At 54.7% G+C, this 57671-nt stretch carries 50 protein-coding genes (1 of these 50 running past the window's edge); 15 read left to right on the top strand and 35 right to left on the bottom strand.

From position 1 onward, the window contains the following. On the top strand, positions 1-3489 hold a 3489-nt coding region (locus RRY12_04625), incomplete at its 5' end, for a Synerg-CTERM sorting domain-containing protein (protein ID MEG2183939.1). Between the two features lie 57 nt (positions 3490-3546). Here RRY12_04625 and RRY12_04630 read toward each other — a convergent pair. The 6 genes from RRY12_04630 to xseB are packed head-to-tail and all read right to left on the bottom strand — an operon-like array spanning position 3547 to position 10011. Next, positions 3547-5211, bottom strand: a complete 1665-nt coding sequence (locus RRY12_04630) for an AAA family ATPase (GenBank protein MEG2183940.1) — start codon at positions 5209-5211, stop codon at positions 3547-3549. Further along, positions 5208-6122 carry an NAD(+)/NADH kinase gene (locus RRY12_04635; GenBank protein ID MEG2183941.1) on the bottom strand — a complete coding sequence of 305 codons (915 nt, stop codon included), beginning with the start codon at positions 6120-6122 and terminating at the stop codon, positions 5208-5210. Before RRY12_04635 ends, RRY12_04630 begins: the two co-directional genes overlap by 4 nt. Before the next feature lie 19 nt (positions 6123-6141). Further along, positions 6142-6963: a TlyA family RNA methyltransferase gene (locus RRY12_04640; GenBank protein ID MEG2183942.1), complete on the bottom strand. Its 822-nt coding sequence runs from the start codon at positions 6961-6963 to the stop codon at positions 6142-6144. Next, complete coding sequence (gene dxs, locus RRY12_04645) at positions 6964-8862, bottom strand: 1-deoxy-D-xylulose-5-phosphate synthase (GenBank protein ID MEG2183943.1); 1899 nt, start codon at positions 8860-8862, stop codon at positions 6964-6966. A 29-nt stretch (positions 8863-8891) separates the two neighbouring features. Next, the gene (locus RRY12_04650; GenBank protein ID MEG2183944.1) at positions 8892-9797 is read right to left on the bottom strand and encodes a polyprenyl synthetase family protein; all 906 of its coding nucleotides are present in this window, start codon (positions 9795-9797) and stop codon (positions 8892-8894) included. Further along, the gene (gene xseB, locus RRY12_04655; GenBank protein ID MEG2183945.1) at positions 9790-10011 is read right to left on the bottom strand and encodes an exodeoxyribonuclease VII small subunit; all 222 of its coding nucleotides are present in this window, start codon (positions 10009-10011) and stop codon (positions 9790-9792) included. Before xseB ends, RRY12_04650 begins: the two co-directional genes overlap by 8 nt. 117 nt (positions 10012-10128) lie before the next feature. Between xseB and rpmB the strand changes: the two genes are divergently transcribed. Then, positions 10129-10323, top strand: coding sequence for a 50S ribosomal protein L28 (gene rpmB / locus RRY12_04660; protein MEG2183946.1), 195 nt, complete (start codon positions 10129-10131; stop codon positions 10321-10323). 79 nt (positions 10324-10402) lie between these two features. Here rpmB and RRY12_04665 read toward each other — a convergent pair whose 3' ends face one another. The 4 genes from RRY12_04665 to mltG are packed head-to-tail and all read right to left on the bottom strand — an operon-like array spanning position 10403 to position 15418. Continuing rightward, on the bottom strand, positions 10403-12766 hold the full coding sequence (locus tag RRY12_04665) for a DNA translocase FtsK (protein ID MEG2183947.1): 2364 nt from the start codon (positions 12764-12766) through the stop codon (positions 10403-10405). Beyond that, positions 12763-14121, bottom strand: coding sequence for a TldD/PmbA family protein (locus tag RRY12_04670; protein MEG2183948.1), 1359 nt, complete (start codon positions 14119-14121; stop codon positions 12763-12765). The genes RRY12_04665 and RRY12_04670 overlap by 4 nt, the downstream gene beginning before the upstream one ends. Then, positions 14118-14396: a DUF4911 domain-containing protein gene (locus tag RRY12_04675; GenBank protein ID MEG2183949.1), complete on the bottom strand. Its 279-nt coding sequence runs from the start codon at positions 14394-14396 to the stop codon at positions 14118-14120. Before RRY12_04675 ends, RRY12_04670 begins: the two co-directional genes overlap by 4 nt. Next, complete coding sequence (gene mltG / locus RRY12_04680) at positions 14393-15418, bottom strand: endolytic transglycosylase MltG (protein MEG2183950.1); 1026 nt, start codon at positions 15416-15418, stop codon at positions 14393-14395. Before mltG ends, RRY12_04675 begins: the two co-directional genes overlap by 4 nt. 386 nt (positions 15419-15804) lie before the next feature. On the opposite strand from mltG, the gene RRY12_04685 reads away from it, so the two are divergent. The 6 genes from RRY12_04685 (at position 15805) to RRY12_04710 (ending at position 21952) form a co-directional block, all read left to right on the top strand. Continuing rightward, the gene (locus tag RRY12_04685) at positions 15805-16935 is read left to right on the top strand and encodes an alanine--glyoxylate aminotransferase family protein (GenBank protein ID MEG2183951.1); all 1131 of its coding nucleotides are present in this window, start codon (positions 15805-15807) and stop codon (positions 16933-16935) included. Positions 16936-16994: 59 nt separating this feature from the next. Next, entirely contained in the window at positions 16995-18647 is a 1653-nt protein-coding gene (gene serA, locus RRY12_04690) for a phosphoglycerate dehydrogenase (GenBank protein MEG2183952.1), read from the top strand. A gap of 3 nt (positions 18648-18650) precedes the next feature. Continuing rightward, positions 18651-19295 (top strand): histidine phosphatase family protein, encoded by a 645-nt coding sequence (locus RRY12_04695; GenBank protein ID MEG2183953.1) that lies wholly within the window; start codon positions 18651-18653, stop codon positions 19293-19295. 39 nt (positions 19296-19334) lie between these two features. After that, a complete protein-coding gene (locus RRY12_04700) occupies positions 19335-20507 on the top strand; it encodes an ADP-ribosylglycohydrolase family protein (protein MEG2183954.1) in 1173 nt (390 codons plus the stop codon). A 299-nt stretch (positions 20508-20806) separates the two neighbouring features. Further along, on the top strand, positions 20807-21214 hold the full coding sequence (locus tag RRY12_04705) for a rhodanese-like domain-containing protein (protein ID MEG2183955.1): 408 nt from the start codon (positions 20807-20809) through the stop codon (positions 21212-21214). A gap of 201 nt (positions 21215-21415) precedes the next feature. Continuing rightward, positions 21416-21952, top strand: coding sequence for a rubrerythrin family protein (locus RRY12_04710; GenBank protein ID MEG2183956.1), 537 nt, complete (start codon positions 21416-21418; stop codon positions 21950-21952). A gap of 87 nt (positions 21953-22039) precedes the next feature. On the opposite strand, the gene RRY12_04715 is transcribed toward RRY12_04710, so the two are convergent. The 4 genes from RRY12_04715 to RRY12_04730 all read right to left on the bottom strand — a co-directional run bounded on the left by RRY12_04715 (position 22040) and on the right by RRY12_04730 (position 27513). Further along, positions 22040-23428, bottom strand: coding sequence for an MATE family efflux transporter (locus tag RRY12_04715; GenBank protein ID MEG2183957.1), 1389 nt, complete (start codon positions 23426-23428; stop codon positions 22040-22042). A gap of 159 nt (positions 23429-23587) precedes the next feature. Continuing rightward, complete coding sequence (locus RRY12_04720; protein ID MEG2183958.1) at positions 23588-24547, bottom strand: hypothetical protein; 960 nt, start codon at positions 24545-24547, stop codon at positions 23588-23590. 222 nt (positions 24548-24769) lie between these two features. Beyond that, complete coding sequence (locus tag RRY12_04725; protein ID MEG2183959.1) at positions 24770-25399, bottom strand: cyclodeaminase/cyclohydrolase family protein; 630 nt, start codon at positions 25397-25399, stop codon at positions 24770-24772. A 95-nt stretch (positions 25400-25494) separates the two neighbouring features. Continuing rightward, complete coding sequence (locus RRY12_04730) at positions 25495-27513, bottom strand: urocanate hydratase (protein MEG2183960.1); 2019 nt, start codon at positions 27511-27513, stop codon at positions 25495-25497. 243 nt (positions 27514-27756) lie between these two features. Between RRY12_04730 and hutH the strand changes: the two genes are divergently transcribed. The 7 genes from hutH to RRY12_04765 all read left to right on the top strand — a co-directional run bounded on the left by hutH (position 27757) and on the right by RRY12_04765 (position 38418). Next, complete coding sequence (hutH, locus tag RRY12_04735; protein ID MEG2183961.1) at positions 27757-29283, top strand: histidine ammonia-lyase; 1527 nt, start codon at positions 27757-27759, stop codon at positions 29281-29283. A 115-nt stretch (positions 29284-29398) separates the two neighbouring features. After that, positions 29399-30322, top strand: a complete 924-nt coding sequence (ftcD, locus tag RRY12_04740; protein ID MEG2183962.1) for a glutamate formimidoyltransferase — start codon at positions 29399-29401, stop codon at positions 30320-30322. A gap of 1 nt (position 30323) precedes the next feature. Further along, positions 30324-31568 carry an imidazolonepropionase gene (gene hutI / locus RRY12_04745; GenBank protein MEG2183963.1) on the top strand — a complete coding sequence of 415 codons (1245 nt, stop codon included), beginning with the start codon at positions 30324-30326 and terminating at the stop codon, positions 31566-31568. 144 nt (positions 31569-31712) lie between these two features. Then, positions 31713-33812, top strand: a complete 2100-nt coding sequence (locus tag RRY12_04750) for a hypothetical protein (protein MEG2183964.1) — start codon at positions 31713-31715, stop codon at positions 33810-33812. A 77-nt stretch (positions 33813-33889) separates the two neighbouring features. Beyond that, the gene (locus tag RRY12_04755) at positions 33890-34726 is read left to right on the top strand and encodes an aminotransferase class IV (protein MEG2183965.1); all 837 of its coding nucleotides are present in this window, start codon (positions 33890-33892) and stop codon (positions 34724-34726) included. Between the two features lie 411 nt (positions 34727-35137). Continuing rightward, positions 35138-37309 carry a GGDEF domain-containing phosphodiesterase gene (locus RRY12_04760; GenBank protein MEG2183966.1) on the top strand — a complete coding sequence of 724 codons (2172 nt, stop codon included), beginning with the start codon at positions 35138-35140 and terminating at the stop codon, positions 37307-37309. Positions 37310-37323: 14 nt separating this feature from the next. After that, positions 37324-38418 carry a BMP family ABC transporter substrate-binding protein gene (locus RRY12_04765; GenBank protein MEG2183967.1) on the top strand — a complete coding sequence of 365 codons (1095 nt, stop codon included), beginning with the start codon at positions 37324-37326 and terminating at the stop codon, positions 38416-38418. Positions 38419-38445: 27 nt separating this feature from the next. Here RRY12_04765 and queA read toward each other — a convergent pair whose 3' ends face one another. The 21 genes from queA to upp form a co-directional block, all read right to left on the bottom strand. Next, entirely contained in the window at positions 38446-39501 is a 1056-nt protein-coding gene (gene queA, locus RRY12_04770) for a tRNA preQ1(34) S-adenosylmethionine ribosyltransferase-isomerase QueA (GenBank protein MEG2183968.1), read from the bottom strand. Then, positions 39502-40920 (bottom strand): SpoIID/LytB domain-containing protein, encoded by a 1419-nt coding sequence (locus tag RRY12_04775; GenBank protein ID MEG2183969.1) that lies wholly within the window; start codon positions 40918-40920, stop codon positions 39502-39504. After that, a complete protein-coding gene (locus RRY12_04780; GenBank protein MEG2183970.1) occupies positions 40920-41141 on the bottom strand; it encodes a DUF2905 domain-containing protein in 222 nt (73 codons plus the stop codon). Before RRY12_04780 ends, RRY12_04775 begins: the two co-directional genes overlap by 1 nt. Position 41142: 1 nt before the next feature. Then, positions 41143-42207, bottom strand: a complete 1065-nt coding sequence (gene ruvB / locus RRY12_04785; GenBank protein ID MEG2183971.1) for a Holliday junction branch migration DNA helicase RuvB — start codon at positions 42205-42207, stop codon at positions 41143-41145. Positions 42208-42218: 11 nt separating this feature from the next. After that, entirely contained in the window at positions 42219-42818 is a 600-nt protein-coding gene (ruvA, locus tag RRY12_04790; GenBank protein MEG2183972.1) for a Holliday junction branch migration protein RuvA, read from the bottom strand. Positions 42819-42822: 4 nt separating this feature from the next. After that, positions 42823-43341: a crossover junction endodeoxyribonuclease RuvC gene (gene ruvC / locus RRY12_04795; GenBank protein ID MEG2183973.1), complete on the bottom strand. Its 519-nt coding sequence runs from the start codon at positions 43339-43341 to the stop codon at positions 42823-42825. A gap of 1 nt (position 43342) precedes the next feature. Further along, entirely contained in the window at positions 43343-44089 is a 747-nt protein-coding gene (locus RRY12_04800) for a YebC/PmpR family DNA-binding transcriptional regulator (protein MEG2183974.1), read from the bottom strand. A gap of 58 nt (positions 44090-44147) precedes the next feature. Further along, positions 44148-44897, bottom strand: a complete 750-nt coding sequence (gene nadE, locus RRY12_04805; GenBank protein ID MEG2183975.1) for an NAD(+) synthase — start codon at positions 44895-44897, stop codon at positions 44148-44150. A gap of 186 nt (positions 44898-45083) precedes the next feature. Continuing rightward, positions 45084-46037: an ornithine carbamoyltransferase gene (gene argF / locus RRY12_04810; protein MEG2183976.1), complete on the bottom strand. Its 954-nt coding sequence runs from the start codon at positions 46035-46037 to the stop codon at positions 45084-45086. A gap of 78 nt (positions 46038-46115) precedes the next feature. Further along, entirely contained in the window at positions 46116-47357 is a 1242-nt protein-coding gene (locus RRY12_04815) for an arginine deiminase (GenBank protein MEG2183977.1), read from the bottom strand. 169 nt (positions 47358-47526) lie between these two features. Continuing rightward, positions 47527-48573: a (E)-4-hydroxy-3-methylbut-2-enyl-diphosphate synthase gene (gene ispG / locus RRY12_04820; GenBank protein ID MEG2183978.1), complete on the bottom strand. Its 1047-nt coding sequence runs from the start codon at positions 48571-48573 to the stop codon at positions 47527-47529. A gap of 12 nt (positions 48574-48585) precedes the next feature. Further along, positions 48586-49638, bottom strand: a complete 1053-nt coding sequence (locus RRY12_04825; GenBank protein MEG2183979.1) for a M50 family metallopeptidase — start codon at positions 49636-49638, stop codon at positions 48586-48588. After that, positions 49635-50804, bottom strand: coding sequence for a 1-deoxy-D-xylulose-5-phosphate reductoisomerase (locus RRY12_04830; GenBank protein MEG2183980.1), 1170 nt, complete (start codon positions 50802-50804; stop codon positions 49635-49637). Before RRY12_04830 ends, RRY12_04825 begins: the two co-directional genes overlap by 4 nt. Positions 50805-50809: 5 nt before the next feature. Further along, positions 50810-51643, bottom strand: coding sequence for a phosphatidate cytidylyltransferase (locus RRY12_04835; protein MEG2183981.1), 834 nt, complete (start codon positions 51641-51643; stop codon positions 50810-50812). Continuing rightward, positions 51630-52319: a polyprenyl diphosphate synthase gene (gene uppS, locus RRY12_04840; GenBank protein ID MEG2183982.1), complete on the bottom strand. Its 690-nt coding sequence runs from the start codon at positions 52317-52319 to the stop codon at positions 51630-51632. Before uppS ends, RRY12_04835 begins: the two co-directional genes overlap by 14 nt. Before the next feature lie 19 nt (positions 52320-52338). Continuing rightward, entirely contained in the window at positions 52339-53004 is a 666-nt protein-coding gene (locus RRY12_04845; GenBank protein ID MEG2183983.1) for a uracil-DNA glycosylase, read from the bottom strand. Further along, a complete protein-coding gene (locus RRY12_04850) occupies positions 53001-53837 on the bottom strand; it encodes a hypothetical protein (GenBank protein MEG2183984.1) in 837 nt (278 codons plus the stop codon). Before RRY12_04850 ends, RRY12_04845 begins: the two co-directional genes overlap by 4 nt. A gap of 21 nt (positions 53838-53858) precedes the next feature. After that, on the bottom strand, positions 53859-55139 hold the full coding sequence (murA, locus tag RRY12_04855; protein MEG2183985.1) for a UDP-N-acetylglucosamine 1-carboxyvinyltransferase: 1281 nt from the start codon (positions 55137-55139) through the stop codon (positions 53859-53861). 17 nt (positions 55140-55156) lie between these two features. Then, the gene (gene wecB / locus RRY12_04860; protein MEG2183986.1) at positions 55157-56281 is read right to left on the bottom strand and encodes a UDP-N-acetylglucosamine 2-epimerase (non-hydrolyzing); all 1125 of its coding nucleotides are present in this window, start codon (positions 56279-56281) and stop codon (positions 55157-55159) included. Between the two features lie 28 nt (positions 56282-56309). Beyond that, positions 56310-57203: an MraY family glycosyltransferase gene (locus RRY12_04865; protein MEG2183987.1), complete on the bottom strand. Its 894-nt coding sequence runs from the start codon at positions 57201-57203 to the stop codon at positions 56310-56312. Positions 57204-57286: 83 nt separating this feature from the next. Then, positions 57287-57671, bottom strand: partial view of a uracil phosphoribosyltransferase gene (gene upp, locus RRY12_04870; protein MEG2183988.1) — the end only. The gene runs 716 nt beyond the window's last position; 385 of the gene's 1101 nt are visible here — the last part of the coding sequence; its start codon lies beyond the right edge, outside the window — the gene reads right to left on this strand; it ends in the stop codon at positions 57287-57289.

Raw genomic sequence — 57671 nt, forward strand, 5'->3', positions numbered from 1 at the left:
GCCTCTGACTGGAACGGCGACGGCTATTCTGATTATATCCTGACCTATGTGAAGAGCAACAACGACAAGCCGCTCGTGAAGATGCTGCTTGTCGACGGCAAGTCGCTTTACGACAATATGTTGACGCGCTCTGGCGATGTGACCATGACGTATATCAACGGCAGCGAAAGCAGCATCCTCGCCACCGGCAGCAGCGTAGCCGGCGGCGCCTCCGGTGTTACGCCAGCAAACAGCATCCGTATGACGAAGGGCGACTTTGACGGCGACGGACGCGACGAGATCGCCCTCTATTACACGCTCATCCACGGCGCCGGCATCAACGAGAGCCGCGCCAACCAGCTTGAGATATACCGCGTGAATTATGATACAGAGAAGGGTTATCAGGGGAAGTGCGTCTACAACACCCAAAACATGGCGGACGGCAGCAGCCTCCTGCAGCACAACAGCGTCGGTCTTGCGGCGGGCGACATCAACGCCGACGGCAAGGACGAACTTGTCTATATCCATACCGATTCACCGAACGTTACTACCGACAAATACGCCAATGTATATATGAGCATCTGTTCGCTGAACGGCGACGTCCTGGTTCGGCACGTCGACCGCAGCTTTCAGGGTACGACGAATTTCCCCATTACAGACACGACTGCGTGGAGCTCTGTGCCCCCCATCGAGGCCAAGATAGCCGATTTTGACGGAGACGGTTTCGGTGAGCTTGTCTGGTCTACTGGCACGGGCAGCGGTGGCGTCGAGCTCAAGCTCTGGGTGCACGACTGGGATATCACACAGGGCGGCGCTATTGCAAACACGGGAAATAAGTATGAGTACAACGCAGCGGCAATAGGCTGGACGCTCAACGTGCTCTACAAGCACCACAGCCTCACGACGGGCCTCTTCAAATACCCAACAAATGGTTCCCTGGTGCGGCATCAAATCGCGCTCGCCCACATGGGCAACGGAGACAATGGTATGGCGAATATGGATGTTGCAATTCTTTCCTGGTCAAAGGACAAAGGCCTCACAGGGGAGGGATCTTTCAACTATAACAACGTCCAGATGGACGGCAACATGGGAGCCAGCGTCGCCGCCGTGGACTTATACGGCGAGAGCCTCGTGCTCGGCTCGCCGAGCGTGCTCACGGTGGAAGAGAACATCGAACTCTCCATGGTGACGCAGGCGCCGCCCAAGCATTGGGATAAGGTCTCGGCCGCGAGCAGCGACCTGTTCCCCCTAGCCGACGCAAGCGGCGACTTGACGATCGATGCTTTCGCGGTATTCGAAACTAAAGATTATTACACCGCCATGGAGTTCGAGCAAACCTTCGGTTATTCCAGCTCAACGACAAATGTCTCCGAGGGCAGTATCGGTGTCGATGCTTCCTACGCTTTGGAACATAGAGAGAATTTGATGGAAAAAGTGTTTGCGAACAATACCTCAGACGACGAGCCGCTACTGGACATTGGCATAAAGTACTCAAGAAACGAGGTCCATAAGCACACGGATAACTATTCGTCGACTATGGGCTTCGAAGTTAATTTCAAGGCTGACAGGGACGATCAGCTCTATTACCATACCAACAACTACAATATCTGCCGCTACCCGATCCTGCTGCCCAAATCGAAGCGTTATTCTACGACCTCGGACGACACGACGGGAACGGTAGTATCCCTCCAGAACTATGTACAGTATGTGGTACCTACTACGGTCAATCCGACCTTCGCGCCGACGCCGGGGCGAAACATTTCGTGGTATGAGCCGCTGCACGACAACTATAACCTCTTCACCTACCCCAAGCGGCTGAGCGACATATCAGGCTACCCGCAGGGGAAGGAGGCGAAGCTAGAAGCAGATAAATACGATCCGTGGGCCGATATCAACGGCAAAGTATTTATCAGCGGCCAGAATAATCTAATCGGCAACACAGACAATAACGACTGTCAATTCAAGTCGAGCGTATCTGGCAGCATGGAGGATTACAATTCGATTCGCCAAACACTTGGGGGACATGTTTATTTCCACCCTACCTTTGGCTTCGCTAATCGGCAGCACCTTAATATCGACCTCACCGGGGACTACTCGTGGGGTACTGACTCGACTACGACCACCGACGCTTCAAAAATGCTCAATGTGACAATGGCTTGGCCAGGCGCGGGGGCTTATACGAAGTACACGGAGGACTGGACCGCGAAGGATATGCAGTTCTACGTTGATGTCGCCTATTTCACGCAGGATGACGGCGCGATTTGCGTCGGTTACGCGGTGCCGCACCTGAAGGATGCCGAGAGCAAGATATGGGGGCCGTCCAGCCCCTACGCCACGCACCCCGATCCTGGGCTGCTGCTGCCATTCCGATGGAGTAACGACATTAAGAACAAAGGTGTGTTCCTCGGGGAGATAGAGTCCATGATCTATTACCTTATTGAGAACGAAGATAAATATTCGTCAAACCAGATGCGCGGCATAACCTTTACAAAATCTGACTCGACGGAGAACGCCGCAACCGGAACCACTGAAGACGGCCTTTCGCCAAAACTGTTGGAGAAGGAGAAGGCTTATAATGTTAAGCTGCGCGTGATCAATTACAGTTTTGTGCAAGCTGAGGACGTAACGGTGAAATTCTACTTCCAGCCGTGGAGCAACGAGAGCGGGGCACGAAATTATCCCTCCACCGACCCTGCGCGCGACGGCTATACGCCATTCGATTCAGCTAAGCTGCCGGTAATACGTGAGCGCACTACGGCCACGGACGGTTTTGACAACTGGACCAACGCCGAGGCCACCTTCAAGGCCCCCAAAACGGAGGGGCTAGGCTGGGTGCACGCCGTCCTCGAATACAACGATCAAGAGCTCAACACGAAGAACAACCATGGCTGGGTGCTTGTCGGCTCTTATGATCCGGAGCTCTTCCATGGGGCCGCGGCGAGCAATACCGTTTCCGCTTCCTCGGCTGCGGCGCAGGCTTCGCTGCCGGCCGCTGAGCGTCCAAATATCAAGGTCAAAGAGGTCAAGGTATATGAGATAAAGCGCGACGCCAGCGGCAACATCAGCTACGAGGAGACGAAGCTAGACGAAAAGGCGCGCTACAAGCAGCTGCGGGTTGACGCCACTGTGGGCTTCATCGGAGGAAAGATCATCAGGGGCGGCAAAGAGCGGCAGATATCCTGTGTGCCGGCGCTGCGCTGCGCCCTCTTTGCCGGTAAGGGTAAAGATGCTACCGCGATCCTCGGAGGCTCCCAGCGGCCGGTGATGAAACAGGGCCAAGACTACACCTTCAGTTTCGTATACGACCCGTCACAGTGTCCGCCGGATAGCGGCGTGTCGGTACGAGCTTTTTCGCCCTATCTCTCTCGCTCCGAGCAGGGCGATCTTACCAGCCAGTCGGAAGAGTTATGGAGGCCGCTTGACTCCTCCAGCGGCTCCGGCTGCAACGCCGGGTTCGCGGTGCTGTCGCTTCTGGCTCTGCTGCCTCTGATGCTGAAGAAGAAAAGGTAATATAGCTATAAAACGGGGAGGCGTTCGCGCCTCCCCGTTTTATGAAGTATCTCTGCACTATCGCGTTCGGAGGAAAAGTGTGCTGTTTTCCAAAAGCGCTTTCGCGTGTTCGAGCGCTTCGCGCGACGATTCGTCGCCGGAGAGCATTCTTGCTATCTCTTTTTCGCGCGCCTCTCCCGTTACCTCGTTTATCGTGGTGTTTTCCTCTTCGCGTTTTACTACGTAATGCTGGTCGGCCATTGCCGCTATCGTCGCCTGATGCGTTATCAGTATCGTGCGGCAGCGGCGTGACAAATGGCGCAGCTTGTATCCGGCAAAGAGCGCCGTTTTTCCGCCAAGGCCCGCCTCTACTTCGTCAAAGACTAATGTTCCGGGCAGTTTGTCGTTGCCTACAGAAAGCTGCAATGCAATCAATATTCTTGAAAGCTCGCCGCCAGAGGCGTTTTTGCCGACGGGAAGCGGCCTCTGGTCGGGAAGGGCGAGCGTGAAGAGGGCGTTTTCCGCGCCTGTTGCGCGCATTTTGTCCAGCTCCTCTATTTCGATGTTGAAATGAGCGTATTCCATGCCAAGCCCGGCAAGCTCATCGTTCACCTTTGCAGAGAGTACGCGGGCCGCCTCTTTTCGGAGCGCGCGCACCTCGATGGCAAGCGAAGATATTTCGCGGCGCAGCCTGCGCGCCCTCTCTTCGAGTTCGTCAAGTTCCGCACGGCTTGCGCTCATCCACGCAAGCTCGCTCTCGGCCTCTTTTGCGAAATCAAGCAGCGCCTCGGTGGAGTTTATGTTCAGCGAACGCTTCATTTTTCTGAGAAGCCCTATTTTCTTTTCAAGCCGTTCCGTCGCCGCCTCCGAATCCTCTTCCGAGGCGCGCTCGCGGCAGGCCTGGGCTATGAGGTTTGAAAGCTCCTGCGCTCCGCTCAGCGTTTTTTCTATCGTTTCACGCCAGGGGCCTTCGTCGTCGGACGCAAAGGCGTACAGGCTTTTTGCGGCGGCCTCTAGCTGGTCCAACAGGCCGCCCTCGGAGTTGGTCATCCTCTCGGAAAGCAGTTTGAGCGCCCTGTAGTCGGACTCAGCCTTTTCTATCGCGGCCAGTTCTTTTTCCCATTCTTTGTCGCTCTCTGGCTTCAGTTCAAGCGCCTTTATCTGCCTTATTACGGCGGGCGCCTCTTCAAATCGGCTTTCGCTCTCTCTGCGTCTTTTTTTATGCGCCATTATTTCTCGCTCCGTGGCAAGAGCTGTGGCGAAGGTGGTTTCTAGTTTGTTCAGGGCAGTCTTTAGGTTTGTCCCGCCGCATGAATCTACAAGTTCGAGCTGTTTTGTCGGTTCAAGCAGCCCGAGCTGCGCAAACTGGCTCTGTATAACTATGTTCGGCTCCATCGCGCAAATGAGCGTCGAAAGCGGCACCGTCTGTTCCTGGAGCGCACACCGGCCTTTGCCGCTGCGGGAGAAGCTCCTTTTTGCTATCAGCGCGCCCTCTTGAGGCTGGTATTTTTCAAAGAGGCCTGGTATATCTTCGGAGCTCATTACGGCCTGTACTTCGCAGCTGTCGTTTAGGGTGTGGATGTGGTTGAGCTGGGCGCGGCGTCCCGCAATAAATTCAAGCGCGCGGACGAGGCTGCTTTTGCCTGTCCCGCTTTCTCCTGTTATTACGATGAAATCTCCCGAAAAGGTGAGCCTGGCCTCAACGATGCCGCCGACTCCGCGAATGTCGAGCTCCTCTATCAAACCTCTTCCCCTGCCTCTCTTATGCCGTTGAAGCCCCAGCGAAGCTTTTCCCTCAAAAGGTCGTAATAGCTGCGCCCGTTGAGCTGTATCGTCTCTACGTATATCTCTTTGTCGAGCGTCACCTGCAGTTCGTCGCCCGGCAGCAGTTCGTAGCCGAGCTGGCCGTCCTGCGTGAGGATGAGGCTGCGCGTCTCTCCGCGCGGTATGACGAGCGCCGTGTCCGTGTCGCTGAGTATGACGGGCCTTGCGTAGAGGGTGTGCGCGCATATTGGCGCCATTATCATGCAGGGCACGTGAGGCGGCACGATGGGGCCTCCAGCGGAGAGCGCGTACGCCGTGGAGCCTGTCGGCGTCGATAAAATTAGGCCGTCCGCTAAAAAGAGCGACATTGTCTCCGTGCCGACTTTGACCTCAAGATCTATCACGCGCGCAAGGCTGCCCTTTGAGACTACGAGGTCGTTGAGCGCGTGCAGCTCGTGCACGATTCGTCCCGCGCGCATCACCTGTCCTTTGAGCAGCCGGCGGAGCTGCAGCGTGTATTTGCCCTCCAGGATGCCTTCGATGTCGCTTTCCGCGGAATTGGGGCTGCCGATTGCAAGAAAGCCCAGCCTGCCCAGGTTTATGCCGTAGAGCGGAATGGAGCTGCCGAAGGTGTAGCGCGCGGCGCGCAGAAAGGTGCCGTCGCCGCCGAGTATCACAGCGAATGAGGCCTCTTTCCTCCACTCTTCGTCGGTGACGCCGGGAAGCGAGATGGCGGAGGCTTCATGCGGCGGCAGGAGAAACTTCACGCCATGCTTTCTGCCCCACTTCCAAAGACGCCAGGCCATCTCTATGGCCTCCGGTTTCTGCGTGTTGAAGAGAAGTCCGACCTTTTTTTCGTTTTTTATCTCCGTTGCGTGCGTGCCGTCCATTTTTTCAGCTCCTTGACTATTATGGATGGGCCGAGGCGTTTTTATGCGCCTCTTCCACGATCATTTCAAAATCCGGCGGTAACGGCCGTTCGTTCCCGTTCAAATGTTTCAGCAGAAAGAGAAATTCTATGTTCCCCTCAGGCCCGCGAATTGGGGAATAATCGGCCGCCTCAAGCGACAGGCTCGTCTCTTTTTCAATGAAATCGGCAGTCTCGCGAAGGATGGCCGCGTGCAGCGCCGGGTCTGTGATGACCCCGTGACCGACGCGTTCTCTTCCGGCCTCAAACTGCGGCTTGACGAGTATGACGATGAGGCCGTCGTCCGCAAGAAGGCTTTCCATTGTTGGAAGAAGCAGTTTTACTGAGATAAAAGAGGCGTCGGAGACGACTATATCCGCCTTTTGACCCTCTATCATATCCAGCGTGAGGTTTCTTGCGTTCGTGCGCTCCATCACGGCGACGCGGCTGTCGCTGCGCAGCTTCCAAGCAAGCTGTCCATAGCCTACGTCTACGGCATAGATTTTTGCTGCTCCGTTTGCTATAAGCACCTCGGTAAAGCCGCCGGTAGACGCTCCTATGTCGATGCAGCGTCTGCCTGAGACCGCAAGCGAAAAGGCCTCGACCGCCTTAAGGAGTTTGTATGCGCCGCGGCTCACCCATTCTTTTTCAGGGGCGTCTATCTTTATATCCGCGTCGGGAGGCACCATTGAGGCGGCCTTTTGCGCGGACGCGCCGTTTACCATGACGCGCCCCTCTTCGATGTAATTCTGGGCCGCGGTGCGTGACGCGGCCAGTCCTTTGTCAAAAATCAATTTATCAAGCCTGATCAGTTTCGTCTTCATCTATCGCTCCAGGCGGCCATGATCGCCGCCGTTTTTTTCGGCGGCGCATATCTTTACAATATTGTCTGCGGTGAGGCCGCACTCTTCCCATTGCTGCGCGCGCGTGGCGTGGGAGATGAAATAGTCGGGGACGCCAAGCGTATGCACCGCGCCGCAGCAGCCGTTCTCCTTCATGAAGACGGCGATGGCCTCTCCCGCGCCGCCTTTTATCACGCCCTCTTCGGCGGTGACTACGAGCGAATGTGACGCAAGAATATCTTTTAGCCCTTCAAAGTCTATCGGCTTCAGGAATCTGAGGTCAACGACCGTGGCCGATACCGAAAGTTTCTCGCGGAGTTCGTCGGCCGCCCTAAGCATCAAAGCGACTGTGCTGCCGCAGCCGACAAGACAGATTTCCGCGCCGCGCCTTAGAACCTCTGCTCGGCCCCATGGAGCGGGCGCGCCGTTTTCTTCGCGCGCCGTGGAAAGCGGCGCGTTTCCGCGCGGATATCTCACCGCCATGGGTATGCCGCGGCGTTTCCATTCCTTTACGAAAAAGGCGAGATCCGCCGCGTCGCGCGGGGCGGCTATCGTCATTTCCGGGACGGAGCGCAGCCACGCGATGTCGAGCACGCCGTGATGCGTCTCTCCGTCCTCGCCGACCAAGCCGGCCCGGTCTATTCCAAGTAATACGGGCAGTTTTGGAAGGCATATATCATGAACTATCTGGTCTGCTGCGCGCTGGAGGAAGGTCGAGTAAATGCAGACGACCGGCTTCATGCCGGCTGCTGCAAGTCCCGCCGCGAATATCAAAAGGTGTTCCTCCGCGATGCCCGCGTCAAAAAAACGTTTAGGGTATGTTTTGGCAAAGCCGCTTAATTTGGTGCCGTCCTTCATGGCGGCCGTGCAGGCGATGATGTGCGCGTCTTCGCGCGCCATTTCGCAGAGCAGATTTGACATTGCCGCGCTCCAGCTTATTGAGGAGCCGCAAGCTGTCTGCCCCGCCGCGTCAAGCGGCGTGTTCGGCCCGATGCCGTGAAAGAAGGAGGGGCTTGCCTCGGCCTGCGGACAGCCCTTTCCCTTTTTTGTGAGGACGTGGATGAGCAGCGGTTCGTCGTAATTTTTGGCGAGCCGGAATACCTCTTCCATCTCCTGAATGTTGTGTCCGTCAAAGGGGCCCCAGTAGCTTATGTTGAGCTCTTCAAAGATGTTTGTCGGCAGAAGCAGCGATTTGAGCTTCATCTTGAATTTTTTCAGCGCGTGGCTTAGATTGTCGCCGTTTTTGACCGTTACGCACTGATTTTTTATATAGTCCTTGACCTTTTTGTAGGTCGGGTTGACGGCGAGCTTCGCAAGGTGCGAAGCCATGCCCCCGATGCGCGGGCTGATGGACATCGTGTTGTCGTTCAGTATTATGATGGTCTTTGCGCCTACGCTCGACATGGTGTTTAGCGCTTCGAAGGCGACGCCGTTCAGCAGCGCGCCGTCGCCTATGACGGCTACAACTTCGTGTTCCTCGTTTTTGAGGTCGCGCGCCTTTGCGTAGCCCATAGCGGCGGAGATGGAGGTGCTGCTGTGGCCGGTGGTAAAGAAATCATAGGGGCTTTCGTCAAGGCGCGGAAAGCCGGCTATGCCGCCCTTGGTGCGCAGCGTCGAAAAAGCCTCCCTGCGTTTGGTGAGCAGCTTGTAGGCGTAGCTCTGATGGCCTACGTCAAAGATTATTTTATCGGCGTCAGGGTTGAAGACGCGCAGCAACGCTACGGTCAGCTCCACCGTCCCGAGCGAGGAACTCAGATGGCCTCCGTTTTTCAGCGTGACGTCGATTATTTCTTTTCTAAGCTCCGCGGAAAGCTGGGTGAGCTCGTCAGAGTTCAGACCGTAAAGGCCTCTGAAATCATTCACAGATTCTAAAAGGCTCATTTGAAATACCACCTGACATAGTTAAAATATTAATGGCTCCTGTGCACTAGATAATCCGGCAGCTGCATCAGAAAATCGCCGCCGTCCAGCATCCCAGACAGAGCAGCTTTTGCCGCCTCCGACTCCGCGCGCGCCATTTCCCGGGCCTTTTCAAGTCCGTAGGCGGTCACATGAGTCAGCTTGTCCTGCTCGCTGTCCTTGCCCGGCGTCTTTCCCAACTCCTCCGCCGTGCTGGTGACATCAAGTATATCATCCACTATCTGAAAGGCGGAGCCAAGATGCAGCGCGTAGAGGCTGTACTTGTCTATTATACTCTCTTTGGAGCATCCGAGCGCCGCGCCGCTTACTACGGCGGCCTCAATGAGCGCGCCGGTCTTCAGCGCGGCGATGCTCCGCACATATTCCCTGTCGGGAACGCTGTGGTCGTTGAACATGTCCAGCACCTGTCCGCCGCATACTCCGGCTGGGCCTATGGCGCGGGAGAAGAGCCGTATCGCGGTCATTACGTTGGCGGCCTCTATTTGTTTGAGGTTTTCCAGAGGGAATATAAAGGCCTGAGCAAGAAGCGCGTCTCCGGCGAGCACCGCGAGCGTCTCGCCGAATTTCGCGTGGTTTGACGGCTTGCCGCGCCTGAGGTCGTCGTCGTCCATGCAGGGAAGGTCGTCGTGGATGAGCGTCGCAGTATGCACCATTTCAAGGCCGAGCGCCATGGGCAGCGCAAGGCGTGGCTCTACTCCGCACTGCTTGGCCGCGGCGAGGCAGAGCACTGGGCGCAGCCGTTTTCCGCCCGCGTTCAGCGAATACTCCATAGATTCGTTGAGGCTTGGGGGTACGCCTTCCGCGCGCAGAGGCGCGGTCTCTTTCAGATAGTCTTCAAAGAGCCTCCTGTAGCCTTCAAATTGGCCTTTTACCGATTCAAGCTCGATGTTATTCATGGTCTTTTTTCTCCTCCACGGGAACGTCCGTCTCCGCGCCGTCCTGCGAGAGCAGTGTTATTTTTTTCTGCGCCTCTTCTAGATATCCGCGGCATTCCCTTACAAGCGCGATGCCGCGTTCGTAGTCTAAAAGCGCCGTGTCGAGAGAGAGGGTCTCCCCCTCCATATCCTTTAAAATTTTCTCTAGTTCCGTCATCTTCGCCGTGAAGTCCATAATAAAATCTCCCTTCAAAATTTGCCGCCGTGTGGTGCGTTTTATGTTGCTTTTTTTAGATATACTATGATACAATGTCTAGGTTGATTGTTTCAAGGTAAACAAGGGGGGAAACATATGTCAAAATTCTGTGATTGCTGCGGCCGCGGGCCGGTAACAGGAAACGCCGTCAGCCACTCCAACCGTCATACGAGACGCCGCTGGCTCATAAATCTTCAGAGCGTAAGGGTAGACGTAGGCGGTGGAGAGACTCGTAAACTTCGTATCTGCACGAAGTGCCTCCGTTCCGGAAAAGTACAAAGGGCCGTTTAACGCGGCTCTTTTTTTATCATTCACTGCCGTCTTTCGGACGGCAGTTTTTTTATGCTTTTCCATTTTCGCCTTCGTCATATCAGCCGTTGCGCGCGTCGTCAAGCAGCTCCTGCGCGCCGTCCTCGTCCACAAGTATCTCGCGTGGGCGCGCGCCGTCCGCGGCTCCCACTATGCCTATCTGCTCCATCATGTCGATGAGCCTTGAGGCGCGCGAAAACCCGACGCGCAGACGCCTCTGGAGGCCGCTCGCTGAGGCTATGCCGGTGGACATTACGGTCTGAACGGCCTCGTCCAGCAGATCGTCGTCGTAGACGCCGCCCGCTCCGCAGCCTGTGTTCTCTCCGCCCTGCGCCTCTATTTCAATAAACTCCGGCTCACCGAACGTATTTGTCAAATATCTAAGCCAGTCGCCAAGAATGGCCTCGTCTATCCACGGTGACTGTATCCTCACCGGCTTTGGATGCTTCGTTGAAAGAAAGAGCATGTCTCCCTTGCCGAGCAGTTTTTCCGCGCCTGCGCAGTCGATGATAGTTCGCGAGTCTGCGTTGCTGGGCAGTGTGAAGGCGACTCTGGCGGGGATGTTTGCCTTTATCAGCCCCGTTATTATATTTACAGAGGGGCGCTGCGTTGCCAGCATCAGGTGGATGCCGGTGGCGCGCGCCATTTGCGCGAGGCGGCAGATGTACTCCTCCACCTCTTTGGCAGCGGTCATCATCAAGTCGGCAAGTTCGTCCACAACGATTACGATGTGAGGCAGTCTGTCTTTCGGCAGCACCTTTTCATTGTATCCTTCTAGGTTCCTCACTCGTATCTTTGCGAAGGTCGTGTATCTTTTTTCCATCTCCCGAATGAGCCACGCAAGAGCCTGAACAGCCTTCTTCGGGTCTGTTACGGGAGGCGTCAGAAGATGCGGCAGCTTGTCGTAGACGGCCATTTCAACGCGCTTTGGGTCTACAAGTATCATGCGCAGCTCTTCCGGGCTGCGCTTTGAGCAAAGCCCCACTATGCAGGAGTTTACGAAGACGCTCTTGCCGGAGCCGGTGGTTCCCGCAACGAGAAGATGCGGCAGCTCTTCGAGGCCTACGATTACGGAATCTCCGTTTACGGCTACGCCGAACGGAAGAGGCAGCGAGAGCTTCGTCTTTTTGAAGCAGTCGTCCTCTATTACCGTGCGAAGCGGTATCCCGCGTCTGCGCGGGTTCGGTATCTCAATGCCGACGTAGGGCTTGCCCGGGATGGGCGCCTCGATGCGCAGGCTCGGGACGGCCATAGCAAGCGCGATGTCGTTTGCGAGCGCCGCCACCTTGCTTACCTTTATTCCCGGCGCAAGCTGTATCCTAAACTGTATAACGGTAGGCCCGATAAGTATTTCGGCTAAGTGCGACTCTATGCTGAACTGTTCGAGCGTCTTTACTATTTTTTCGCCAAGCGGCGCCGCCTTTTCCTCGTCCATCTCGTCTACGTGGCTCTCCTCCGGCCCGAATATTTCTATGGGCGGCGGGAATATCCCCTGCTTCACCCTGCGTGCCGCACGTCCGTCGAGATTGAAGCTGGGGTCCTGTATGAGCGCCGGTGCGTCGTCGTCCGCAAGAGTTGACGGGTCGTTATAGTCGACCTCTTCCTCAAAAGCAAGGCCGTCCTGCGGCAGTTCTTCTTCCTGGGGGCGTCCGCCGCCGAAGCGTAGCTGCGCCGCATCCGCGTGCTCCTCTTCGTATTTGAAATAGTCTCCGCTTGCCTTGCAGGCCGCGATATTCGGCGCGTACTCCTCTTCCTCTTCGATTGCTTCTTCTTCGTATCCTTCATCGTCAGGGGCGTTTGCAAGCTCTGACGGCTCTGATTTTTTTGCCGCTCTCCTGCTTCTTTTTCCCATCTGGCTGAAAGACGGCAGAGAGATATTGGGCAGTTTTAAATATGAGAATATATGGATATTAAAGAAGAGCATGGCAAAGTAGAGAAAAAGCAGGCCTGTTATGAAGGTGCCGAGCACGCCCGTCGTCTTATAGGCGGCGGTGCTGATAGCGATGCCCGCGTCTCCCGCCGCAAGGTACGGAAAGCGCGTCAGTTCTTCGCCGCCCGTAAGCCTGTTCAGGCCAAGAAGCAGCGACGCGAGCATGAATATGAAAAATGTCCCGCACCCCTGTTTTACGAGGCCCGACATATCTTTGCGCAGTATCGTAAGCACGCTTACGTAAAGCAAAAACAGGATGGGGATTATCACGGCGCCGCCAGCCGACGAAAGCAGCGCGTGCGCGAGGAAGGCGCCGCCCTGTCCCGTCCACGGGGTGTAGAGCGCCGCTATGAGAAAGAGCAGGAAGAAAATGGTCAGCAGATTGGCTATCCTTCCGGCCCTCTGGAGATGTTGGAGTGATTCGCTGAACCGTTCTCTCATGGAGACGGAGGGTTCTTTTTGTTCCCTGCGTCTTCCCGCGCTTTTTTCTCTCATGCTTCGCTTCCCCCGACTGTGAGAGATTCAATTAGCATAGACGGCTGGCCGTCGGTCACAGGGACGCCCTGCCCTGATTTTCCGCAGACGCCCGGGTCCATGATGAGGTTGCCGCCAAGCGCCGCTATGTTCATCAGCGCCTCGGGGCCGTTGCCAGTTAGTATCGCGCCGCGCACAGGAGAGGTGACGCGCCCTTTTTCTATCAAATAGCCCTCTGTGACGTAAAAGACGAAATCGCCCGAGGTCGGGTCTACTTCGCCGCCGCCCATTTTTTTAACGTAGAGGCCGTTTTGCGCCATTGCAAGCATCTCCTCTAAACTTGCGGCCCCGGGAAGAAGGTAGGTGTTGCTCATGCGCGGCACTGGGATGTTGCGGTAAGATTCTCTGCGCCCGTTGCCCGTAAGAGGAAGGCCGTAGAGCTTATGCGAGAGCACGTCCGTCAGATACCCCTTCAATATCCCGTTTTCTATAAGCACCGTGCGCTGCGCTGGCGTGCCTTCGTCGTCAAAGCGGTAGGCGCCGTAAAGCCCTGGCATAGGCGCTTCGTCGAGCATCGTGACGCTTTCGTGCGCCACCTTTTCGCCTATGCGTCCGCGGTATACGGAATAATCTTTTTCAACGATGTCGGCCTCCAGCCCGTGTCCGCACGCTTCGTGCACGATGGTGCCCCCCGCCTCTCCCGCCATTATGACGTTCATGCGTCCGGCGGGACAAGGTTTTGCCTCAAGCATCAAAAGCGCGCGCCGCAGCGCGGTCATAGCTATTTCAAGCGGCGCGCTGCCGTGCCAGAAGCCCTCTTCGCCAAGCGACATGCACCGTCTTTCGGAGCCCGTCTGGAGCACGCCGTTTTTCTCCGCTATCACCTGCGCTGTGAACGAGGAATAGTATCTGGTGTCCTCGGCCGTCGTGCCGTCGGGTTTGATTACGACGACTCTTTTATGCGACACGGTGTATCGGTAGGAGCTTTGCCTTATAAAAGAGGATTCTTTTTTTAACCGGTCGTCCGTCTCGCGGAAAAAATCCGCCGCGGGCGGCGCTATCTGCTCCGCCGGCCCAAAAAGCGGCGCGGACGACGCCGTTATGCGAAACGGCGATCCGAAGGCAAATTCAGAGCATCTTGAAAACGAGCCAGCCACCGCCTCTTCAAGCAGGCCCGGCGCGTGCGCGTAAAAGGTGCGCCCGTTTGATATTATCCGGCTTCCAGCGCCGTCCGTAGCGGACGACGATATCTCGTCTATCTTTCCGTCCTCAAAATGTACGGAGTGTCCCTCTCCCTGCTGAAGGAAGACGTCTGCGTAGTCCGCGCCCTTTTTTAACGCCTTTTCTATGTTGTCGTGCAAAAATTGATAGTTCATTTTATCTCTCCCGTGTCAGTCGTTTCATTGCAAGAGGCAGGTTTGTCGTCCTCTTCTTCCGTTTTTTGTATTTCAAGGCCTTCGGCGCGCAGCGCGCCGACCAGCCCCATGAGGTCGCCGTAAAGTTCTTTTGGCGTGAAGATGGTGACTCGTCCCGCCTTCGCGTCGTCGGTGCGCAGAAAGCCCAGCCCCTCCGCCGCGTCTATTATCCAACTTATATAGTATATATCTTTTTGAGGCACAGTAAGGCGTACCTCGCATATTTCCGGTTTCATGATCCCGCCCGCCTCTTTTTTTCTATATTTTGCTTTGCAATATGTTCTTCGTAGGTCTTGCTGAAGAGATGATGTCCGTCGGCCGCCGCGAAGAAAAATAAATAGTCGCCCGACGTCGGATAGAGCGCGCCAAGCCAGGCGTCCTCACCGGGAACACATATAGGCGCCGGGGGAAAGCCGCTGTGTATGTATGTATTGTACGGCGATTTTATTTCAAGGTCTTTATAGGTAAGACGCCGTTTTTTTACGTTTTGCATCTCCCATGAATAGACTACGGTAGCGCAGGACTGCATCCTCATATTTTTTTCGAGGCGCTTTAAAAAAATTCCGGCAAGCACTGGGCGTTCCGCGGCTATGCGCGCCTCGCCCTCGACCATTGAGGCAAGTATCCCGCGCTCGAAGAGCCACGAACGCGACGCCTCCTTCGGCAGTTTTGTACCTACTTTTTTGTACCATTGTTCCGACGCTCTTTTTACAAACTCGGAGGCCGCCTCTTTGCCGGGCGAGATGAAATAGGTCTCGGGCAGCAGATATGCCGCGCGCAGCACTGTTTTTGCAGGGATCAGCTCAAGCACCGGAGGGTAGAAATTGGCGTCGTCCGCTAGCGCCTTTTCAAAGAGCGAGCCGCCCGCTTCGTCTGCGCCGAAAAGCTTTGCCGCTCGTTCAAAGGTCGAGCCTGGAATGAGCGTCACCTTGTTCACCACCGGCTTTGCGCGCAGCAGCTGCCGCACTACTCCAGCGGGCGAGCTTTTGCGCAGAGTGTAAAGCCCCGGCATCAGCCTGCGGTCTATACCGGCTGAGGCCATCTCGCGCGAAAGTCGCCGCGCGTCGTCCGTGACGCCCGCCTCAACTATCTGCCGCGCGGCCGCAGCCGCAGTAGCCCCGCTTGGAATGAGCACCTCATGTTTCGTCGTCCACTCGTCGGGAAGCTTGGGGTATGTATATGGTACGTAGAGGCATAAATAACAGAATGCCGAAATTGCCGTGATAAAAATAAAAAGGTCCTTCTTCGTGCCAAGCATCGACGCATCTCCTCAAGCTTAAAATCCTTGTTATTATATATTAAAAAGTGCTGACTGTGAGCGAATCAGAACAAAATCATGAAAATGAGCCGACTGTATTGACATTAAAAAATCTTAGCTGTATAAATGTAAACTAATTTAAGCTGGAGAGGGAAGGAACGCCGCGTGAAACAGATTTTGAACACATCAGCATCTTCGTCATCGTCGTCAGCCTGCGAAAGTTCATCTTTCGGCGGCTCGCAGCGCCGCTGTCCTTCTCAAAGCGAAAATCCGAATTGCTGAATCGGCAAGCCTGAGGTTATTTACGGAAGACGTTTTGAGATCGGAAGTATTCTTTCGGTCTCTTTTTTATTATTCCATTGATTTATAAGAGGGAGGTTTTATCTTTGAAAAAATATCTGCTCACTCCGGGGCCAGTCGAAGTTCCGCCAGAAGTTTTACAGGCCGCTGGCAGGCCGCTCATAAGCCACCGGTGTGAAGAGTTCTCCGAGCTTTTCAGGCGTATAGAAGAAAAGCTGCACCAGCTTTTTGAGAGCGCGTCGCCCGTGGTCATACTGCCCTCATCGGGTACAGGAGCGCTTGAATGCGCCGCCGTAAATTTTCTGAGCGAAAAAGACAAGTTCATCTCGCTCTCCTGCGGCGCCTTTGGCGACCGTTTTCGCGAGATAGCGGAACGCACCGGCGCGCGCGGCCTCTACGCTGATTTTGAGCCGGGCACCGCCCCCGACGCGGCAAGCGCGGCCCAGCTGGTTTACGACAACCCAGAGGCCGCTGCCATCCTCATTACGCACAACGAGACCTCGACCGGCGTCACCGCACAGCTTGAAGAGATAATATCCGCGCTGCCGCGCACAGAATCTTCCCCTCTTGTCATAGTGGACGGCGTGAGTTCCGTGGGCGCTATAGAATGCCTGCCGGAAAAATGGGGCGTAGACGTGCTCTGCACCGCATCGCAAAAGGGACTGATGACGCCTCCCGGGCTTGGCTTCGTCTGGCTTTCAAAGAGGGCGCTGGAAAGACTATCTTTGAGGCGCTCGCCGAGCTATTATTTTGATTTGAAGCTGCACCTTAAAAACATGACGGCCAAATCATTCGCAAACCCCTACACGCCGCCGGTATCGCTCTATTTTGCGCTTGACGCCGCGCTTGATCTGATATTGAAGGACGGAAAAGAGGCGTGGTTCTCAAAACGTAAAAAATACGCGCGCGCCTTCGCGGCGGCGCTAGAGGCGGCGGGCTTTGAGCTTTTCGTAAAGGACCCCGCGCTTCGTTCTCCGGGCCTTACGGCCTTCTTTCTGAAAGACGGGCAAAACGAGGCTTTCCGAAGCCGGCTTTCCGCGCTTGGAGTGACCACCGCCGGAGGTCAGGGCGCGCTTTCCGCTAAACTGGTGCGAGCCGCCCATTACAGCGACTGGGGCGAGCGCGAGCTTTCAGAAATAATATTTGCCATGTGCGCCGCAAACGAAACCGACGCCGCCTGCCCGCTTAAAAAGGCGCTTGATCTGTTTGGCGCGTGATTTCGTGATAATATTTTATATTTATAAAAAGAACATGACAGAGGGGACGAATATATAATATGGAACCTGATAAAAAATGGAAGATACTTGTCACGGAAAAGGTCGGCGACGCGGGCCTTGAAATATTAAAGGCGGCGCAGGACGTAGAGCTTGAGATCGAGCTGGGACTGTCCGAAGAAGAGCTGTTGGAAAAATTAAGCTGCGTTGACGCCGTTCTTACGCGCAGCGGCACCTCAATGGACGCAGCGAAAATAGCGGCCGCGCCGAACCTCAAAGTGATAGGCCGCGCGGGCGTAGGCGTCGACAACATAGACCTCCCCGCCGCCAGCCGAAGCGGCATCATCGTCATAAACGCACCGAGCGGAAACACTCTCGCCGCGACGGAGCTTACGATGGCCAATATGCTCGCAGTCGTGCGCCGCGTTCCTCAGGCCTGCACCTCCCTGCACAACGGAAAATGGGACAGAAGCCGTTTCACCGGACGTCAGTTGAGCGGAAAAAAACTGCTCATCATAGGGCTGGGCAGAATTGGCAGTGAAGTGGCAAAGCGCGCTCGCGCTTTTGGCATGGAGATAATAGCCTACGACCCGTACATCCCAAAGAAAAAGGCCGATTTGCTGCACGCTGAGCTTATGTCCGACCTTGAAGGCGCAGTCTCCCTCGCCGACGTTGTGACGATACACACGCCGCTCACAAAAGAAACGGCCAATATGATAGACGCCGACATGCTGCGCGCCTTCAAGCACGGCGCCTATTTTGTCAACTGCGCGCGCGGCGGCATAGTGGAAGAGGCGGCCGTAGCCGACGCGGTGCGCGAAGGTCGGCTTGCGGGCTTTGCCACCGACGTATATACCGCAGAACCGCTGCCGGCAAATCATCCGTTCCTTGCGGACGACATAGCCGATAAAATAGTGATAACGCCGCACATCGGCGCGAACACGGAGGAGGCGCAGGAGGAGGTCTCCCGCATCGCCGCGACAAATATGCTCCAGGTGCTTCGCGGCGAGCCGTATCTGCACGCCGTAAACCTTCCGTTCATGGAGCAGACGCTCAACGCCGACCAGCGCATGTATTTGAACCTTTCCCGCAAGATAGGAGTGCTCGCCTCAAAGCTTGCGCAGGTGCGCGGCTCCGCCGCGCATAAGTGCCGCGTCACGCTGCGCGGCTCGCTCTTCGACGACGAAGAAAAGCGCGTTGCAAACCAGCTTCGACCTTACACCATCGCGGTGCTGAAAGGAATGCTTGAAGTGAGCATCGGCTCCTCCGTCACCTACATGATAGCGCCGCTGCTTGCCAAAGACCGCCAGATATCCGTGGACGAGAGCTACGGCGAGGCCGTCACCTATAAAAATACGATAGAGGTCGAGCTTGAGACAGAAAAAGGCAGCGTCTCACTGCTTGCTACAATCACGGAAGAGGGCCGTCACCGCATCGTGCGTGTAAACGACTATTGGGTGGACTTCGTACCGACGGGCAAACTGCTCATCTTCCAGAACCACGACCGCCCCGGCGTCATAGGCAAGATAGGAAGCGTTTTGGGCGCAGCCGGCGTCAACATCGCGAACTTCGCGCTCGGCCGCAAAGAGGGCAGCGGACTTGCGCTTGGCGCGCTTGAAATAGACGGCGATACAGACGACAGGCTCATGGAAGACCTTATCAAAAACGGCGACATGGTCTGGGTGGCCGCCGTAGACTTTACAAAGGCGGGCTAAGAGATGCGGTTCTTTGTCATCAGGCACGGAGAAACGGCGTGGAATGTCGAAGGGCGCTTTCAGGGCCAGAAGGACATCCCTTTAAATGAAAAGGGACTTGCTCAGGCGAAACTTCTGGGCGAAAGGCTAGCTGGACACGCATTTTCGGCCGTCGTCACGAGCCCGCTAAAAAGAGCCTCTGTCACAGCTCTTGAAGCGAGCGCACACTGCCCAAAATGTGAATTTATCGAAGACGTCCGGCTCACGGAGATAAACCACGGGAACTGGGAGGGCGCGCTTGCCGACGAGATAGCCGAAAAATGGCCGCAAGAGCTGCGCACGTGGCACAGCTTGCCGCACCTTGTCACGATGCCCGGCGCGGGCGGAGAGTCGCTTGCCGACGTGCAGAAAAGGGCGCTGCCAGCCGTGCTGGAGATGAGCGCGAAATATGACGGAGACGTGCTGCTTGCCTCGCACGACGCCGTCATCAAGGCGCTGCTCTGCTATTGGCTCGACGCGCCGCTTTCAAGCTTTTTCAGGATACAGGTGCCGAACTGCAGCGTCACGGTCGTTGAAGTAAAAGAGGGCGCCGCTCCCAGGCTTTTGCTTATGGGAGACGCTGCGCATCTTGGTGACGCCTTTGAGCGCCCCGAACAAAAGGGATTGTAGTATAATAACGGCATAAATTAAGTTAATAAGCGAGTGATAATGATGCTGGGAGCTCTTATTGGAGACATTATTGGTTCTGTATATGAATTTTTGCCGACGAAATCCAAAGATATAGAATTTATATCGGAGAAGAGCCGTTTCACCGATGATTCTATCCTTTCCGTCGCCGTTGCCGACGCGATACTCCACGGATATGACTACGCTCCCGTCTTAAAATACTGGGGGCGCTGCTATCCAAGGGCCGGATATGGGAAGAAGTTCTATCAGTGGTGCGTATCAGACAAAGACACGTTGGGCGAGAGCTTCGGAAACGGATCTGCCATGAGGGTCTCTCCGGTCGGCTGGTCCTGCGACTCGCTCGAAGAGGTCTTGAAAGAGGCAAAAAAAAGCGCCGCGCCGAGCCACAGCCACCCCGAGGGGATAAAGGGGGCGCAGGCCGTAGCCTCTGCCGTCTATATTGCAAGAAACGGCGGCGGAAAAGCCGAGATCAAAAAATATGTGCAGGAACAGTTCGGATATGACCTGGGCCGCACAATGGACGAAATACGCCCGCACTATAAGTTTGACGCGACCTGCCCCGGAAGCGTGCCGGAGGCGCTGATAGCCTTCCTTGAGTCCGACTCGTTTGAAGACGCGGTCTGCGGCGCGGTCTCTTTAGGCGGCGACGCTGATACTCAGGCCTGCATAGCGGGAGCGGTCGCCGAAGCCTTTTACGGCACAGTCTCGAAGCGCTGGGTGGCGATGCTCAAGATACTGCTTCCTCAGGACGCCGTGCGCGTCACGGACCAGTTCAACAAAAAATTCATGGATTCAAGATACAACTTCTTCTGCTGCGGCAAAGAATCACAAGAGGGGCGCCAAGCCGCGGGCGGACTTTCCTACGACCTGATGAAGCTTGAGCCGTCAAAATGCCGCTGGTGGGTCAAGGAGCCGGGCACCGAGGATGAAGTGTGGGCCTTCGCCGTACAGGACGAAAAAAGTTCCGGCGTCTGCGTCTACTTCTCCACCGACGACCCGATAATCTTCGACAGGCTTTGCTACGCCTCTTTTGAAGACGCCTTCATCGCGCTGAACAGAAACGGCTTTGACCTGCACTTTGAAAATTACGAAGAAGGCGACAACAGAAACGTGCTGTACGAAGTGGCCGCGCCGTTTCGGAGGTTCAACATCGAAGAACACCCGATCTTCTCAACGGGCAAACACTGGATATAAATAAAAAGATAAATATAAATAAAGACCATACTCCGGCCGAAAGCGCAGCTTTCGGCCGGAGCTTTTTGCGGCGCGCCGTTCGTTTGCGATAAAACGAAGACGGCTAACGATAAGGGCCGAATTTTTTTACGAAAAAGCGCGCGCCTCTATCAAAGGGGCCGCAAATTAACGCTCCCCGCCAATTAAAACAAAGTTTTTACTGACTCCGCTATTAGAGAAAACTACCTGTGTTCTTTATATCTCTTGCTGTATAAATATAACCAGGCAATAAAACATATAACTAAACGGAGGAATCACAAATGAAGAAATTTGGAGCGGCAATTGCAGTTGTAGTCCTGACGGCAGTAGTAATGGTGGGAACGGCCATGGCGGCTGATGCGGCCACCTATCCCCTTAAGAAGATATCACCGCAGGAAGTTGCGGTCCTTATTGAAACACAGCGCCCGATAGCGATCATCGACGTTCGCTCACTGCCCGAGTTCATGACGGGACACATCCCGGCGGCAATATCCATTCCTATGGCTGTTTTGGCCGACGCTATGACCCACTCGATGATCCCCGACGAGAATAAGGTGATCATAGTCTACGGCGCAAGCGAGAAGATAAGCCAGCAGGCGGGACAGATGCTCTGCGACTTCGGCTATAAGAATGTCTATCGCCTCGTCAGCTTCGCCAACTGGAATGGCAAAGTTGAGAGCGTAAAGTAAGACAAAATATCGCACTTAATATACTAAAGCGGAAAGAGCGTCTAAAAATGGGCTTCGCCGATATGCGCGAAGCCTATTTTTTTACCGGGATATTTCCGGCAAAAAGCAGGCGGAAAGTCTCATGTGTTTTTAGGTAAAAATCTTGATTATTTATTATTAAGCTATACAATTATCCCAGATTTTAATTCTGGAGGTAATGTTATGGAACTTAAAGGAAGCAAGACGGAAAAGAACCTGTGGGAAGCTTTCGCCGGCGAATCCATGGCGCGCAACAAGTACACCTATTTCGCGTCGGCCGCTAAAAAGGCCGGCTATGAACAGATATCGGCAATCTTCCATGAGACAGCCGAGAACGAAAAAGAGCACGCGAAGCTGCATTTCAAGGCGCTTTCCGGCATAAGCTCCGATACTATCACCAACCTTCTTGCGGCCGCCGCGGGAGAAAACGAAGAATGGTCTGATATGTACCCCCGCATGGCGAAAGAGGCCCGCGAAGAGGGCTTCAACGAGCTTGCCGTAATGTTTGAGAACATAGCGAAGGTAGAGGCCGAGCACGAGAAGCGTTACAGGGCGCTTGCAAAGAACATAGAAGAGGGCACAGTATTTGCCAAAGGCGGCAAACTCTTCTGGAAGTGCCGCAACTGCGGAGCCATCTTCGAACTGGACAAGGCTCCTGAGAAGTGCCCCGTCTGCCAGCATCCGCAGTCATACTTCGAGGTTCAGTCAAAGAACTGGTAGGCAAAGACGGTCATATAAATAAAAGAGAGGCCCGGAGGCGGAAAGTTCGCCGTTCGGGCCTCCATTTGCAGTTTTGCCGGTAAAAAATCAGCCTCTGCGCGCCGCCGCGTTTTTCTCTCTCATCGTCTTTAGCAGGTTTCTGAACTCCACCGCGAAAAGCGTCACAGTAGTTATCACGGCGAGAGTGTCGGCTATCGGTTCTGCGAGAAAGACCGCCATCACCTTGTCCTTAAAAAATAACGGCAGGATGTAAATGAGCGGTATGAGCACGATCACCTTCCTGAACAGCGCAAGAAAGGTCGAAGTCTTTGCGTTGCCAAGCGCGATGAAGGTCTGCTGACAGGCGAACTGCGCGCCGAGCAGCAGGCTGGTCGCCATGTATATGCGAAGCGCCCAGACAGAGATCTTTGTAAGCGCCGGGTCGTTTGTAAATATCGAGGTAAAAAGCAGCGGAAAGGCCATTATCAAAACCCAGAGCACAAACGAATAGATCATGCAGCACAAAAGCAGCAGATTGAAGGTCTTCTTAACGCGTTCCGGGTTGTTTGCGCCGTAATTGTAACTGACGATGGGCTGCGCTCCCTGTGTAAAGCCGATCTGCGGCAGCATCGCAAACTGCATGACGCCGGCCAGTATCGTCATGGCGCCCACGGCGAGGTCTCCCCCGTAGCGCAGCAGCGAGGAATAAAAACACAGCACGAGCACGCTCTCAGTGGCCTGCATGATGAACGGCGCCACCCCCAGCGCAACGGCCGGCAGCAGCACGCTCAGGCTTATGCGAAAGTTCGAGAGCCTCAGCCTCAGCACCGTATGCTTTCCCATCAGGAAGGCAAGCACCCACAGCGCCGAGACACCCTGCGAAATGACCGTGGCTAGCGCGGCGCCGCGCACGCCCATGTCAAACAAAAAAATGAATATCGGGTCAAGTATGATGTTGCAGACCGCGCCGATGACCACCGTCATCATGCTCACTCTGGAAAAGCCCTGCGCCGCGATGAAGGCGTTCATCCCAAGCGTGAGCTGGACAAAGAGCGTTCCCGCGGCGTATATGGCTATATAGGACATAGCGTACGGAAGCGTGTTTTCGCTCGCTCCAAATAGCATCAAAAGAGGCCTTTGAAAAAACAAAACGGACGGAGTGAGTATCATTGCTGTGACTGCAAGCGCGCAGCAGCAGTTTCCAAGTATTTTTTCCGCGTCCTTGTTGTTGCCGCTTCCCATCATGATGCTCGCGCGCGGAGCGCCTCCCATTCCGGCGAGCGCCGCGAACGCAGATACTATCATGATGACCGGAAAACAGATGCCGACGCCTGTCAGCGCCGCCGCTCCTACCTTCGGGATATGACCGATGTACATGCGGTCTACCATATTATACAGAGCATTTACCACCTGTGACGTGATGGCCGGCAGCGCCAGCATGAAGAACAGTTTGCCTATCTTTTCTTTTCCTAGATCCACTTCTTTTGATACGTTCATCGCTTTGGTTCCCCCCATAACGCCCATGCAGGGGCGCGCCACCTCTATTATATATTGAATTTAGGCATAATACCGCAGGTGACGGCAAAAAGGCTAAGATATGAAAGTATCATAGTTTGGTGAAGTTGCCAGAGAAAAATTGCCAGATTTATTCTCGTATTATATAGAGGGGACCCCTTTTTTCCACCTTTCCCAGTTGCCAACTATCTCACTGACAAGGGGAGCCGCTGCTCTGTAGTTATTTATCACCCCTATGGCGAATGCCCCACTGCTTTCTTTCGTGCCGCCCTGCGGCGCGCTGTCATAATTGGTGACTGCGCGGATGACGGCTAGTCTGTCTATGTGGCGGCTCTGTTTCAGCACATACGCAATGGCGTTGTCTTCGCTCTGCAAAGCGCCGTAACGTCCGGCTTTCTCGTTGCGGCAGAGTTTTTCCGCCGTCTGTGAAAAAATTTCTCCCTGACCGCCCGAAAAGCTTGTAACTGTCGCTGCTCTGTATATAAACGGGTGAAGCTGCGCCGTCGGCGTCTTATATTGTTTTCTGTATTTTGCGGCTTTTGGGTGATCCGTAAATTTAGTCTTCTCGTTGAGTCGTATGGACCAGCGCACAAGTTGGTCGTTCAGCTTAAAGATGCTTCCCGCTTTCACGGTCTTTATCGTCCGTTTTCCATTTTTAGACGTGACTGCACGGTAGTCGCTGTCCAGCGCCCAGTCTGCAACACAGACTGAGCCTGTGGAGGCCGTTTTTGGAGAAACTCTCGCCTCCCCCGTTACTATGAAATAGGTTTCGCAAAAGTCAAAGCGCGCGTCTTTTAAAAGCGCCGAAAGCGAGCTCACCGTTTTGCTCTTGCCCGCCTCAACGCTCATGAAAGCGAGGCCGTCTTTTATGTAAACGTATGAGTTTGTTTTACGTATGCGGTAATATTCCGCGTCGGAAAAGTTTTTGTCATACCAGCGCTTGATTTCAAGAGAATATTTGAGCGGGACGCGCGCCACGTCCTTCATGTCATAAAAGGTGAGCACCATGACCTTTACCGGAATAGCTCCTGCCTCCGCGGAGGCGCTAAACAAACAAAAAATAAACAGAAGCAGCGTTATCGCCGCGGTTTTTATCCTCATCAAACCACTCCAAACCACCTGCCGGAAGCCGGCAAATTTAGATTTGGAGAGTATATCATCAACTGCCGAATCAATTTTAGGTAGGATTACGTAAATGCTCTTTATTGCGTCAAATAGTTATTAAAATAAAAAAACAACGCCGGTCGTTTTAAATCAGAAACCAAAACGGCCGACGTTGTTTATAAATTGCTTAATGGAGCGTTTGCTGCAGGAAGAGAGTGACTAGCCCAGCGCCTCTTCCATTTTTGCCGCGGTCTTTACGGAGTAGTCGGCAATTTCGGCGAGCGCCTTTTTCATGCGCTCGCCGCACTGTGCGGCGAAGGCTTCGTCTTTTACTCCGGGGAGGTTGATGCGGACGTTGTATGAGGCGGCTTTGCCTGCGGCGTCGGCGAGCAGCGCAGCGCTTCCGGCGTCGCTTGCGGCGTTCGGGTTGCCGAAAGAGGCCGCTTCAAAAGCGAGCTTCGCGGCTTCTGCGCAGGTCTCAAGCGTAAGCAGGGGAACCTCCGTCGCCGTCTTTGTGGCCTCTGCCATCGCGGTCTTTCTTGCCGCCTTTTCTTCGTCTGTGTCTTTGGGCATCTTCATTGCCGCCATGAAGACGTTGAAGGACTCTGTGTCGTCGTTCATCAGTTTCACGAAGTCGGCGCGCAGCTTCTCGCTTGCGTCGAAGACCTGCTGCATCGTATCCCAGTTGTCCTTGTATTTTTCTTTGCCTATCGTGAGGTTCCCCACCATTGAAGTGAGGCCTGAGGCGAGTGAGCCGCAGAGCGCGGCTACGCTTCCGCCGCCGGGGGCCGGCGAGTTTGAGGCAAGTTCATCTATAAATGCTCCGACTGTCATTTCTTCAAATTTCATTTTCATGCTCCCTTTCTTTTAAAATGACGGACGGAAAAGTCCGCCGCTTTAGCAAATTTATCCGTCCGTCAATTTGTCTTATAATGGTAATAATGTTACTTTGTCGTCTTTACGAGCTCCGTCAAGTATTCTTCGTCAGCAATATATGGGAGCGTGATGTGGCCGTCGCTGCGTTTTGCGTTGAAGGTCTCTACCGTTTCGATGGCGTGGTCGTTACGCGCCCAGGCGCGGCGCGCGACTCCGCTCATGACGTCCCAGCTCATTGACTCAAGTATGGTGCGGTCTATTCTCTCGCTTCCGTCAAGGACGAGGCCGAAGCCGCCGTTGATTGATTTGCCGGTGCCTACTCCGCCGCCGTTGTGCAGCGCTACGAGGCTCATGCCGCGTGCGCAGTTTCCAGCGAAGCAGTGGATGGCCATTTCGCCCATGATGTTGCTTCCGTCTTTGATGTTTGATGTCTCACGGAAGGGCGAGTCTGTGCCGGATACGTCGTGGTGGTCGCGGCCGATCATTACGGGGCCGATCTCGCCATTTCTCACCATTTCGTTGAATTTGAGAGCTATCTTCATGCGGCCCTCTTCATCCTGATAGAGGATGCGGCACTGTGTGCCTACTACGAGCTGGTTCTTCTCGGCGTCGCGGATCCAGACCCAGTTGTCGTGGTCCTGGAAACGGCGCTTCGGGTCGATGCAGTCCATAGCGGCCATGTCGGTCTTTTTGAGATCCTCGGGGTCGCGGGAGAGGCAGCACCAGCGGAAGGGGCCGTAGCCGTAGTCAAAGAGCAGCGGGCCCATTATATCTTCTACGTATGAGGGGAAGATGAAGCCTTCAAAGGTGTTTTCGCCGTTCAGCGCTATTTCTTTCACGCCAGCGTCGAAGACCGCGCGCATGAAGGCGTTGCCGTAGTCGAAGAAGTATGTGCCCCTCGCAGCGAGAGCCTTGACGAGTTCAAAATGCTTTTTCAGCGACTTGTCTACGAGACGTTTGAATTCTTCTTTGTCTTCGCCGAGGAGGCGCGTCCTCTCTTCAAATGAGACGCCCTGCGGGCAGTAGCCGCCGTCGTATACGGCGTGGCAGGAGGTCTGGTCGGAGAGAAGTTCGACCTTCTTGTCGTGGTCAAGCGCGTACTGGAGCAGGTCCACGATGTTGCCTTCGTAGGCTATCGAGAGCGCTTCGCCCGCGGCCATCGCCTCTTCGGCCCATTTGAAGGCCTCCGCGAGGTCCGTCGTTCTTTTGCTGACCCAGCCCTGGCTGTGGCGCGTATCAATGCGTGACGGGTCTACCTCGGCTATTATCGAGGCTGCTCCCGCGATGTCCGCGGCCTTGGGCTGCGCGCCGCTCATGCCGCCCAGTCCAGAGGAGATGAAGAGATGTCCCGCGAGGCCCTTGCCTTCTGGAAGATGGAACATCTTGCGGCCGGCGTTGAGCAGCGTGTTGTATGTTCCGTGAACGATGCCCTGAGGCCCGATGTACATCCAGCCGCCGGCTGTCATCTGTCCGTAGTTCGCGACGCCAAGAGCGGTCGCGCGGCGGAAGTTTTCGGGGTCGTCAAAGAGGCCGACCATCAGTCCGTTTGTGAGGATGACGCGCGGAGCGGAGGGATGCGAGCGGAAGAGTCCGAGCGGATGCCCCGACTGTACTACCAGCGTTTGGTCCGCTGTGAGCACTTCAAGATACTTTTTGATGAGGAGGTACTGCATCCAGTTCTGACATACCTGCCCCGTCTCGCCGTATGTGACCAGCTCGTAGGGATAGAGGGCCACGTCGAAGTCGAGGTTGTTTTCGATCATTACCTGGAAGGCCTTGCCTTCGGTGCATTTGCCCTTGTATTCGTCAATAGGCTTTCCGTAAAGTTTACCGGCGGGACGGAAGCGATAACCATAGATGCGTCCGTGTTCCTTGTATTCTTCGAGGAACTCGGGGGCGAGCTCTTTATGGTATTCTTCGGGGATATAGCGGAGGGCGTTCTTAAGAGCAAGCACCACCTCTTTGTCGTTAAGTACCTGGCCGCGGTTCGGCGCTCTTCTTATTCCAGGCTCAAACTCCGGCTTCTTTGGAAGTCCGTTCGGAAATTCCAGTCTTAGTTCTAATGCCTTTCCTGATGCATCATGCATTTCTGTCAGCTCCATTCTTTTTTGATATATCAAAAAATTATTTCTTGACGTAGACGATTTTCATACTATACTAATTGTAGCGCAAAGATTTAGGATTGAAAAGTATTAAAGTGCGAAAGCATCAAATTTCCATAAAATTTCCAGAGGTTTCATTGACCAGAGGTTTTAAATTTCTTGAGTAATTATAACATGCTTGAAAAAAAGATTCCACAATAAGTAAATAAATTTAAGGAGGAGTATTTTATGTCAACGGTAGTGCTCAACGGTAAATCACTGACCCTTCAGGATGTAGTCAACGTAGCGCGCAAAGGTTATAAGATAGAGATAGCGCCGGAGGCCAAAGAACAGATCAAGGAATGCGCTCAGGCAGTCCTCAACTGGGTGCAGGAAGGCCGCGTCGTATACGGCATCACAACTGGCTTCGGCGACCTTGCCTCCGTCAGCATCCCTGAGGACAAGTGCCGCACGCTTCAGGAGAACCTGCTTCTTTCGCACGCCTGCGGCATGGGCGAACCATACGCCGAAGACGTCGTCCGCGCGATTATGCTTCTTCGCATCAACACCCTCTCACGCGGTTATTCCGGAATCAGCCTCAACACGCTCCAGCAGATGGTGGACTATCTCAATAAAGGCATCATTCCAGTCGTTCCTACACAGGGTTCCGTCGGCGCAAGCGGCGACCTCTGCCCTCTTTCACATATCGCCATCACCCTGATAGGACACGGCGACGTCTTCTACAAGGGCGAGCGTATGCACGTCACGGAAGCTCTGAAAAAAGAGGGCATGACGCCGGTACAGCTCCAGCCCAAAGAGGGCCTCGCGCTGAACAACGGCACAACTGTCATGAACGCGGTCGCCGCGCTTTGCGTGGCTGACGCGGAGATCATGATGAAGAACGCCGACATCGCGGCCTCAATGTCCGCGGAAGCGCTCCACGCCGTGCCCTACGCATTCGACAAGAGAACGCACGAGCTTCGTCCGCACGTCGGACAGGGCGTCGTTGCGGAGAATATGCGCCGCCTCATCGAAGGCAGCGAGATAGTCGAACATTTCAAGAAAGACCGCGTACAGGACGCCTACTCGCTGCGCTGCCTGCCGCAGGTCAACGGCTCATGCCGCGACGCTCTGGGCTACGTAAAAGAGAAGGTCGAAATAGAGATAAACTCCGTTACGGACAACCCGATAGTCTTCTTTAAGGACGGCGACGTCATAAGCGGCGGCAACTTCCACGGCGAGCCTCTTGCCATGGTGATGGACTTCTTCGGCATTGCAGTCGCGGAATTTGCGAGCATAGCGGAACGCCGCGTGGCGCGCATGGTTGACCATAAGCTTTCCGACCTGCCCCCGTTCCTCGTCTCCGACAGCGGCGTCAACAGCGGCTTCATGATCCCGCAGTACACGGCGGCGGCTCTCGTCTCTGAGAACAAAGTGCTCGCGCATCCCTCGGTCGTCGATTCCATCCCGACTTCCGCAAACCAGGAGGACCACGTTTCCATGGGCGGCTACAGCGCGCGCAAGGCACGCCAGATATTGGACAACACAAACAAGGTCATAGCTATCGAGTACGTCAACGCGGCTCAGGGAATGGACTTCCGCGCCCCGCTGAAACCGGGCAAAGGCTCAGAGGCCGCCTTCAAAGAATTCCGCAAACATATCCCCTTCTACGAAAAGGACCAGTACATGCAGCCGCTTCTTCTGAAGTCGCTTGAACTTGTCGAGGCCGGGACCATCGTAGAGGCGGTCGAGGAAAAGATCGGCGCGCTTAAATAGACGTTAGTTTTACGCGGACGTGATAATATATCAATAGAAAAATCTACCGCCGGTGAGGCGCGCCGGGAATGGCGTGTTTTGCCGGCGGCATATTAAGAAAGGCAGGAGTTTTTAGATGGCAATGCAGTTGATAGAATGTGTCCCCAATTTCAGTGAGGGCAGAAGACAGAACGTTATTGACGAAATAGTGAACTGCTTTAAGGGCAAACGCGGAGTGTACCTTCTTGATCACCGCGCGGACGAGGATCACAACCGTCTCGTGATCAGCCTTGTAGGAGCGCCGGGCCCCATTCAGGACGCCCTCATCGAAGCGGCTAAGATCGCGGAGAAAAATATAGATATGAACGCGCATCAGGGCGGACATCCGCGCATCGGCGCGGTGGACGTCGTTCCGTTCACTCCCATCAAAGGCATCTCAATGGAAGAGTGCATCAAGCTCGCGCATGATTTCGGCGAACGTTATTACAAAGAAACAGGCATCCCCGTCTATTTCTACGAGGACGCCGCGCGTATCCCTGAGAGAAAACGCCTTGAAGTGATCCGCAAGGGTCAGTACGAGGTGCTCAAAGACGAAGCGAAGACCAATCCCGACCGCAAGCCCGATGTAGGCGAAGCCAGCCTCCACGCGACAGCCGGCGCCACGGTCATCGGCGCGCGCAAGTTCCTCGTAGCCTACAACGTCAATCTCAACACGCCGGACGTCAACATCGCCAAGAACATCGCAAAGGCCGTCCGCTCGTCGTCAGGCGGCTTTAGCTGCGTGAAGGGCATCGGGCTTGCGCTTGAAGAGCGCGGCATCACACAGGTGAGCATGAACCTCGTCGACTATGAAAAGAACTCCCTCTACAGAGTGCTTGAAACGATACGCATGGAAGCAAAGCGCTACGGCGTCGAAGTGCTTGAGACAGAAGTCTACGGCATGATCCCCGTAAACGCGATACTTGAAAGCGCCGCCTACTATTTGCAGATCGCTGGCTTCGACCCGGAGCAGGTGCTTGAGCTCCGTCTTCTTGAGCTTATGGGAGAAAAGGCTGAATAGCATGAAAAAACTTTACAGGAACATGCGGCTGTTCACTCCTGTAGACAACGGCAAGCCCTTGGCCGGAGCGGAACAGTCGAAAGTAAAAGAGATAAAGAATGCCGCTATGCTGGTCTCAAACGGCCTCATCGAAAAGGTCGGCCCAGAGGAAGAGGTGCTTAAAGGCCTCGACCGCGCTGAGATATGCTTTGAAAAGGATTTCGGCGGAGCCTGCGTCATTCCCGGCTTCGTCGACCCGCACACCCACCTCTGCTTTGCGAAGCGCCGCGAAGATGAGTTCGGTATGCGCCTCGCCGGACGTCCCTACCTTGAGATACTCAAAGCTGGCGGCGGCATCCTGGCCTCCGTCAACGCGGTGAAGGCGGCGACAGAAGAGGAGCTTTTCAACGCTACTAAGCGTCTTGCCATGTCGGCTCTCAAAAAGGGAACTACGACCATTGAGATAAAGAGCGGCTACGGACTTTCGCTTGACCTTGAGCTTAAGATGCTTGAAGTCATCAAAAGAATCGGCGCAGAGACTCCGCTTGACGTCATTCCGACCTTCATGGGAGCGCACGCCGTGCCGCAGGCATACAAAGACTGCCCAGATAAATTCCTGGACGAGGTGCTTGTAAACGAGATGCTGCCCAAAGTGAAGGCGCAGGGCATAGCGGAATTCTGCGACGTCTTCTGCGAAGAGGGTGTATTCTCCGTAGATCAGAGCCGCAGACTGCTTACGGCCGCGAAGGCTCTTGGCTTCGACACGAAGATACACGCGGACGAAGTGCACGACACCGGCGGCGCTGGCCTCGCGGCTGAACTTGCCACAAGATCCGCAGAACATCTTCTTGCGGCGAGCGAGGAAAATCTTCGCGCTATGGGCAAGGCCGGAACGATAGCGGTGCTCTTGCCAGCTACGGCCTACAGCCTCAAGAAGCCCTATGCCAAGGGCCGCGATATGGTGGACTGGGGAGTGCCTGTAGCTATGGCTACGGACTGCAACCCCGGCTCCTGCTTCTGCGAATCAGTGCCGTTCATCTTCGGCCTCGGCGTAATGAACATGGACCTCTCCGTTGAGGAGGCGCTTGTGGCCACCACGCTGAACGCGGCCTACGCGGTCAACCGCGCCTCAAAGGTCGGCAGCCTCGAAGCCGGAAAACAGGCGGACTTCCTCGTCCTTGACGGAGCCGCGCCCACGACGCTCGCCTACCACGCAGGCAGCACCTCCGTCGAAGAGGTCTACAAGCTCGGAGAAAAAGTGGCGTAACGATTTTTTAATAATCGTTTGCAAAAAGTAAACCAACATTGTCCCGTCGCGAGATAATTTTCGCGGCGGGCTTTTTGTTGTGGTTCGGCGATGAAAAAGCTGTTACAATTACGTAAGAAATATATACTATACGGAGGAATCGAGATGAAAAAAAGCACCCTTTTTACGCTTATAGCCTCTCTTCTGTTCTTTATAGCCACGGAGGCGAGGGCTGACGCGGCGCGGCTTTTATCTATGGAGCTTCTTGGAGGAGTCATCCAGAATGTCTCAACGGATTGTTACAGTTATGTTCCTAACCACAACATCCCGCTGAGCGAAGCAGTTATCTATAAGGTGAATCAAGCTGTACGCGAACGCGTCGGCTTTGTCGCAGACGGAAATACGCGGCTTGTCCTAAGGATTAAATCCTCTGCTCCAGGGACGGTGCGCCTTTCCCCCGAATCTTCGCTTCCAGCTGGCGTGGTGCTGGAAAATACGGATAGAAGCGCCGCGGGAGAGACTCTATCGCTGCCGCTTCAGGAGGCTGCGCCCGGGATATATCAGGCAAGCGCCGTCATAACCGCGCCGGAGGCGTGGCCGGGGAGCGCCTCTCAGGAATATTTCTCATTTACCGTAAAGGCGTCGCTTGATGATGAGGCGCTAAGCAAAGAAATTCGCATATATCGCGCCCCCGTCGTTCTCATCCACGGTATATGGTCGGACGGCGAGACGTTTGGCGATGTTGTGGCGCCGGGTACTCTTGCCGGCGAACTCTACGCCGCGTGGAAGAAAGAGAGCATGGAGGGGCGCAGGGCGCAGGTGGGATATTTCGAGTATCCCGGCGACAAGGGGCCTTCAGAGGTGCTTCCCGTCAGTTCTGATGTTTTTTACCGTTCTATAGAGAACATGATACGCGACCTGCGTATGAAGAAGATAGAGGCGACTCGTGTCGACCTTGTGGGACACAGCCTTGGCGGCTTGATGATAAGGAAGTTTTGTATCAACAGATATTACAGAAACAATCAGAACTACAATCAGGGCGCTGTGCGCAGAATCGTAATGCTGGCCACTCCGAACACCGGCGCGGGCATAGCCTCCTTCGTCACCGCGGATACAGAATGGCTAAGCGACAAGACGCTTGATAGCTCCCCAGATTACAAAGAGAAAATGACGAAGGTATATGACCTTCTTGGTGAATTAGGCCTGAACGTTAGAGGAAGCGCAATAAAGGACCTCGCAATAAACAGCCCTGAGCTCAGGCTCCTTAACGACAACCTGCCCGCGGGCCTTCCGCTGTATAGAATAGCCGGCAATACTGGCAGAGAACTCATTGCGCCTGGCGCCATAAGTAAAGCCATGAAGGCGATCATAGAGCCATATACGCACGAATCTATATTCAGCAAAATTCCGGAACTTTTCAGCAGCTTTGCAAGCGGTAAAACAAACTATATCTCCGAGGACTCAGACTGTCTGGTTGGCCTTTCCAGCGCGCTCTGGAGCGGCGTAATGGAGGAGGACAAGGCCTGCGAGGTGATGCAGGACGTCCAGCACATGTGGATGGGAGAGAAGGAAGTTATTGCAAGCCGCGTCTCTCAGCTGCTTGGATCGGAACTTTCCCTTTTTGAGCCGATACCGGAGAAATCTTCGCTTGTATTTCCGGCCTCCGCCTCTCCATTCTCAAGTAAAGCCGTGCTCTCCTTACGGGCGGCCTCTTTAGCGGAAGACCCGGCTTTTGAGAATAAGCTAAAAGCGTTGGAAAAGGCACTCAAAGACGAGCGCGGCAATACCGCAGCCAAACCTGAAAAAAACAAACTCACAGCTCTTTGGAGCTACCCGGAAGCGCCTCTGCTCATAAGCGCCGGGACGGTTCGCAGGATAGTGATAAATGGAGACTATTCAAACGGAACGATGAAAAATATTTCGCATAAAGATGATGGGACAAGTTATTCCATTGAGGACGGTACAATAGCTCAGGTCACCGAAGATGGCATGCTCACAGCTCTTGCGCCCGGAAAGACTGTTTTAAAGGCGGTCAACAAAGAGCTGTCGACAGAGCTTAAAATTTACGTTATCCCCTTTGCCGTCATACCGTACGACGAGAAGGTAGACCCGGAAGACCCTCCTGTTGACCCGGCCGACGAAATAAGTGTGGACGTTGAACCAATAGCGGCGCCCTCTTCTTCCGGTGGATGCAGCGCCGGATTTGCCTCCGCGTGCGCCTTCTTTGCCGTTGCCTGCGTCATTTGCGGAAGACGCCGCAAATAGGCTCATAAAACCCGTACAGCGTAATGAGACAAGAATAGATATTTAAAAATACATGTTATTAAGGACGTGAGAGCAAAATGGCGACTTGCTATATGGACGGAAGATACGCGCCGTTTTCGGAATGTATGATTCCGGTGACGGATATGGCGCTTCAGCGCGGCGTCGCGGTCTTTGAATCTATACGTATTTATGACCGCAAATTATTTGCTATGGAGATGCACTTGGGGCGCCTCGCGCAGAGCGCGGCCGGCGCGGGAATTGAGGCGACAGAGATACTGGCGGCGCTGCCCGACGTTATAAGAGGCGGTCTTTGCGCAAAGGACTGCCCCGTCGACGGCCTCGTCAAGCCCTACCTTACGGGCGGCGATATAAACGCCAGAGGACGTTTTCCCAAACCGCGTTTTTTTGTGATATTCGACGAGTTTAAGAAGACCTCCGAAGAAGAACGCCGCGCCGGAGCCGCGCTCGTTCCAAACCTCAGGGAACGTCCGTTTCCCCTCTTTAAAAGCACAAATTATCTCTTCGGGCTCATCCCTCTTGCGACATCCGCGGATGGAACGCATGAGTCGATATATATGCCAGACGGAGAGATAACCGAGTCAATGACAAATAACTTCTTCCTCTGCAAAGAAGGCCGGATAATCACAGCTCCCGTCGGCCGCGTGCTTGACGGAGTGACAAGGCGCGTCGTCATAGACCTTGCGTGTGAAGACGGCATTACGGTAGAAGAACGCTGCCCGCTCGTCTCCGAACTCAAGGAGGCGGACGAGGCCTTCATAACGGGAACGGTAAACGAGGTGCTCGCCGTTACGCGTATAGGCGAACAAAAGGTCGGCTCTGGAAAGCCGGGACGGATGACGGAGCGTCTTTACAGGCTGTTTTTGGATAACGTTGAAAGGCGGCTCACAAACTGACCGCGGCTATGGCCGTCTCATAATAATAAACACTAGCGCTGTATAACCGGTGCAAAACGGGAGAGACGAGGTCGTCTTCTCCCGTTTTTTATGGCTACATAACGCTAAAACTTATATTTTAGGTGAATAGATATCATATCAAACTAACAAAAAGCATATCTCGTACCCAAAAAACACATTTGCGTGTATTTTGGGTACGAGATTCTATGGAGATTTTCAAATAAGTATGATACCCTAGAATAACATATGGCAAAAATAAGTATAACTACATAGGACATAGGGCATCGCAGGCAGCATGTGAATTTTATGAGCATTTAATAGTATGAAAAGGCATGAAACCCCCAAAGTAAAATATATATTAACGTATGGGATGTATGAAGGGTGAATAGAGAAGGCGCTTTAGAAAAAATTATGAACAGTCTTGCGTGCGGCGTAATCATGGGCTTTTTTCTTTTGTCCATGGTGCTCTCCTATCGTAGTTTTCTTAACCGGCTGCTTGAAGCAGATACCGAGGAAAAGCTGACGGAGATAACGATCCAGACGAGGCGCTCTTTTGAAAAGGAGATAAATGGTAAATTTGGCAACCTGCGCATCATAGCTAAAAATCTGGAAAATGGAGTCGGACTCAACAAGCATTTCGACTTCTTCTTGCCCGGCGACTCTAAAAATATCAAAATAGGAGCTATATCGCTCTCCGGCGAAAATATCACAGGCGGCATAGACGCGAGGAACGACCTGCCCGTATTTCTTGACAGTTTTCGCGGCGTAGAAAAGATAGTCTACCTTGCGAAGTCGGATTTCAACGACGGCCCGGCGCTTTTGCTCAGCGTGCCCCTTTATAGGCATGGAAAGATACGTGGCGCCGTCTACGAGGTCGTCTCAGGCACGGAGATGGGGAGCATTTATTATTCCACGATATTCGCAGGCCGAGGCTTTACCTATTGCTCTGCGAGGCGCTTCTCCACTCCCCTGGTGCCTAAGGAGGAAAACAGCGAGAACGCAAATATTGCGATAGAACTGATGAACAGCCCGAAGAACATAAAGTCGCTTGAGAGGCTCAACCGGAAGATGTATTATAACAAGGATGCCGCGGAGATATTCTATCACGGAGATGACAGCTATTACATATCAAGCACGGCCATCGACATAATGCCTGGCTGGTATGGCATGAGCGTCATACCGACGAAGGTTGTGCAGGAGAGGCTCAACTATCTTATGAAAATATCGGTAGGGTATCTGCTGCTCTTAAGCGCGATACTCCTTCTCTTCTATCAATTTATGAATTACCTCCAAAGTCAAAACGCGAAAAAAATGCACCAGCTCGCCTACTACGATGGACTGACTGGCGTTATGAACTTTGCTGGACTTGCGCTATACGCGGAGCCGAAGGACAACAGCCGTTACGCTCTTGCGCTACTCAACATCAACGGTTTTCATACGCTGAACATCGGTATGGGCGAACTTTACTGCGACCACTTACTGAAGAACATGGCCGTTGTGCTTTCTAAAAAAGTCGACGCGAAGGAAGGTGAACTGTGCTGCCGCGTGCGCGACGATATTTTCGCGCTCTACCTCACCTGTTCCAAGACGCTCAACAAAAGGCTGGCGCGGCTCATAAAAGAATGCGAAGAACTGTCGGAGAAGAGTCCTATCACTATATCCTGCGGTGTCTCTATCCTCCCGCCCAGCGGATGCGTCACGTTAAATACTGTGGATTGCTGCGGCTTCGCCATGAAACAGCTTGAACATACGAAATGGGGAGACCGTATGGCTTTTTACAACGATAAGGTGCATCGGGCCTTTCTTGACAGAACGAGGCTGGAGGGTGAGCTTGACCGAGCCCTTTCTGAGCATGAGCTGAAGCTCTACCTTCAGGCGAAAGTGGATATCAAGACTGGCAAATGGTACGGCGCGGAGGCTCTTGTGCGCTGGTTGCACCCGACGGAGGGGCTTCTTGGGCCTCAACGGTTCGTTCCGATATTTGAGGAGAATGGCAGGATAGATGAGTTGGATATCTATATGCTGAATGCGGTTTGCGCGAAGATACGTGAATGGCTTGACGACGGGAAAAAGGTGCTGCCCATATCGGTGAACCTTTCGCGCACCAGCTTAAGGACGCCCAAACTGGTGCGCATGTTGGAAGATATTGTGAACAGCCACCGCGTGCCGTTGGAATACGTGGAGATAGAGCTGACAGAAAGCGCCTTTTTCGACGATAAGGATAAAATAATCAGCACGATGAAATTACTTAAGGAGCATGGCTTTCATCTTTCGATCGACGACTTCGGCACTGGCTACTCGTCTCTTTCGTCTATCATGGAAATGCCGGTGGATACTATAAAGCTTGACAAGAGCTTCATCGACATGTGGCAGAAGAAAGAGGCGCGTTGCCTTATCGAAGGCATCATCGCGGTCTCGCGAACTCTCGGCATCGCAGTTCTTGCTGAAGGCATTGAAAATGCCGAACAACACCGGTTGCTGAAGGAGGTGGGCTGCCTGATAGGTCAGGGGTACTACTATTCAAAGCCGATAATAGCCTCGGCCTACGAGCAGCTCATCACAGAAAGGATAGAATATCTGTGAGAAATATTGTGATAATGACGTTAGTTTTTCTCTTCTCAGCAGCAGCTTTTGTAGGATTCAAACAGATGGACGTCACAACTGACGACCGCGACTATACGGAAAAACGCGTCAAAGTGGGAGTCCTTTTGGTCGGAGAGAAGCACGATGGCGGATGGACCGAGGCGCACTACAACGGCTTCCAAAACGCCGCCCGCGAGATACCCATAGACCTGATCTACAGAGAAAAGATAAACGACCGCGACCCAGGCGTCATTAGTTGTGTAGACGGGCTTGTTAAAGAGGGCGCGGAGATAATTTTTGCTACGAGCTTCGGCTACGGGGATTATTTGCCACAGCTGACAAAACGGTATCCGCATGTCAAATTTTTCCATGCCTCAGGCATCGCCTACTCCGTAAATCTTGCCGTCTATTTCGGAAGAATCTATCAGGCACGCTATCTTACAGGAATTGCGGCCGGAATGACGACGAAGACGAATTCCATCGGCTATGTGGCGGCCTACCCTCTGCCGGAGGTGGTTCGCGGCATCAACGCCTTTGCGCTCGGGGTGCGAAGCGTCAACAAAAAGGCTGTTGTTCACGTGAAGTGGACCGATGGATGGACGAATTACGCCGCTGCAAAGAAACAGTCATACTCGCTGGTGAAAGACTACAACGTGGATATCCTTGCGATGCACCATGACAGCACGGGGCCTATTGACGTGGCGCAGGAAAAGCATATATACGCGATAGGCTACAACCTTGATAGAAAAAAAGATTATCCACAGACCTTTCTTACCGCGCCTGTCTGGAACTGGGGGCCGTTTTACAAAGCGCGGCTGCTGGAGTGTTTCGAGGGGCGCTTTAAAGGCAGAAGTTACATGAGTAGCCTTGACGAAGGGCTTGTGACGATCTCTCAGCTCAATACCTTGGTGCCGCTGAAGGCGGTAAACCGCATCAAGTACGCTCAGGAACGGCTTCGTTCGCGCACCTGGGACGTTTTTTACGGTCCGATATGGGACAATAAGGGGCAGATGCGCGTAGGTCCCGGCGAGAACCTCTCCGACCACCACCTTTTTAACGAAATGGATTGGTTTGTGGCAGGCGTAGAGGGCGAAATAGAACGGAAATGATATAAGCGCCGCGGCCGGCCGCGGTGCTTATTCTATGAACATGGAGTCTCCGAAGGAGAAGAATCTGTAACGCTTTTGTACCGCCTCTTTGTATACGCGCATCATCGTTTCGTAGCCGCCGAAGGCTGAAACGAGCATCAACAGCGTGCTCATTGGAAGGTGGAAATTAGTTATGAGGGCGTCGATTACCTTGTACTGATAGCCGGGGCTGATAAAGAGCCTCGTGTCTATGCCCCCAGGCTGCACGGAACCGAACTTCTGCGCGAACGACTCAAGCGTTCTTACGACGGTCGTGCCCACGGCTATTACCCTGCCGCCGCCGGCCTTCGCGCCGTTTATGGCGCGCGCCGCCTCTTCTGTGATCTCGCAGTATTCGCTGTGCATGACGTGGTCCGCTATGTTGTCCGCCTTCACGGGACGGAAGGTGCCAAGTCCTACTTGGAGCGTTATGAAGATATGCCGCACGCCCATCGCGTCAAGTTTTTCAAGCAGCTCCTTCGTGAAGTGAAGGCCGGCGGTAGGCGCGGCCACTGAGTTCTCTTTTGCTGCGTCGGCGTAAATAGTCTGATAGCGTTCGTCCGCCGCGTGTGTGTGTGTTATGTAATGAGGAAGCGGCACATGTCCGTATTTGTGTATGACCTCAAACGCCTCTGTGCCGCGCTCGAAGATGATGGTGCGAAGGCCGTCTTCGAGCCTTGCGCCTATTGTTACGGAGACATTGCCGCCTATTGTTACTATTGTACCTTCGGGCAGTTTGCGTCCTGGGCGAACGAGCGCGTTCCATTCGTTTTGCGCAGCACCAGGCTGCAAGAAAAATATTTCGACCTTTGCGCCGCAGCCCGCTCCGTTATCTTTGATGCCTTCGACGCGCGCCGGAAGCACGCGCGTATCGTTGAGCACCAGAAGGTCCCCAGGCTTTAGGTATTCTGTGATGTCGCGGAATATTCTGTCTTCCGTGTGAGCGGTCTTTCTGTGGACGACGAGCAGGCGCGACGAATCGCGCGGCTCCGCCGGGTCCTGCGCTATCAGCTCCTTTGGCAGCTCATAGTCGTAGGCTGTTGTCTTTGTAAGGTCTATATCCATTTATAACGTGCCTCTTTCCAATGTAGTTCCGGGAAAATAATATTCAAGTATGCGTCTGTAATCCCAGCCGGCCTCGGCAAGCGCCTTTGCGCCAAGCTGCGGCATGCCTACGCCGTGTCCTGAGCCTCTGCCCATTATGACTACCGTATCTCCAGTTGCCGCGTTCGTTCCCGAAAGTTGCGGCTGCACGGGGGGCTGCGGCTGATAGACGGGCGCTGGCTGCGCCGCCGTTTGCGGTTCAGGCATTTTCTTGCCGCTCATGCGCGCTTCGCCCTCCGCGATGAACTTTGGATAATCCTTTTCGCGTCCTATCATCGACATCAGCTCGGCTGTTGTGAATATTTTGTTTTTAGCCATCCAGACGAGCCTGTCCTCGGCCTTTTGCGGCATCGTGGTCCTGTCGGGGTTTGGATATACTTTCTGGCCTCTTGGAGGCTGTTGCGCCGTAGGCTGCGCGTATATTGGAGCGGGCTGTGCAAAAGCGGGCTGCGCGGAAAAGTCAAAGAGCGTGCTTTTTATTACTGAATATCCGATTGCCGCGCGGAATTTCGACGCGGCAATGAGCGTCTGCCCGGCGCTGCCGGAGGCCTCTATCTGCGTCGCGCGTCCGCTTTCGTCGCGCGCGCAGACACGAAGAGAGGTGAGCGTGCCGACCGGCACTCCAGCCGCGGTGAGGTTTGCCGCGATCCGGCTCATTGCAAGCGACGCCTGCCACGCGCCGGATGAGTTTGCCGCGCCCAGCGGTTCGGGCCTTGAAACGAGATACGGGATATCCTTTCCCCACACCGATTTTGCTGAGGCGGTCGCTCCCCCGCTGTCTCCGAAATAAAAGACCTGCGCCGCGGCTCCGCCGTATGTCAACACTTCGGAAGCGGTGGCCGCGACAGCTTCGGTAATGGCCGCGTCGTTCACAACGCCCGCGTAGCCCTGGCAGTGAGTTGTCGCGCATGCGTTATATTTGCCGTGCTTTGCGGATGAGATGACGTAGGTGCGCGCAAGCACAGCCTGCGCCTTCAGCGCTTCTGCGGGCCATTTGGGATTCATCTCCGTCTTCAGCACGCCTTTTAGGTATTCCTCTATCTCTATTTTATTTGCGATGTTGAAGAAGCCGCCTGCCTCGTCAAGTGTGAGCGCTCCGCAGTAAGTTCTGCCTTCAAAGCTGAACGGCGCCTGCGAAAAGACGGTGACGGGCAGAATGTAGCTTTCTCCAGCGCATGAGGCCGTTCCGCCGGAGTATGTGACGGCAAGCTGTCCCGTCTGCGGCTCCGAACTTTTGCCTGCGGCGTCTGCAAGCGTCATTTCCGTGCCGGAGATGACGCACTGGCTGGCCTTTGCTTTCAGAAGAACGGCCACCTCCAACGCGGAGGCGGGAGATGCCGTTAAAACCAGGTATATGAGCAGGGCGCAAAGTATCCTCATTACTTCCACCTTGAAAATAGATTGAAGATAAGCGTCAGTACGACGCTTATTATTATCATCGTGGAAAATGGCGCGAAGACCGTGAGTCCTTTTTTATGATAGGTGATGTCTCCGGGCAGTTTTCCGAGTGGAATATTGAACTTGCCCGCTATTATGATGATAAGCCCCACAGCCGTGAGCACCAGCCCGAAAATCAAAAGCGTCCTGCCTATCTGGTTCATTTCATTCGTCCTCCGCTAAAAAGAGGCTCTGCTGGTTCTGCTGATTTTGCAGATAGTGCTGCGAGATAGGGATGTCCAGGTAGTCCCAGGTATTGCGCGTGGCGCGGCGTCCGCGCGGCGTTCTCTCAAGCAGCCCCTTTTGTATCAGGTACGGTTCGTAAATGTCCTCTATCGTCTGCGCGTCTTCGTTGAGCGCCGCGGCAAGCGTCGAGAGGCCCACGGGGCCGCCGTCAAATAATTCTATGAGCGCGCGCAGGAATTTTCTGTCGCCCTCGTCAAGCCCTTCAGGGTCTACCCCAAGCATGTCGAGCGCGTATCTTGCCAGGTCGCGCTCCACCTTCGGCGCGTGTTTTACCTCCGCCACGTCGCGGACGCGCCTTAAAAGACGCAGGGCGACGCGCGGCGTGCCTCTTGAGCGAAGCCCTATCTCCTGCGCGGCCTCCTCCTCTATCGCGACGCCCAGGACGCCGCTTCCGCGTTTTACGATGGAGGTCAGTTCGTCCGGCGAGTAGAGGTGGAGCTGCTCCACTATGCCGAAGCGCGCGCGCAGAGGCGAGGTGAGCAGCCCAAGCCTCGTCGTAGCCCCGATAAGCGTGAATTTGGGCAGCGCAAGGCGGATGCTGCGAGCAAGCGGCCCTTTGCCCACGATTATCGAGAGCGAAAAATCTTCCATCGCGGGGTAAAGTATCTCTTCTATGTTGGCCGACATGCGGTGTATCTCATCTATAAAAAGTACGTCGTTGGGCTGTATATTTGAGAGGATGGCGGCAAGGTCTCCGGCGCGTTCAAGCGCGGGGCCGGTCGTCACACGGAGCGCGCCCTTCATCTCTTTTGCGATTATGCCTGCGAGAGTCGTCTTCCCAAGGCCCGGAGGCCCGTAAAAGAGCGTATGGTCTAGCGGCTCTTCGCGCTGGAGCGACGCGGTCATGAATATGGTCAGTTTGTCTTTGAGCGAGCTTTGCCCGATGAAGTCGTTGAGCGCCTGCGGACGGAGCGTCGATATCTCGTCCTCTTTTTCACGCCTCATTGTCTCGATGAGTTTATTTGGCCTGTTTTCGTCTTCCATTGGTCAGCCTCCTATCTCTTTTGCAGGATGCTCAGGGAGGCCATGAGCAGGCTCTCTTCCGTCCACTGTACATCGTCTTCCGCCTGCGCTTTGGCCGTCGCTATGGCCTTTGCGCACTCGCCGTGCGAGAAGCCGAGGCCTGTGAGCGCGTCGCGTACAAACGAATCGAAAGAGCCGCGCACAGAGGTGCCGGCGTCGGCAATGTCCGCGAAATTCTTTTCTATTTTGGCTTTTAGCTCAAAGCAGATGCGTTCTGCGCGCTTTGCGCCAAAGCCGGGAACGGTCAGCATTGAAACGTTGTCGGCCTTTATGGCGCCTATTATCTGCGCGATGTCCAGATGGCGCATCAGGGTTATCGCAAGCTTTCCGCCGACGGTCTTCACCTGCAGCAGCTCAAGAAAGAAATCGCGCTCCGTCTTTGTGGCGAAGCCGAACATGGAAAGCCCCGCGTCGCTTATCTGGAGCCACGCGAAACATTTCGTCTCCTCCCCCAAAACGGCCGATTCCAGCAGCGCTTTGGTTGGGAATACCTCGATGCCGAAGCCTGAGACGTCAAGTATGATGCTCTCTTTAGCAATGTCCGTGAGTGTGCCGCGGAGGAAATTTATCATAATGTCAGTATCCTCTCCGTATATTTTGATCGTAGGAACGCATTGCAAGGCCAGCTATGGCTATTGCAAGAGCGTCCGCCGCGTCGTCCGGCGTCGGGTTTTTCGCAAGTCCCAGGATGTGGGCCACCATGCCCTGCACCTGTCCTTTTTCAGCGGATCCATAGCCGCAGACCGCAAGCTTCACTTCGTTCGGCGTTATCTCGTACGGCTCAAAGCCGAGCTGCGCCGCAAAGAGCATGACCACTCCGCGAGCCTGCCAGACCATCTCCGCCGTCGTCACGTTCCTGCCGAAGAAAAGCTTTTCTACAGCTATCATGTCAGGCGGAAATTCTGCAGCCTTGACCTTAAGCTCATCGTACAGGAGGGCGAGCCTTTGCGCAAGCGAGAGGCTTGTCGGCGTCTTTATGACGCCGTAGCATTCGCAGACGAGGCTGCTGCCGTATTGTGAAACGACCCCGTAGCCCAGTGTGCCGAGCCCGGGGTCTATTCCCAGTGCGCGTATTGCCGCGCCGCCATTATTCAAATCAGTCAAGTTCCGCCATTATCTCGTCGGGGATGTCGAAGTTGGCGTAGACCGCTTCGACGTCGTCGTTTTCTTCAAAGCGCTCCACCAGCGAGAGCATCTTTGCCGCGTCCGCCTTGTTGCCGATGGCTATCGTGTTTTTGGGGATCATCTGCATCTCCATCGACTCGATGTTGTAGCCTGAGTTCTTCACCGCGACGCCTACCTGTGAGAGCATCGACGGGTCGCAGGTTATCTCAAATCCGTCTTCGTTCGCCTCCAGGTTTTCCGCTCCGGCGTCGATCGCGGCCATCATAAGCTCGTCCTCGTCTATGCCCTCTCCGGTCACCTGTATTACGCCCTTGCGGTCGAAGTTCCACGCGACGCAGCCAAGTTCTCCGATGGCGCCTCCGCACTTTGAAAAGAGCGAACGCATCTCAGGCGCCGTCCTGTTGCGGTTGTCGGTCATCACCTGCACCATGACAGCTACTCCGTTTGGCCCGTAACCCTCGTAGATTATCTCTTCCATTGTGCCGCCAAGCTCGCCTGTGCCGCGCTTGATGCCGCGCTCGATGTTGTCGACCGGCACGTTGCCTGTGCGCGCTCTGTCTATAGCTACCTTGAGCCTGAAGTTGGCGTTGGGGTCTCCGCCGCCGTCTCTCGCCGCTACTATTATATCCTTTACAAGTTTCTGAAAGGCTACGCCTCTTTTTGCGTCCTGCGCCGCTTTGCGGCGTTTGATACCAGCCCAGTGTGAATGTCCTGACAAGATGATCACCTCATGAAAGATTTGTATTTAAAATTTGTCTAATATTATTAAAGTGTTGTTAAAAAGAGTCCGGCAGTTTTGCCATTGGCGCAAAAGTTCTTTTGTGCGCCGACCTTTTTCGCGCCCGTTCTATCTTTTCCTTTACAGCGTCGCTTGCCTCTCCCGTCGCTATGTAACGGTCTAGCTCTTTATAGGTCAGCCCCATTTCGTCTTCGTCGGTCTGGCCTTCCCAGAGCGCCGCGGTGGGCGGTCTTTCTATTATCTCTTTGGGGACGCCCAAGTATTCGGAGGCGGCCCATACTTCACCCTTCAGGAGGTCCGCAAGCGGAAGAAGGTCCACCCCGGAGTCGCCGTATTTAGTGAAATAGCCCATCGTCAGCTCGTCTTTGTTGCCGCCGCCGCAGACGAGGCAGCCCTTCTGCTGCGCTATGGCGTATAAGGTCATCATGCGCAGACGCGGCTTGACGTTTGCCGCTGAAAGCCCCGACAGCTGGCAGCCCGCTTCGTCTATCGCCGCGCAGAGCGTGTCGTAGGAGGCTGAGAGGTCTACCTTTACCGTATTTATATGAAGAGCTTCCGCAAGAAGCATAGCATATTCTTCGTCAATAGGCATACTGTGGCACGGCATCATTACGCCCGTCACCTTTTCGGGGCCGAGAGCCTTTGCGAGAAGCGCCGCAAGCAGCGCCGAGTCTATTCCTCCGCTGATGCCCAACACGGCTCCTTTTGCATTTGCTTCGCCGAAACGATCTTTTATCCAGCTTTCAAGGAATGAAACTATCTTCTCCGTGTCCCGATATACAGACATCCTGCCGCGCCTCACTTTCTCTGGCTTCCAAAATTTTTTGCACAGTACATTTTATCATAATTTGACGCTATCCGTCATCTTCAGGACGCCGATTTGTTGATTTAGCGCGGGCCGCCAAGCGGCGGACAGAAAAAGCGGGCGTCCCGAAAACAGACGCCCGCAGTTTTTGTTTTTGCGTGATTTGTATTAGAAATTGCCTATGCTTGCTACCATTACAGCTTTGATGGTGTGCATACGGTTTTCGGCTTCGTCGAACTGTCTTGCGAAACGAGACTCAAATACCTCTTCCGTCACTTCGTTGCCCTTCACGGCGGGCAGGCAGTGCAGGAATATGACTGTGTCGTTGCCTACCGCGCGGATGAGGTCCATGTTTACCTGGTAGGGAGCGAGCATAGCCTTGCGTTCCGCGGCTTTCGCCTCTTCGCCCATTGAGGCCCAGACGTCGGTGTAGATGACGTCAGCGTCTTTTACGGCGGCCTTCGGGTCGTCGGTCACAGTGATCGTAGCGCCGGACTCGCAGTCTTTCGCTATCTGCTCGCACTCGGCAACGAGCGCGGGATCGGGGAAGAGTTCCTTGGGCGCGCCTATGACGAAGTGCATGCCCATTTTTGCGGCTCCGATCATCAGGGAGTTCGCTACGTTGTTGCGTCCGTCGCCCACGTAGACGAATTTGATGCCTTTGAGGCGTCCGAAGTTCTCACGCACCGTGAGGAAGTCGGCGAGCACCTGCGTCGGGTGGTAATCGTCCGTTAGGCCGTTCCACACGGGAACGCCCGCGTACTTCGCGAGGTCTTCGACGACCTTCTGGCTGAAGCCGCGGAACTCAATGCCGTCGAACATGCGTCCAAGGACGCGCGCCGTGTCGGCTACATCTTCTTTGTGGCCGAGCTGTATGTCGTTTTTGCCGAGATATTCGGGGTGTCCGCCCTCATCGATGACGGCTACGGTAAAGGCGCAGCGGGTGCGCGTGGACGGCTTCTCAAAGATGAGAGCTACGTTCTTTCTTTCGAGTAGATCGCCCTTTATTCCGGCGCGCTTTTTGTTTTTAAGGTCTGTGGAAAGGTCAAGCAGATAGTTGATTTCCTCAGGCGTATGATGCTTAAGTGAAATAAGGTTGCGGTTGCGAAGATTTACAGGCATTGTTGTTTCTCCCTTCAGTTTTTTATATTCGTTGGTGCAATATCTTACTCTTTTTTATCAAAAGTGCAATAAGGTATTTCAGTCTTTCACCGGGCCTCTGGAAAGCGGCATCGACATGCAGCGGGGGCCGCCGCGTCCTCTGCCAAGTTCCGGGCCTTCGAGCTGGAGCACCCTTATGCCGTTTTCTTCAAGTTTTTTCGTTGCGTTTACGTTGCGGTTGTAGGTGACTACGACGCCGGGCTTCACTGCGAATGTGTTTACGCCGTCGTGCCACTGTTCGCGCGCCGTCTCTTCCTTTGTTGCGGCCTCCATTTTTATGAGGCGTATATTCGGGACGCCCAGCTCTTTTGCGATAGCCGCCTCCCAGTCCTTCAGACGTTCGATGCTGAGCAGCTTGCCGTCGTCTCCGAAGTTTAGCTCCCAAACTTTGAGCGTTTTGAGTATCGGAGGATAGATGACGAAGGCGTCTTTATCGACCATCGTGAATACAGTGTCGAGATGCATACAGTAGCGTTCTTTTGGTATCTCAAAGGCGAATATGCGTCTGATGGGGGTCTTCTTCGCAAGCACGAAGCCTATTTTTTCTATTGTGGCTGGCGCGGTGCGCTGCGATATCCCAATGGCGAGCGCCGTGTCGGTGAGCACGAGGAAGTCTCCGCCCTCTATCTGATGCGGCCACGTTTCGTCGGGGTTTTCTCCGTAAAGTATCGGCGTATCTTTGAATGAGGGGTGGTTTTTAATGATGTATCTCCAGTAGAGCGGTTCGATACGGCGCGCGGGGAAGGTCATTTGTCCTAAGATTATCCCGTTTGCGACGGACATGGCAGGGTCTCTCTGGAAGTAAAGGTTGGGGATCGGGTGTATCATAAAGTCGCTTCCGTTTTCCACGGCGGCAACGAGGCTTGCGCCTGTGTCGCAGAGTTTTTTTATCTCCGCCTTTGTGAAGCCCTCGATGAGGTGGTCAGCAAGTTTGAGCGCCGGCCATTTCATCAGCGGCGGCAGCAGTTTTTCTGAGAGGCAGTAATCCACGTTTTCAAATTTGAAGACGTCTTTCAGAAGTTCTTCGCGTGCGGTTGGATTTTCGAGCACCTTGGCAAGGCTTTCATTGAAATAAAGCACCTCGGCGCCCTCACTTCGCAGAATGTCAGCGAACTTGTCGTGTTCTTTCCGGGCCTGTTCCAGCCAAAGCAGGTCGTCGAAAAGGAGTTCGTCCATGTTCTCGATGGTCAGCCTGTCGATCTCTTTTCCAGGTTTGTGGAGCATGACTCGTTTCAGTGGCCCTGTTTCGGAATGTACACTAACTTGGCTTTCCTGGTTCATTTTTTACACCTCCTAAAATTTTGTTAAAAAACACTTCATAAACAATAATCTTTGTAGAGAATGCAAAAACGTTGAAGTAGCAACGCTATATATGTATAATATATATAATTGCGCGATTAGTCAACCAAATTTTCGTAGAACAATGTATAAACTTTATGGAATTGGAAGTTTAATATAGAGGTATCTCTCTGCGTATGATCGCCTCGAAATCCTCTATTTTTCCGCGGCAGAGCGGGCTTCCCTTTTTGAAAACTATGAAACCCTCCGGGCTTCCAGCGATGCCGAAATCAGCGGATGCAGCCTCTTTCGGCCCATTGACCTCGCAGCCCATGACGGCTATTGTCATGCCGTTGTTTGAGCGTTCAGGGATCAGCGCGCGCAGCCTTTCAACCAATGAAGCGACCTCTATGCGGCGTCTGCCGCAGGTCGGACAGCTTACGAGCGTCCAGCCTATCGTACGTAGCGAAAGCGCGGCAAGGATGCTGTAGCCCGTCTTTACCTCTTCTTCGCCAGGCTCGGTGAGGCTCACGCGGATGGTGTCGCCTATGCCCTGCGCCAGCATCAGAGCGATGCCGGAGGAGCCTTTGACGACGCCAGCGTTGCCGCAGCCCGCCTCTGTTATGCCTATGTGAAGCGCAAACGGCCAGTGCTGCGAGAGGATGTAGTTGGCGCGCGTCGTCTCCGCCACAGAAGAAGATTTTGCGGAAATGATCACCTGTTCAAATTTATGGGCCGTAAGAATGGAAAGCTGCTCCTCTACCGCGAGCACCAGCGCAGCTCCGCGGTCTCCGCCGGTCTTTGCAAGCTGCGCGTTGTTAAGGGAGCCGCCGTTTGCGCCGATGCGGATGACGGACCCAGTATCTTTGGCCGCCGCCACCACCTCCGCCACTCCTGCGGCGGAGCTTATGTTGCCCGGGTTGATGCGGATCGCGCGGCAGCCGGCGGCAAGCGCGGCAAGCGCCAGCCGGTGGTCGAAATGGATGTCGGCCATCAGCGGCAGCCGGCTTGCGCTTACTAGGGCCGCGAAATTTTCGGCAAGCGAGGCGTCGGGCAGAGCGACGCGCGCCAGCTCGCAGCCGCACAGCAGAAGGCGCTCCGTCTCCTCCACGCAGGCCGCAACGTCGGTGAGTCTAGTTTTTAGCATGCTCTCGACTCGTACCGGCGCGCCTCCGCCTATGGTCAGGCCGCCTATCGTTACGCTGTTTTTGCTTCCCATTTTATCTTCACCTCACTGAATGAGCCGGTAAATATCTTTTCCTGTGACGAGGAATATGAGCGCGAGCAGAATGATGAAGCCCGCGTAGTGTATCATCGTCTCTATTTTTTCTGGCACTTTTCTGCCTGTTGCCATCTCTATCAATATGAAGATGATCCTTCCTCCGTCAAGCGCGGGGAACGGCAGCAGGTTCAGCAGACCAAGGTTGAGGTTGATGACGCCAAGAAAGGCTATGAAGGTCCAGAAGCCTTCTTTAAAGGCGTCTCCCGCCATTGTTGCGATGCCGACAGGCCCGGTCACGTCGGCCTTTATCTGCCCGGTCGCCGCCAGCCACAGCCCTCGCAGTATCTCCGTGCTCATCTTCCATGAATAATTGAAAGATTTGCCGAGAGCCTGCATCAGAGGATATTTTTCATGCGACGGCTGAACGCCCAGGAGACGGCCGCCGCTTTCTTTGTTGACCGGTATCTTTATGCTGAATGTTTTTGTCTCGTCGCCGCGCTGCGCCGTTATCTCGTACAGGTCGCCGCTCTTTGCGGGATTTTGTATGTTGCTGCGGATGTCGCCCCAGTCCTTGAGCTGTTTGCCGTCGATGCTTTTTATCAGGTCGCCAGCCTTTAGCCCAGAACTGTAGGCCGGAGTGTCGTCCATGATGGCGCCTATTTTGGGTATCTCCATGTTGTAGACGCCGTAACCGGCGAGGTAGGCCGCCGTCAGCAGCCACGCAAGCGCAATGTTGACCGATGCGCCGGCTCCGATTATGAACATTCTTTCCCATGCCTTTTTATTGGCAAGCGAACGTTCAGGCGTGTAGCCCTCCGGTTTTGGCTCGTCCTCTTCTCCGCCGGCGGCGTCTTCGCCCTCAAGCTTTACGAAGCCGCCTATTGGGAAGGCGCGCAGCGAGTACTGCGTCTCGCCCTTTTTGCGGCCCCAAAGAAGAGGCCCCATGCCGAATGAAAATTCATGTATCATCACGTCGCGAAGACGAGCCGCCCAGAAGTGGCCGCCCTCATGCGATATGACGCAGATGCCTATTACTATCAGAAATGAGATTATGCTTATCAAAGATTTGTTCCTCCGCTTTTTATTAACTCTTCCGCGATTCTCTCGCCCTCCGACGCAAGCCAGACTGCCTCTTCGAGACTGCCCGGAGCTGCGCCGCCATATACTTCAAGCACCCGCGCTATAAGGCGCGGAATGTCCGTAAATTTTATCTCGCCGCTTAAAAAATGGCGCACCGCGCTTTCGTCGGCTCCCACAAGCAGCGCTGGCGCTGCGCCTCCCGCTTTGCCCGCCTCTTTTGCCAACGCGAAGCAGGGAAAACGCGCGTCGTCTATCTCTTTGAAGCTCAGATCCCAGTCGGCTGGCGCTATAGGCTCAAAGCCGTTATCTATGAGCGGCAGGCGCTTGGGCCACGCGATTGCCGCGGCTGACGGCAGGCGCATGTCCGCCCGCGAAAGCAGCAGCCGCACTGTACCGTCGATAAACTCAGCCATGCCGTGCACCTGCGAACGCGGATGAACGAGCGCGCTGACGCGCTCCGCTTCCAGCCCGAAGAGCTGCATCGCCTCTATACATTCGATGCCTTTGTTCATCAGGGTGGCGCTGTCTATCGTTATCTTTGCGCCCATCTTCCATACAGGGTGGTCCAGCGCAGCCTGCGGAGTCACCGTTTCAAGCTGTTCCGACGTGTAGTCGCGAAATGGGCCGCCGGACGCAGTAAGCCATATCCGGGACAGTTCTTCGTGCGCGGTGTCGCGCATACACTGCCATACGGCGCTGTGTTCGCTGTCTATAGGCCGAAGCTGGTCACGCCGCTGAACGAGCGGCATCACCCACGGCCCTGCCACTACGATGCTCTCTTTGTTTGCAAGTGATACGTCTATGCCTCTTTTAAGCGCGTGCTGGAGCGCCTCAATAGCTGTTACGCCGGACGAGGCGAAGACTATGTGGTCTACGAAGTCAGCCTCGGCCATCTGTCGCAGCCCCTCTTTGCCGAAAACGCAGATAAAGCCCGCCTCGCGCCAAGGCTGTTGCTTTGGCGCCGTAAGGCAGAGCATCTTCGCGCCGAACTTGCGGCCAAGCTCTGCAAGTTTTTTTTCATTGCTCTGCGCGCTAAGCGCGGTTATTTCAAAAATGTCGGGAAAGCGCGCGCAAATATCCAAAACTGCGCCGCCAACGCTTCCCGTGGCCCCCGTTACCGCGAGGCGGATCTTTGGTTTCTCCGTCATCTCCCTTATCCTATCAGTTCAAAGATGACGAAGGCAAGCGTACCGTTGACCAGTATGCTGTCAAATCTGTCAAGCAGCCCTCCGTGCCCCGGTATCAGCGAACCGCTGTCTTTGACGCCGGCTTCGCGCTTCAGCACAGATTCGCCAAGGTCGCCAAGCTGTCCCGCTATGCCGCAAAGAAGCCCCATCAGGACAAGGGGCAGCGGCGGGAATGAGAAAAGAAGCGCCATAAGACCGCCGCACATGAAGCTCGCGGCGGCTCCGCCAAGAAAGCCCTCCCACGTCTTGTGCGGGCTCACCTGGCTGCACAGAAGGTTTTTTCCAAGCCTGCTGCCGACGAAATAGGCTGCGACGTCGCAGCTCCAGGTGCAAAGGAAAAGCGTGATGAGGAACATCGCGCCGAGGTCGCGCCCGCGTATCAAAATAAGGAACGACCACGGGAGGATGACGTAGGCGATGCCCGCGACGGTGGCGCCCATTGTGACGAGCGCGGAGCTTTCGCCGGAGACCTGTCTTTTTAGCACCTCAAGGAAGAGCGCGATAAAGGCTATAGCCGATATCGAACAGAGGATCGTAGACAGCGTCATAAGCCCGAAGGCTGTGCCAAGCAGTATAAATAGCCCGGAGGCCAGCAGCAGCGCGGGCGACGTACTAAGTTTCGTAGACTGCATTTTGTAGAACTCCCAGAGCGAAAGCATGGCGATGACGGAGGCTATCGCGTCCCAGACAAGTCCGCCAAGTAATATTCCTCCAAGCACCGCTATTACGATAAAGATGCCGCTGAATGCGCGAAGCTGCAGCTCCGGGCTCGATCTCAACATCTGTTTAAGCTTTTCCATATCGTCTCTCCCTTTCGTAGTAATCCTTTACGGCCTCTTCGAGGTCGCCTTTATCAAAATCCGGCCAATATTTGTCGGTAAAATAATATTCACTGTAAGCGCTCTGCCAAAGCCAGAAATTGCTGAGCCGCAGCTCCCCGCTCGTTCTGATTATAAGGTCGGGATCCGGCAGATCAGGCAGGTAGAGATATTGACGGAGGCTCTCCTCGGTCACAGGAAGAGAGGGGCGCGCCGCCGCTATTTTGTTTACGGCCTCTAATATCTCTTTGCGGCCGCCGTAATTGAGACAGATGACGAGCTGTCTTTCCGTGTAGAGAGATGTTTCTTCCTCCGCCGCGCGAAGTATCTTTTGTATGTCCTCGGGAAGCGCCTCAAGGTCTCCCGCAAAGCGGATGCGCGTCTTTTCCCTGCAAAGCTCCGCGAGCTTTGACTGCATGTAATAGCGAAAGAGGCCCATAAGCCCAAGCACTTCACCCTTCGGCCTCTTCCAATTCTCCGTGGAGAAGGCGTAGAGCGATACGAACGGTATGTCAAGGTCCTTTGCGGCGCGCACGGTGCGCTCGACGGCCCTGACTCCGGCATGATGGCCCATTACACGCGGAAGGTGCTTTGATTTGGCCCACCTTCCATTGCCGTCCATTATTATTGCAACGTGTTCTAATTTTTTCTTTTCCATGTCGTCCTTTGGGCAGTTTTTAACCGAATTTGATGGAGCTTATGTCGCTGCCGGCTTTAATAGCCTCCCACTGCCGCTTGACTTCCTGAATGTCTAGCCACGTTAGGTGCTTTGGGCTGCCCTCTTTTGAGCTGGCGTTGCGAAGCAGATAGCTTGGGTGGAACATAGGCATTACGGCGGCTCCGCGCCATTCAAACCATCTTCCGCGAAGCTTAGTGATGCCCTCTGTCGTCTGAAGTATCCAGCGCGCCGGAGTGTTGCCCAGCAGAACTATGAGCGAAGGGTTCATCAGCATTATCTGCGTTTGCAGGTGCCTGTCGCATATTACGGTCTCAGCGGGAGTGGGGACTCTGTTTTCCGGCGGTCTGCATTTGACGATGTTGGTGATGAAGACCTCTTTGCGGTCAATGCCGGCGGCGGTCAATATCTGAGTAAGAAGCGCTCCAGCCCTTCCTACGAACGGTATCCCCTTCTCGTCCTCGTCGGCGCCAGGCCCCTCTCCGATGAAGAGCAGCCTGCTGTTTGGGTCGCCGTCGCCAAAGACGACTGTCTTTCTCGTCTCAGCAAGAGCGCAGGCCTTGCACGAGAGGGTGTATTTCTTTGCCTCTTCCCATAATACTTTTTTTGCGGCAGCCCTCTCTTCGGGGGTCAGTTTTAAAAGAGGAGCTTCGTTCTGTTCCGTCATATCTTTACCTCCGCGATTATTACGTCTACAGTTTTAACGTCAAGCCCTGTGAAATAGCGGAGGCTCACAGCGAGCCTCTCTTTTACCAGACGCGCTATATCCGTGAATTTTTTATCTCCGAGCGTTACTGTGAGCTTTATCTCGACGCGAAGCGATTCTTCATACTCCGGCGTCGCCTTGATCTCGTTCACCTTAGCCACCTGCGCCGTCCTTCCCGCTATGAAGGAGGCGAGCTGTTCTATGGCCTCCGGTTCTATGTGGACCTCGCCGTAGAAGCTAAAAGGAGGACGCACTATCGTCTTTTCTCCCTCGTGTTTGTCCTTGGACTTCCAGAAGACTCTAAGCTGTCCAACCAGCTTGCCTGCGAAATTTTTGCGCACGAGCACATGAGAGACGGGGATGACGTGCTGTCCTTTGCTGAAACGCTCGCGCCTTGCCTTTACTATCTCTTCCGGCGTGGCTACGTCCTCAATATGTACTATCTGCTCCGGCGGCGCAAGGGTCAGCTTACGCAGTATGCGCGAGGCCATGTTGTCTGAGGTGGCTATGACCATGACGGAACAGGGCGACATGGAACTGAAAAAATTTATTACCTCGTTTTTGTGATCCTCAAATTCAAAGAGAGCCCTGCGGATGGCGCTGATCTGGTTTCTCTCCGCCTTCGCGCTTCTGCCGCATACGATGCTGCCCTTGTGTATGACAAGGCCGTCGTCGATTATATAATCCGCGTCGACTAAAGAGGCGACCAGCTGAGCCCTCTGGCTCTTGCCGGTGCCGGCCGCGCCCACGAACGCGGAGGTCGTTACTCCCGGAAGATATTTTGTGTCGGCCATCAGAAGGCCCCCCTCTCAATGTCAGTCTATGAGGTTTATGTCGGCGCCGAGGCTCAGAAGTTTTTCCACAAGCCCCTCGTACCCGCGCCAAACGTGCTGCAGGTCGCAGATAGTCGTCTCTTCGGCCGCCGCGAGCCCAAGCAGTATGAGCGCCGCGCCCGCGCGCAGGTTGGAAGAATGCACCTCGGTTCCGGCAAGCCTGCCTACGCCCGTTACTATGGCGATGTTGTCCTGCACCTCGATTTTTGCGCCCATCTTCTTAAATTCGTTGATGTGCAAAAGCCTTGAATCAAATACGCTCTCATGGATCACGCTTGTTCCGTTTGCGAGCGTCAGCACAGCCATCAGCTGCGGCTGTGTGTCGGTGGGAAATCCCGGGTACGGCATCGTTTTTATAGTTACGCCTTTGAGCGGCGCGGTATATTTCGCAGTGATCTCGTCATGGAAGATGTCTATGTCGACGCCCGCCTCGACGAGCTTGTTCAGTATGGCCTCCATGCAGCCGGACTGTATCCCGCGCACGGTGACGCTGCCTTTTGTGATGACGCCCGCCATCAGATAGGTGGCCGCCTCTATGCGGTCTGGTATTATCTCGCCGCTTGCGGAATGAAGCGATTCCACGCCCGTTATCCGTATAGTTTCAGTGCCGTCGCCCTTTACCGGCGCTCCCATGAGGCGCAGCACTTCGGCTAGGTTTGATATCTCCGGTTCCTTTGCGGCGTTTTCAATAAAGGTCACTCCGTCCGCGAGGGCGGCCGCCATCATCAAGTTTTCCGTGGCCCCCACCGAGGGAAAGTCTAGCGTTATCGCGGCTCCCTTCAGCCTTCCGGCTGTGGCCGTTACGGCGCCCGCCTTTAGCTCTATGTCGGCGCCCATCTTGGCAAGCCCCTTAAGGTGGAAATCAAGCGGCCTGCTTCCAAGCACGCATCCGCCGGGAAGCGGCAGCAGCGCGCGTCCGCAGCGCGCAACGAGCGGGCCCAGCACCAGCGAAGAGGCGCGCATCTTGCGCACCAGTTCTACCGGCGTCTCGCATTTTATCTCGTTCGGCACGCGTATCTCCATGCAGTGGTCTTCAAAATCTACCTCCGCGCCGAGGTGTCGGAGAAGCTGACACATCGTCTGTATATCATACAGGTCAGGCACGCCCTCCAGTTTAAGGCTCTGTCCCTTCAACAGGATAGAGGCCGCCATAACAGGCAGAGCGGCATTTTTGGCGCCCTGAACGGATATCGTTCCGTTGAGCTGCCGTCCGCCGCGTATTACCATCTTGTCTGCCAAAATTTTCACTCCAGTCGTCTCCATTTATTCTTTGATGCTTATCAGTCAAGCAGGTCTTTTTGCAGAATTGCGGCTATCTTCTTGGAGGCGGTGCCGTCGCCGAAAGGCTGCGCCGCGCACTTTTCCTCGATTTTTTTAAGAGCTTCGGGGCTGCTGAGAAGAAGCAGCGCGTTTTCCCTGATTTTTTTTCGGTCAACGCCTACGAGCACGCCGCTTCCGTGTTCCACGGCCTCGGGGCGCTCCGTCACCTCGCGCAGTATCAGCACCGGCTTCTTTATAGCGGTAGCCTCCTCCTGCACTCCCCCGCTGTCGCTCAAAATGAACTTTGAGGCGTTCATCGCCCAGACGAAATCGGGATAGTCAAGCGGGTCGCAGAGGATGACTTTCTTTCGCCCGTCGAGGTATTTGTGGAATATTTCGCGCACGGCTGGATTCTTGTGCATCGGGATCACCATCCATAGTTCAGGATGGGCCTCTATAACGTCGACCAGCGCTTTGCATATCTCTTCAAGCGGCGCGCCCCATGATTCTCTGCGGTGGGCCGTCACCAGCACGAACGGTTCTCCATCGGGGAGCGCGTGCAGTTCTGCGCATTCGGGCTTCGTCTGTGCGGCTACTGTGTAAAAGAGCGCGTCTATGACGGTGTTTCCGGTTATGCTTACATCTGACGGCGAAGCGCCGTCTTTTAAGAGGTTTTCCGCGGCAAGCTGTGTGGGAGCGAATCCCCATCTTATCACCTTGTCTATGAGGACGCGGTTCATCTCCTCCGGGAAAGGCAGCCGCATGTTGCCGCTGCGAAGCCCAGCCTCGACGTGTCCCACAGGAATGTTGCGATAGAAGGCGGCAAGGCCCGCCGCAAATGTGGTCGTCGTATCGCCGTGGACGAGCACCGCCGCTGGTTTGATATCGTCAAAGTATTCCCCCGCGCCCGTAAGCACCGAGGCCGTTATGTAATCCAGCGTCTGTCTGTCCTTCATAATGTGCAGATTTATGTCGGCCGTCAGTTTGAAGAAGTTGAGCACCTGGTCGAGCATCGCCGCGTGCTGGCCTGTAGCCAGTATGCGCACGTCGAAATTTTCATTTTCCTTTAACGCAATTATGACCGGCGCCATTTTTATGGCCTCCGGCCTGGTTCCCACGACACAGACGATTTTTTTCCTGTCCATCTGAAAGCGCCTCCCCTGTTTATTTTGTTTATTGCAATATATTAAAGACCGGCACGCCGAGCAGCCTCATCCCAAAAAGCAGCACCCCTGCGTGTACGGAGGCCATGACGACGAGCACAGCCCATTTGGGCAGCCCGAAATCCTGCAGTTTGTGATGGGCGTGTCCTCTGTCCGGTTCAAAGGGCGATTTATGCGACAGCACCCTGCGCGTCATCGCCACAAGAGTATCTATTACCGGCACTCCCCCGAGAAACAGCAGCACAAAGGCCAGGTGTATGAAATTGACCTTGAATATATTGGGAAATATCGCCCAGGCGAGCTGCGAAGAGCATATATATCCCATCAGCGTGCTTCCGCCGTCGCCAAGGAAGGTGCGAGGCTGCGGGAAGTTCCACAGAAGAACTCCGAAGACGAGTCCCGCGAAGGGCAGCCATACTCCCCTCGCTCCTATCAGAAGCGCGCAGAGCGCCGTGATGAGCGTGATGGTGAGGCATAGGCCGTCCATTCCGTCAATGAGGTTGTAGGCGTTCGTCGCGCCCGCTATCCACAATACAAAAAGCGCGCGCTGCCATATTGGTACAGGCAGCGGGTAGATGACCCATGCGGCGGCCAGCAGATGGAAGACGAGCCGCAGAAGCGGCGGCAGCGGATGCATGTCGTCCATATAGCCGACGATGAAGATGACGGTGGCTCCAGTCGCTATGAACGGCACCTCAACGCCGGGGTTGCCCGTAAAGAGCGCCCACATCAAATAACCGCTCCACAGCACAAGTCCTGCGCCGCGCGGCATGATGCTGTGGTGTTTCTTTCGGCCTCCGGGGATGTCCAGCAGTCGGAACTTCTGCGCAAGAGCAATCGCAATCGGCGTTCCGATCAGCCCCCAGAGAAACGTTAAAAGTGTGAAGAGATAGGTTGAAAGCAAATTATCTTCCTTTCCCTGACATGTCTATCAAGCGGCGGCGGAGCGCGGCAGATTTATTTGTCCGCACCTCCGCCGCCGTCGGATTATTTTGTGCCAAACAACCTGTCGCCCGCATCGCCCAGTCCGGGAACGATGTAGCCGTGGTCGTTGAGGTGGCTGTCGACGCCTGCGACGTAGATGTCGACGTCGGGGTGTTCCTCGTGGAATTTGGCGATGCCTTCCGGCGCCGCTATCAGGGAGACCAGCGAAACGCGCTTTCCGCCCTTTTCTTTTATGTGGCTCACGGCGGCTGCCGCAGAGCCGCCAGTTGCGAGCATCGGGTCGACTACGAAGATGTCGCGCTCTGAGATGTCGCTTGGCAGCTTGCAGTAGTAGTCGACGGGCTTCAGCGTCTCAGGGTCGCGGTAGAGGCCGATATGTCCCACCGTCGCATTGGGTACGAGCTTCAAGATGCCCTCAACCATGCCC

The organism is Cloacibacillus sp. (genome assembly GCA_036655895.1).
Classification (GTDB): Bacteria; Synergistota; Synergistia; order Synergistales; family Synergistaceae; genus JAVVPF01.

What these genes read in the sequence shown, in the direction of transcription:
- RRY12_04725 (MEG2183959.1), bottom strand. Translation starts at nt 25,399, where the DNA reads ATGAAATTTGAAGAAATGACAGTCGGAGCATTTATAGATGAACTTGCC.
- nadE (MEG2183975.1), bottom strand. Translation starts at nt 44,897, where the DNA reads ATGTCTGTATATCGGGACACGGAGAAGATAGTTTCATTCCTTGAAAGC.
- murA (MEG2183985.1), bottom strand. Translation starts at nt 55,139, where the DNA reads ATGGAGACGACTGGAGTGAAAATTTTGGCAGACAAGATGGTAATACGC.
- RRY12_04720 (MEG2183958.1), bottom strand. Translation starts at nt 24,547, where the DNA reads ATGAGGATAAAAACCGCGGCGATAACGCTGCTTCTGTTTATTTTTTGT.
- ruvB (MEG2183971.1), bottom strand. Translation starts at nt 42,207, where the DNA reads ATGGAAGACGAAAACAGGCCAAATAAACTCATCGAGACAATGAGGCGT.
- RRY12_04650 (MEG2183944.1), bottom strand. Translation starts at nt 9,797, where the DNA reads ATGAATAACATCGAGCTTGAATCGGTAAAAGGCCAATTTGAAGGCTAC.
- serA (MEG2183952.1), top strand. Translation starts at nt 16,995, where the DNA reads ATGGAACCTGATAAAAAATGGAAGATACTTGTCACGGAAAAGGTCGGC.
- rpmB (MEG2183946.1), top strand. Translation starts at nt 10,129, where the DNA reads ATGTCAAAATTCTGTGATTGCTGCGGCCGCGGGCCGGTAACAGGAAAC.
- RRY12_04750 (MEG2183964.1), top strand. Translation starts at nt 31,713, where the DNA reads ATGAAAAAAAGCACCCTTTTTACGCTTATAGCCTCTCTTCTGTTCTTT.
- RRY12_04665 (MEG2183947.1), bottom strand. Translation starts at nt 12,766, where the DNA reads ATGAGAGAAAAAAGCGCGGGAAGACGCAGGGAACAAAAAGAACCCTCC.
- RRY12_04760 (MEG2183966.1), top strand. Translation starts at nt 35,138, where the DNA reads ATGAACAGTCTTGCGTGCGGCGTAATCATGGGCTTTTTTCTTTTGTCC.
- queA (MEG2183968.1), bottom strand. Translation starts at nt 39,501, where the DNA reads ATGGATATAGACCTTACAAAGACAACAGCCTACGACTATGAGCTGCCA.
- ruvA (MEG2183972.1), bottom strand. Translation starts at nt 42,818, where the DNA reads ATGATAAATTTCCTCCGCGGCACACTCACGGACATTGCTAAAGAGAGC.
- RRY12_04635 (MEG2183941.1), bottom strand. Translation starts at nt 6,122, where the DNA reads ATGGACGGCACGCACGCAACGGAGATAAAAAACGAAAAAAAGGTCGGA.
- uppS (MEG2183982.1), bottom strand. Translation starts at nt 52,319, where the DNA reads ATGGAAAAGAAAAAATTAGAACACGTTGCAATAATAATGGACGGCAAT.
- RRY12_04850 (MEG2183984.1), bottom strand. Translation starts at nt 53,837, where the DNA reads ATGGCCGACACAAAATATCTTCCGGGAGTAACGACCTCCGCGTTCGTG.
- hutH (MEG2183961.1), top strand. Translation starts at nt 27,757, where the DNA reads ATGTCAACGGTAGTGCTCAACGGTAAATCACTGACCCTTCAGGATGTA.
- RRY12_04710 (MEG2183956.1), top strand. Translation starts at nt 21,416, where the DNA reads ATGGAACTTAAAGGAAGCAAGACGGAAAAGAACCTGTGGGAAGCTTTC.
- wecB (MEG2183986.1), bottom strand. Translation starts at nt 56,281, where the DNA reads ATGGACAGGAAAAAAATCGTCTGTGTCGTGGGAACCAGGCCGGAGGCC.
- RRY12_04815 (MEG2183977.1), bottom strand. Translation starts at nt 47,357, where the DNA reads ATGAACCAGGAAAGCCAAGTTAGTGTACATTCCGAAACAGGGCCACTG.
- ftcD (MEG2183962.1), top strand. Translation starts at nt 29,399, where the DNA reads ATGGCAATGCAGTTGATAGAATGTGTCCCCAATTTCAGTGAGGGCAGA.
- RRY12_04730 (MEG2183960.1), bottom strand. Translation starts at nt 27,513, where the DNA reads ATGCATGATGCATCAGGAAAGGCATTAGAACTAAGACTGGAATTTCCG.
- RRY12_04845 (MEG2183983.1), bottom strand. Translation starts at nt 53,004, where the DNA reads ATGACGGAACAGAACGAAGCTCCTCTTTTAAAACTGACCCCCGAAGAG.
- xseB (MEG2183945.1), bottom strand. Translation starts at nt 10,011, where the DNA reads ATGGACTTCACGGCGAAGATGACGGAACTAGAGAAAATTTTAAAGGAT.
- RRY12_04780 (MEG2183970.1), bottom strand. Translation starts at nt 41,141, where the DNA reads ATGAACCAGATAGGCAGGACGCTTTTGATTTTCGGGCTGGTGCTCACG.
- RRY12_04695 (MEG2183953.1), top strand. Translation starts at nt 18,651, where the DNA reads ATGCGGTTCTTTGTCATCAGGCACGGAGAAACGGCGTGGAATGTCGAA.
- argF (MEG2183976.1), bottom strand. Translation starts at nt 46,037, where the DNA reads ATGCCTGTAAATCTTCGCAACCGCAACCTTATTTCACTTAAGCATCAT.
- RRY12_04835 (MEG2183981.1), bottom strand. Translation starts at nt 51,643, where the DNA reads ATGGAAAAGCTTAAACAGATGTTGAGATCGAGCCCGGAGCTGCAGCTT.
- RRY12_04765 (MEG2183967.1), top strand. Translation starts at nt 37,324, where the DNA reads ATGACGTTAGTTTTTCTCTTCTCAGCAGCAGCTTTTGTAGGATTCAAA.
- ispG (MEG2183978.1), bottom strand. Translation starts at nt 48,573, where the DNA reads ATGGGAAGCAAAAACAGCGTAACGATAGGCGGCCTGACCATAGGCGGA.
- RRY12_04705 (MEG2183955.1), top strand. Translation starts at nt 20,807, where the DNA reads ATGAAGAAATTTGGAGCGGCAATTGCAGTTGTAGTCCTGACGGCAGTA.
- RRY12_04675 (MEG2183949.1), bottom strand. Translation starts at nt 14,396, where the DNA reads ATGAAACCGGAAATATGCGAGGTACGCCTTACTGTGCCTCAAAAAGAT.
- RRY12_04715 (MEG2183957.1), bottom strand. Translation starts at nt 23,428, where the DNA reads ATGAACGTATCAAAAGAAGTGGATCTAGGAAAAGAAAAGATAGGCAAA.
- dxs (MEG2183943.1), bottom strand. Translation starts at nt 8,862, where the DNA reads ATGAGCCTTTTAGAATCTGTGAATGATTTCAGAGGCCTTTACGGTCTG.
- mltG (MEG2183950.1), bottom strand. Translation starts at nt 15,418, where the DNA reads ATGCTTGGCACGAAGAAGGACCTTTTTATTTTTATCACGGCAATTTCG.
- RRY12_04700 (MEG2183954.1), top strand. Translation starts at nt 19,335, where the DNA reads ATGATGCTGGGAGCTCTTATTGGAGACATTATTGGTTCTGTATATGAA.
- RRY12_04640 (MEG2183942.1), bottom strand. Translation starts at nt 6,963, where the DNA reads ATGAAGACGAAACTGATCAGGCTTGATAAATTGATTTTTGACAAAGGA.
- RRY12_04755 (MEG2183965.1), top strand. Translation starts at nt 33,890, where the DNA reads ATGGCGACTTGCTATATGGACGGAAGATACGCGCCGTTTTCGGAATGT.
- RRY12_04830 (MEG2183980.1), bottom strand. Translation starts at nt 50,804, where the DNA reads ATGACGGAGAAACCAAAGATCCGCCTCGCGGTAACGGGGGCCACGGGA.
- RRY12_04670 (MEG2183948.1), bottom strand. Translation starts at nt 14,121, where the DNA reads ATGAACTATCAATTTTTGCACGACAACATAGAAAAGGCGTTAAAAAAG.
- hutI (MEG2183963.1), top strand. Translation starts at nt 30,324, where the DNA reads ATGAAAAAACTTTACAGGAACATGCGGCTGTTCACTCCTGTAGACAAC.
- RRY12_04775 (MEG2183969.1), bottom strand. Translation starts at nt 40,920, where the DNA reads ATGAGGATACTTTGCGCCCTGCTCATATACCTGGTTTTAACGGCATCT.